At 62.9% G+C, this 46,854-nt stretch carries 43 protein-coding genes, 1 tRNA gene and 1 pseudogene; 17 read left to right on the plus strand and 28 right to left on the minus strand.

Annotation, left to right across the window (positions count from 1 at the left end):
- From EOB80_RS30055 to EOB80_RS30065, 3 genes and pseudogenes are all read left to right on the plus strand, one after another.
- The coding region (locus EOB80_RS30055) for a cadherin-like beta sandwich domain-containing protein (RefSeq protein WP_164762773.1) at positions 1 to 463 on the plus strand (463 nt) is incomplete at its 5' end.
- A gap of 23 nt (positions 464 to 486) precedes the next feature.
- Positions 487 to 1,029 (plus strand): hypoxanthine phosphoribosyltransferase, encoded by a 543-nt coding sequence (gene hpt / locus EOB80_RS30060; protein WP_127331552.1) that lies wholly within the window; start codon positions 487 to 489, stop codon positions 1,027 to 1,029.
- Between the two features lie 198 nt (positions 1,030 to 1,227).
- A pseudogene (locus EOB80_RS30065) lies at positions 1,228 to 1,598 on the plus strand (response regulator).
- Here the strand turns inward: EOB80_RS30065 and EOB80_RS30070 are convergent.
- Positions 1,599 to 2,546: a DMT family transporter gene (locus EOB80_RS30070; protein ID WP_164762775.1), complete on the minus strand. Its 948-nt coding sequence runs from the start codon at positions 2,544 to 2,546 to the stop codon at positions 1,599 to 1,601. It lies immediately after the preceding pseudogene.
- Between the two features lie 222 nt (positions 2,547 to 2,768).
- Here EOB80_RS30070 and EOB80_RS30075 point away from each other — a divergent pair, with 222 nt between their 5' ends.
- A complete protein-coding gene (locus tag EOB80_RS30075) occupies positions 2,769 to 3,650 on the plus strand; it encodes a LysR family transcriptional regulator (RefSeq protein ID WP_127269182.1) in 882 nt (293 codons plus the stop codon).
- Here the strand turns inward: EOB80_RS30075 and EOB80_RS30080 are convergent.
- The 6 genes from EOB80_RS30080 to argH all read right to left on the minus strand — a co-directional run bounded on the left by EOB80_RS30080 (position 3,629) and on the right by argH (position 10,975).
- Positions 3,629 to 4,000, minus strand: coding sequence for a glyoxalase superfamily protein (locus tag EOB80_RS30080; RefSeq protein ID WP_127331556.1), 372 nt, complete (start codon positions 3,998 to 4,000; stop codon positions 3,629 to 3,631). The two genes, EOB80_RS30075 and EOB80_RS30080, sit on opposite strands and share 22 nt — an antisense overlap.
- A 112-nt stretch (positions 4,001 to 4,112) precedes the next feature.
- The gene (locus EOB80_RS30085; protein ID WP_127331558.1) at positions 4,113 to 6,701 is read right to left on the minus strand and encodes a TIGR02302 family protein; all 2,589 of its coding nucleotides are present in this window, start codon (positions 6,699 to 6,701) and stop codon (positions 4,113 to 4,115) included.
- A gap of 235 nt (positions 6,702 to 6,936) precedes the next feature.
- Positions 6,937 to 7,878 carry a threonine/serine dehydratase gene (locus EOB80_RS30090; RefSeq protein WP_127331560.1) on the minus strand — a complete coding sequence of 314 codons (942 nt, stop codon included), beginning with the start codon at positions 7,876 to 7,878 and terminating at the stop codon, positions 6,937 to 6,939.
- A gap of 39 nt (positions 7,879 to 7,917) precedes the next feature.
- Positions 7,918 to 9,186, minus strand: a complete 1,269-nt coding sequence (lysA, locus tag EOB80_RS30095; RefSeq protein ID WP_127331562.1) for a diaminopimelate decarboxylase — start codon at positions 9,184 to 9,186, stop codon at positions 7,918 to 7,920.
- Positions 9,187 to 9,249: 63 nt separating this feature from the next.
- Positions 9,250 to 9,456 (minus strand): lipoprotein, encoded by a 207-nt coding sequence (locus EOB80_RS30100; protein WP_127331564.1) that lies wholly within the window; start codon positions 9,454 to 9,456, stop codon positions 9,250 to 9,252.
- A gap of 118 nt (positions 9,457 to 9,574) precedes the next feature.
- Positions 9,575 to 10,975 (minus strand): argininosuccinate lyase, encoded by a 1,401-nt coding sequence (gene argH, locus EOB80_RS30105; protein ID WP_127331566.1) that lies wholly within the window; start codon positions 10,973 to 10,975, stop codon positions 9,575 to 9,577.
- Positions 10,976 to 11,010: 35 nt separating this feature from the next.
- Between argH and EOB80_RS30110 the strand changes: the two genes are divergently transcribed.
- On the plus strand, positions 11,011 to 11,700 hold the full coding sequence (locus EOB80_RS30110) for a TlpA disulfide reductase family protein (RefSeq protein ID WP_127331568.1): 690 nt from the start codon (positions 11,011 to 11,013) through the stop codon (positions 11,698 to 11,700).
- Between the two features lies 1 nt (position 11,701).
- Here EOB80_RS30110 and EOB80_RS30115 read toward each other — a convergent pair whose 3' ends face one another.
- A complete protein-coding gene (locus EOB80_RS30115; protein WP_127269633.1) occupies positions 11,702 to 14,134 on the minus strand; it encodes an EAL domain-containing protein in 2,433 nt (810 codons plus the stop codon).
- A gap of 359 nt (positions 14,135 to 14,493) precedes the next feature.
- Between EOB80_RS30115 and ugpB the strand changes: the two genes are divergently transcribed.
- From ugpB to EOB80_RS30135, 4 genes are all read left to right on the plus strand, one after another.
- Positions 14,494 to 15,804, plus strand: a complete 1,311-nt coding sequence (gene ugpB / locus EOB80_RS30120) for a sn-glycerol-3-phosphate ABC transporter substrate-binding protein UgpB (protein ID WP_023811116.1) — start codon at positions 14,494 to 14,496, stop codon at positions 15,802 to 15,804.
- A 194-nt stretch (positions 15,805 to 15,998) separates the two neighbouring features.
- Positions 15,999 to 16,883 (plus strand): sn-glycerol-3-phosphate ABC transporter permease UgpA, encoded by an 885-nt coding sequence (gene ugpA / locus EOB80_RS30125; protein WP_164762774.1) that lies wholly within the window; start codon positions 15,999 to 16,001, stop codon positions 16,881 to 16,883.
- A 9-nt stretch (positions 16,884 to 16,892) separates the two neighbouring features.
- Complete coding sequence (gene ugpE, locus EOB80_RS30130) at positions 16,893 to 17,741, plus strand: sn-glycerol-3-phosphate ABC transporter permease UgpE (RefSeq protein WP_127331572.1); 849 nt, start codon at positions 16,893 to 16,895, stop codon at positions 17,739 to 17,741.
- A gap of 7 nt (positions 17,742 to 17,748) precedes the next feature.
- Positions 17,749 to 18,816: a sn-glycerol-3-phosphate import ATP-binding protein UgpC gene (locus EOB80_RS30135; RefSeq protein WP_127268505.1), complete on the plus strand. Its 1,068-nt coding sequence runs from the start codon at positions 17,749 to 17,751 to the stop codon at positions 18,814 to 18,816.
- A gap of 127 nt (positions 18,817 to 18,943) precedes the next feature.
- Here the strand turns inward: EOB80_RS30135 and EOB80_RS30140 are convergent, their stop codons facing one another.
- From EOB80_RS30140 to EOB80_RS30160, 5 genes are all read right to left on the minus strand, one after another.
- Positions 18,944 to 20,026 (minus strand): ABC transporter ATP-binding protein, encoded by a 1,083-nt coding sequence (locus tag EOB80_RS30140; RefSeq protein WP_127318804.1) that lies wholly within the window; start codon positions 20,024 to 20,026, stop codon positions 18,944 to 18,946.
- Complete coding sequence (locus EOB80_RS30145; protein WP_164762776.1) at positions 20,023 to 21,603, minus strand: iron ABC transporter permease; 1,581 nt, start codon at positions 21,601 to 21,603, stop codon at positions 20,023 to 20,025. The genes EOB80_RS30140 and EOB80_RS30145 overlap by 4 nt, the downstream gene beginning before the upstream one ends.
- Positions 21,604 to 21,777: 174 nt before the next feature.
- A complete protein-coding gene (locus EOB80_RS30150) occupies positions 21,778 to 22,785 on the minus strand; it encodes an iron ABC transporter substrate-binding protein (RefSeq protein WP_127268508.1) in 1,008 nt (335 codons plus the stop codon).
- Positions 22,786 to 22,943: 158 nt separating this feature from the next.
- Complete coding sequence (locus tag EOB80_RS30155) at positions 22,944 to 24,170, minus strand: cytochrome P450 (protein WP_127331576.1); 1,227 nt, start codon at positions 24,168 to 24,170, stop codon at positions 22,944 to 22,946.
- Positions 24,167 to 24,820, minus strand: coding sequence for an N-acetyltransferase (locus EOB80_RS30160; protein ID WP_127318816.1), 654 nt, complete (start codon positions 24,818 to 24,820; stop codon positions 24,167 to 24,169). The genes EOB80_RS30155 and EOB80_RS30160 overlap by 4 nt, the downstream gene beginning before the upstream one ends.
- 90 nt (positions 24,821 to 24,910) lie before the next feature.
- On the opposite strand from EOB80_RS30160, the gene EOB80_RS30165 reads away from it, so the two are divergent.
- The 4 genes from EOB80_RS30165 to EOB80_RS30180 all read left to right on the plus strand — a co-directional run bounded on the left by EOB80_RS30165 (position 24,911) and on the right by EOB80_RS30180 (position 29,429).
- Positions 24,911 to 25,930, plus strand: a complete 1,020-nt coding sequence (locus EOB80_RS30165; RefSeq protein WP_127331578.1) for a hypothetical protein — start codon at positions 24,911 to 24,913, stop codon at positions 25,928 to 25,930.
- A 156-nt stretch (positions 25,931 to 26,086) separates the two neighbouring features.
- The gene (locus EOB80_RS30170) at positions 26,087 to 26,638 is read left to right on the plus strand and encodes a sigma-70 family RNA polymerase sigma factor (RefSeq protein ID WP_127271203.1); all 552 of its coding nucleotides are present in this window, start codon (positions 26,087 to 26,089) and stop codon (positions 26,636 to 26,638) included.
- Between the two features lies 1 nt (position 26,639).
- Entirely contained in the window at positions 26,640 to 27,278 is a 639-nt protein-coding gene (locus EOB80_RS30175) for an NrsF family protein (protein WP_127331580.1), read from the plus strand.
- A gap of 216 nt (positions 27,279 to 27,494) precedes the next feature.
- Positions 27,495 to 29,429, plus strand: a complete 1,935-nt coding sequence (locus EOB80_RS30180) for a PAS domain S-box protein (RefSeq protein ID WP_245466475.1) — start codon at positions 27,495 to 27,497, stop codon at positions 29,427 to 29,429.
- Between the two features lie 57 nt (positions 29,430 to 29,486).
- On the opposite strand, the gene EOB80_RS30185 is transcribed toward EOB80_RS30180, so the two are convergent.
- From EOB80_RS30185 to EOB80_RS30215, 7 genes are all read right to left on the minus strand, one after another.
- Positions 29,487 to 30,365 carry a 3-hydroxybutyryl-CoA dehydrogenase gene (locus EOB80_RS30185; RefSeq protein WP_013529423.1) on the minus strand — a complete coding sequence of 293 codons (879 nt, stop codon included), beginning with the start codon at positions 30,363 to 30,365 and terminating at the stop codon, positions 29,487 to 29,489.
- A gap of 116 nt (positions 30,366 to 30,481) precedes the next feature.
- Complete coding sequence (locus EOB80_RS30190) at positions 30,482 to 31,411, minus strand: electron transfer flavoprotein subunit alpha/FixB family protein (protein ID WP_127273233.1); 930 nt, start codon at positions 31,409 to 31,411, stop codon at positions 30,482 to 30,484.
- 23 nt (positions 31,412 to 31,434) lie between these two features.
- A complete protein-coding gene (locus tag EOB80_RS30195; RefSeq protein WP_127331584.1) occupies positions 31,435 to 32,184 on the minus strand; it encodes an electron transfer flavoprotein subunit beta/FixA family protein in 750 nt (249 codons plus the stop codon).
- 213 nt (positions 32,185 to 32,397) lie between these two features.
- On the minus strand, positions 32,398 to 33,198 hold the full coding sequence (locus EOB80_RS30200; protein WP_127331586.1) for a rhomboid family intramembrane serine protease: 801 nt from the start codon (positions 33,196 to 33,198) through the stop codon (positions 32,398 to 32,400).
- A 29-nt stretch (positions 33,199 to 33,227) separates the two neighbouring features.
- The gene (locus EOB80_RS30205; protein ID WP_127270629.1) at positions 33,228 to 33,809 is read right to left on the minus strand and encodes a cob(I)yrinic acid a,c-diamide adenosyltransferase; all 582 of its coding nucleotides are present in this window, start codon (positions 33,807 to 33,809) and stop codon (positions 33,228 to 33,230) included.
- Positions 33,810 to 33,831: 22 nt separating this feature from the next.
- The gene (locus tag EOB80_RS30210) at positions 33,832 to 34,023 is read right to left on the minus strand and encodes a twin transmembrane helix small protein (RefSeq protein ID WP_013529428.1); all 192 of its coding nucleotides are present in this window, start codon (positions 34,021 to 34,023) and stop codon (positions 33,832 to 33,834) included.
- Between the two features lie 25 nt (positions 34,024 to 34,048).
- The gene (locus tag EOB80_RS30215) at positions 34,049 to 34,915 is read right to left on the minus strand and encodes an SDR family oxidoreductase (RefSeq protein ID WP_127331588.1); all 867 of its coding nucleotides are present in this window, start codon (positions 34,913 to 34,915) and stop codon (positions 34,049 to 34,051) included.
- A 55-nt stretch (positions 34,916 to 34,970) separates the two neighbouring features.
- Here EOB80_RS30215 and EOB80_RS30220 point away from each other — a divergent pair, with 55 nt between their 5' ends.
- On the plus strand, positions 34,971 to 35,822 hold the full coding sequence (locus EOB80_RS30220) for a YihY/virulence factor BrkB family protein (protein WP_127270626.1): 852 nt from the start codon (positions 34,971 to 34,973) through the stop codon (positions 35,820 to 35,822).
- A gap of 67 nt (positions 35,823 to 35,889) precedes the next feature.
- Here EOB80_RS30220 and EOB80_RS30225 read toward each other — a convergent pair whose 3' ends face one another.
- Positions 35,890 to 36,783, minus strand: coding sequence for a DMT family transporter (locus tag EOB80_RS30225; protein ID WP_127331590.1), 894 nt, complete (start codon positions 36,781 to 36,783; stop codon positions 35,890 to 35,892).
- 140 nt (positions 36,784 to 36,923) lie between these two features.
- Positions 36,924 to 37,799 carry a tRNA glutamyl-Q(34) synthetase GluQRS gene (gene gluQRS, locus EOB80_RS30230; RefSeq protein ID WP_127331592.1) on the minus strand — a complete coding sequence of 292 codons (876 nt, stop codon included), beginning with the start codon at positions 37,797 to 37,799 and terminating at the stop codon, positions 36,924 to 36,926.
- Positions 37,800 to 37,872: 73 nt separating this feature from the next.
- On the opposite strand from gluQRS, the gene EOB80_RS30235 reads away from it, so the two are divergent.
- Positions 37,873 to 38,532, plus strand: a complete 660-nt coding sequence (locus tag EOB80_RS30235) for a DNA-3-methyladenine glycosylase (RefSeq protein ID WP_127331594.1) — start codon at positions 37,873 to 37,875, stop codon at positions 38,530 to 38,532.
- Positions 38,533 to 38,642: 110 nt separating this feature from the next.
- Positions 38,643 to 39,200 (plus strand): HNH endonuclease, encoded by a 558-nt coding sequence (locus EOB80_RS30240; protein ID WP_006328497.1) that lies wholly within the window; start codon positions 38,643 to 38,645, stop codon positions 39,198 to 39,200.
- 162 nt (positions 39,201 to 39,362) lie between these two features.
- On the opposite strand, the gene EOB80_RS30245 is transcribed toward EOB80_RS30240, so the two are convergent.
- On the minus strand, positions 39,363 to 39,881 hold the full coding sequence (locus tag EOB80_RS30245) for a disulfide bond formation protein B (RefSeq protein WP_013529434.1): 519 nt from the start codon (positions 39,879 to 39,881) through the stop codon (positions 39,363 to 39,365).
- 34 nt (positions 39,882 to 39,915) lie between these two features.
- Complete coding sequence (locus EOB80_RS30250) at positions 39,916 to 40,503, minus strand: YqaA family protein (protein WP_023811139.1); 588 nt, start codon at positions 40,501 to 40,503, stop codon at positions 39,916 to 39,918.
- A gap of 276 nt (positions 40,504 to 40,779) precedes the next feature.
- Between EOB80_RS30250 and EOB80_RS30255 the strand changes: the two genes are divergently transcribed.
- A tRNA-Leu gene (locus EOB80_RS30255) sits at positions 40,780 to 40,864 on the plus strand.
- Positions 40,865 to 41,033: 169 nt separating this feature from the next.
- Here EOB80_RS30255 and EOB80_RS30260 read toward each other — a convergent pair.
- From EOB80_RS30260 to EOB80_RS30275, 4 genes are all read right to left on the minus strand, one after another.
- The gene (locus EOB80_RS30260; protein WP_127331596.1) at positions 41,034 to 42,233 is read right to left on the minus strand and encodes a hypothetical protein; all 1,200 of its coding nucleotides are present in this window, start codon (positions 42,231 to 42,233) and stop codon (positions 41,034 to 41,036) included.
- 275 nt (positions 42,234 to 42,508) lie between these two features.
- Positions 42,509 to 43,816, minus strand: a complete 1,308-nt coding sequence (locus tag EOB80_RS30265) for a hypothetical protein (protein ID WP_127331598.1) — start codon at positions 43,814 to 43,816, stop codon at positions 42,509 to 42,511.
- Positions 43,817 to 44,043: 227 nt separating this feature from the next.
- Positions 44,044 to 45,324: a GNAT family N-acetyltransferase gene (locus EOB80_RS30270; protein ID WP_127272362.1), complete on the minus strand. Its 1,281-nt coding sequence runs from the start codon at positions 45,322 to 45,324 to the stop codon at positions 44,044 to 44,046.
- On the minus strand, positions 45,324 to 46,724 hold the full coding sequence (locus tag EOB80_RS30275; protein WP_127331600.1) for a lipopolysaccharide biosynthesis protein: 1,401 nt from the start codon (positions 46,722 to 46,724) through the stop codon (positions 45,324 to 45,326). The genes EOB80_RS30270 and EOB80_RS30275 overlap by 1 nt, the downstream gene beginning before the upstream one ends.
- Between the last annotated feature and the right edge of the window lie 130 nt (positions 46,725 to 46,854).

The raw sequence follows: 46,854 nt of genomic DNA on the forward strand, positions 1-46,854 counted from the left end.
CGTCATGCCACCCGTCGCGGGCATGGACATGCTGCGCAAGCCCGAGGCCCCGCCGGAGCGGCTACCAGCCTCGCGCGGCGGGCCGATCTTCTGGGTCGCTGGTATCGGCGCTGCCTTGGCCGCGTTCTGGGTCTCCGGCGGGCACGCGCTGGTGCGCCAGGCGCCGTTCCTGTCCAGCGCGCAGGCGTCGGCGCTCAGCATTTCGGGCGTCACGTCACGCGTCGACGCTACCGGGCCGAACGCCGCACTGTTCGTCGATGGCGAGGCCGCCAATGACGGTGCGAAACCGGTGCAGTTGCCGCCGCTCGAAATCCGAGTGACGGGAAATGATGGGCGCACAACCCGCTATACGTTGGGGACATCCGGCCGCTCGCTGGCGTCTGGCGAAAGATTCGGCTTTGCCAGCCGGCTCGACGTGCCTAGAAACGGTGTGAAGACCGTGTTGGTCACTTTCGCCGAATAGGCGATCACCGGGGAAGACCATCAATGCCCATCGTACGCGGCAAGGACATCGAAGTCCTGTTTTCGGCATCGGCGATCGCGCGGCGCAATCTCGAACTCGCCAAGGAGATTGCCGGACACGATTATCACGATCTGCTGGTGATCTCGGTGCTGAAGGGCTCGTTTATCTTCGCCGCCGATCTTATCCGGGCCATGCACGATGTCGGCCTGTCGCCGGAGGTCGAATTCATCTTCATCTCCAGCTATGGCGCCGGCACCAGCAGCGGCGAGGTGAGGGTGCTGCGCGACATCGACAATGAGGTCGCCGGCCGCGACGTGCTGCTGATCGACGACATTCTCGAATCGGGCAAGACGCTGAGCTTTACCCGCGAGCTGATGCTGTCGCGGGGCGCCAAGAGCTGTTCGATCGCCGTGCTGCTCGACAAGCGCATGCGCCGCCAGACCGAGCTCGATGCCGATTATGTCGGCTTCGACTGCCCCGACTATTTCGTCGTCGGCTACGGCATGGATGTAGCCCATGCTTTTCGCGAGTTGCCGTTTGTCGGTGTCGTCAAAGGGGATGTCTGAGCGGCATCAAAAAGGTTTGCTGATGCTTAGAGCGGTTCGCCGCTTCACGAAAACGCCGAACCGCTCGAGTTTATTGTTTTGACGCAATTCCCAAGGGAAAGCGCTATGCGCTTTTCCCGGAAAACCGTCTCACACTTTTCCTGAATTGCTCGGGGGCTTTCAGGAAAAGTCAACTTTTGGCGGCCAAATATGCCGGCCATGGCAAAGCTTCTAATCGTCGAGGACGATGAGTCCGTCCGCACCCTGGCCGCCCGCGCGCTTGAACGCGCCGGGCACACAATCGATATCGCGGCGGACGGCGCGCAGGGGCTTTCGCTGATCCAGGCGGCGCGTGGCGGCTATGATCTCGTCGTCTCCGATATCGCATGCCGGAGATGGACGGCATCGAGATGGCGATCGCGGCTGCTGCATTGTTTCCGTCGATCAGGATCGTGCTGATGACCGGCTATGCCGACCAGCGCGAGCGCGCCGAGGAATTGAACGGCATCATCCTCGATGTCGTGCAGAAGCCCTTCACGCTGGCCGAAATCCGTTCGCGAGTCGAGCGGGCGCTGATCTGCTTCGCCTGATCAGGCTGGGTCGGCGGCAGCGAGCACAGGTGGAACATTCTTGCGCCGTTCGGTGTTGAGCGCCAGCAGACCGGCGCCGATAATCAACGCAGCGCCGATCACCGTCGTCGACCGCGGCACCTCGGCGAAGAACAGGAAACCCCACAGCGGCGACCACAGGATGCCGGTGTATTCGAAGGTGGCAACGCGGTTGGCCGGCGCCATCCGGTAGGCCTGCGACAGCAGGATCATGCCGGCGGAGGCGACGAAACCGCAGGCCGCCATCTTGAGAAAATCCGGCAGCGTCGGCCAAATCCATGGCCGCACCAGGAATTCCAGGCTCGGGTGAACGGCGTGTGTGATGCCGGCCAGGTGAAACGCCCCGGCAACCACGGCGGCGCCGACCAGATAGGCGCCGTTCTGATAGAAGGCCATGACGGTGGACGATTCAGTATCGCCGATCTTGCGGGCCATCAGCTGCGAAAAACCATAGAGCGCCGCCGAGCCCAGCGACAGCAGCGCTGCCCAGTCGAACAGCCCTGCGCCGGGGCGCAGCATCACGAGGACGCCGAACAAGCCGATCAGCACGGTTGCCAGTGTCTGCCAGGAGACGCGCTCGCCAAGGTACGGTCCGGCCAGGACCATGATGAACAGCGGCGCCATGAAATAAAGCGCCACCGCATCGGCGAGCGGCAAAGCGGCGATGGCCAGGTAGTACATCGTATAGGAGGTGAACTGGATGAAGGCGCGCACCGTCAGCATGCCGAATCGCTTCGACAGGATCGCCCGCAAGCCGACATCGGCATGGACCAGAACGATCAGGATCGGCAGGGCGACGATCGAGCGGATCGCCATCACCTCGGTCACCGGATAGCCGCTCGACACGGCTTTGACGAGCGGATCCTGCAGCGAAAAGACCAGCACGCCGAGGCACAGGCTCAGGATGCCGCCCACCATCCGATTCTGCATCTGCATCCAGGCTCCTGCGCGTACGACCCGAAGCTGCCGCCTGTGGGGTAAAAAGAACCCGCCACCGTTTCGGGCAGCGGGCACGAGTGAGGACTCTTGATTGGTCCGCGGCTGATTTCGCAGCCGCATATCCAATGGGTATGGCGACTATCGTCCGCCGTTTGACATGTTGCAAACGAATTGGAATGATGCCAGCAATCAAATTCTCTTATGGTGGATTCCATGCGGCCGACCCTCGACAGCGACCTCCTGCGAACCTTCGTGGCGATTGCCGAGACCGGCAATTTCACCAAGGCGGCGGAGCAGGCCGGCCGCACCCAATCCGCGGTGTCGATGCAGATGAAGAAGCTCGAAGAGTTGATCGGCGCTAGCCTGTTCGAGCGCGGTTCGCGCGGCGTCGCGTTGACGCGGCGCGGCGGCGAACTCATCGTCAACGCCCGCCGCATTGTCTCGCTGCTCGACGAGACGTCGGCATCGATGGCGGCAGCGCCGCTTGGCGGGCCGGTGCGCATCGGCATTCCGGAGGAATATGGCCACGCCATCCTGTCGCGCGCGCTCGGCGCCTTCTCGAAGCGTCATACACAGGTCGAGGTCACCGTGCGCTATGCCCATTCCGGGGCACAGATGGCGGCGCTCGCTGCCGGCGAACTCGATCTGTGCGTGGTGTTCGAATGGCAGGATCCCGCCGGCGGCGAAGTGCTGATGCACGACCCGACCGTGTGGGTGACGTCGACCCTGCATCACATGCATGAGGAACAGCCGGTGCCGATCGCGCTCTACAACCGGGCCGGCTGGTGCAAGGACTTCGCCATCAAATCACTGGAGCAGCGCGATCTTGCCTATCGTGTCGCCTATACCAGCGACACCACCGGCGGCCTCAAGCTCGCCGTCACCTCCGGACTGGCGATCGCGCCGATTTCGCGCAGCAACATTCCGGACGGCTGTCGTGAACTGACCACCGCGGACGGATTCGGCGCCATCGATTCCTCCAACGTGGTGATGCACCGCAACCCCAATGCGTCAGGTGAGGCGATCGACGGCATGCAGGATGCGATCCGCGAAGCCTTCGTCAACAGGCTCAGTCAGCCGGCGGCATCCTCGTAGAAATGCAGCCTGTTGCCGAACGGATCGGCGACCGACACCTCGCGGGTCTTCCAAGGCGTATCTTCCACGCCCGGCCTGGCGAAGCGGTAGTTTTTGCCGATCAGTTCGCCATGAAGAGCGGTGATGTCCTCGACCTCGATGCGCAGGGCGATGCCGGGTGCACCGTCGCCATGATGTTCGCTGAGATGCAGAACGCAGCCGTCGCGGCCGACCGCCATGTAAAGCGGCACGTCGTCGGCGAAGCGATGTTCCCACTGCACCTCGAAGCCGAGGAAGCCGACATAGAATTCACGCGCCTTGGCAATGTCGAAGATGCGCAGGATGGGTGTGACGGCGCCAAGTCTGGGCATGGTGGTGCAACCGTGCGAGAGGGTCTTTAGGTGGGATGGACGCGGGCGGCAATCCCTTTGTTTTTTCGCGATTCCGGACGGAAAACCGCTTCACACTTTTCCTGGAATTGCTCTATTTCAGCTCGAGCAGCCGTTCCAGATAGCTGCGTTCGATGTCAGGGCTGAGCGCATTGCCGAGCCGCTTGCGGATCGCTTCCAGTATCTGGCGGGCACGCTGCACGTCGATCTCGTCGGGCACCTTCACCGAATCGCCGAAGTCGGGACCTTGGCTGGCGCGTGGCCGGCCGAGGGGATCACGATCGGCGTTCTGCTGCCGGCCGCCTTCCTCGCCGCCGCCCTGGTCGCCCTGCATGGCCTGCATCTTCTTCATCATGTCCTTGGCGCCCTTGCGCAGCGCTTCCAGCGCCCGGCCCTGATGACCGACGGCCGCATCGCCTTCGCCCTCGCCGAGTGCCTGTTCGGCATTGCCCATGGACTTGCCGGCCTCGCCAAATCCTTCATTGGGCTCCATACCCATGCCTTCGAGGCCCTTCTTCAGCTGATCGAGGTCGCTTTGCAGCTGGCCCTGGCCCTGCTGCAGCTGTTTCAGCGCATCGGCGAATTCCTGGGGTGTCATCGGCTTTTGCCGGGCGAGCGGATCGCGGTCTTCGCCGACGCCGGGTCTGTCCTCATCCTGACCGCCTTCGCCGAGCTGCTCGTCACGGTTCTGCCCGCGCTGGCGCTCGCCGCGCTGCATCTGATCCATGCGGAAAGTGTCGTTCATCATCTCCTGCTGACGCCGCAGGATCTCACCCAGTTTGTCCATCTGCTGGCGCATCTCGCTGTCCTGCTGGCCGCCTTGCTGCTGACGGCCGGCTTGCAGATTGTTCATCATGTCCTGCAGTTGCGACAGCAGTTGCTGGGCCTTGTCGCGATCTCCGGACTTCGCCAGGTTTTCGATCTGGTCCATCATGCGATCGATGTCGCTCTGGCGCAGTTCCTGGCCGTTCTGCTGCATCTGCGGGGCGTTGGGATTCTGCTTAGCGCGCTCCGCGAATTCCTGCAGGAACTGGTTCATCGCCTCGCGCAGTTCCTTCATCGCCTTTTCGATTTCAGCGTCGCTGGCGCCATTCTTGATGGCGTCCTGCAGCGCCTGTTGCGCCTGGCGCAGCCGCTTTTCGGCGGCCGAAAGATTGCCTTCCTCGATTCCGAGCGCGATTTCCCAGAGATAGGAGACCTCGCTGCGCAATTGATCGTCGCTCTCGGCCATCTTCAGCCGGGTGCGGGCGCTCATGATGGCGAGATAGTGAGACATGTTGTCGAACGTGTCTTCCGGCCGCAGCGTGATGGCGTCCATCAGGTCGAGCACGCGCGGCTTGGCGTTGGCGTCGAGCGCCAGCAGGCGGCGCTGTTCGATCACGGCGCGTGCCAGCGGATTGGCGAAAGGCCGCTCCGGCATCAGCAGCGTCTTGGTTTCGCTCGATGCGGTGTGCCCGGCATCGTCGGTGGCGACCAGCGTCAGCTTGATGCTGCTGCCGGCCCAGACATGCTCGGTCAGGTCCTTGGAGGTCTTGGCGGCGTTCGACTTGCCGCCGCGGCGCGGCAGCGTCAGCGGCATTTCAGGTGCACCGTACAGCGGACGCGCATTCGGCGCCTGCGGATCGGCGAGCGCGAACACTGCCTTGGCGGTGGCGGCGCCATAGTCGTCGTCGATCTGGTAGTTTAGCTCGAAGGCGCCGTTTGCGGCGCGCTTGGGCTCGCCGACGAAGCGGATCTGCGGCGGCTTGTCCGATATGACCGCGAAGGCCCAGCGGCCGAGTTGGTCCTCGCCCGACGTCAGCGTCAGCGTGCCGTCGCCGGTCAGCTTGCTGGTGAACTGGCGCACCTTGGACGGCGGCGCCGGGCTTGCAGCCGGCTTGGCGGCGGCCTGCGGCGCAGCGGGGTCGATGACGCGGGCGTTGCCATTCTTGTCGGCATAGCCGAGCGTTTCCTCGCCTGAGCCGCCCGTCACGCGCAGCGAAACGTCACTGCCTTCGGGAACGGTAAAGGTCGGGATCGCCTGGTTGGCGTCGGCGGTCAGGAAGATCGGCGGCTTGCCGGTATAGGCCGGTGGCGTCACCCATGCATCGATGCGCGGCGGCACGATATCGCGCGCACCATGGGCATTGAAGCCGTCGCTGATCCTGCCGCCCGTCGGTCCGAAGGAGAAGGCGAAGGCGGTAACGAGCAAAAGGGCCGCCACCGCGCGGAGCCCCCAGGGGTCGCGCTCCGGCACGCGCGTGCGCGGCAGGTCGGCGCCAAGGTTGTCGAGCTTTCCAGCCATACGCTTCTGGTGTTCGCGCCACAGCGCCTGCGAGAAGCTGCTTTCCCTGCCGCTGGGCCGGTCGGTCTGCACCAGGACCGGGCTGTGCAACAGTTGATTGGCGGCCTCTATGCGGCGGTCGATTTCGCCGGCGCCCGGCAGGCGGAAGAAGCGCAGCGGATAGAGCGCGGCCAGTGCCGCTATGGCAAAAGCAGCGACCAGGCCGATGCGCGCCATATCCGGCAGCCGGGAGAACAGCCCCAGCCAGGAGATGCTGAGGAACAGGCTGGCGACGATGACGAGCGGGAGCAGCAACGGCCAGCCGCGCTCGACCATCATCGAGACCCGCGTCGCCAACCGGCTCAAGGCCAGGCGTCCGGCCAGGCCGCGATCACTGCTGAAGGTGGGTCGTTGCGTCATCGGCCCTTCCTTGAGCCTATCCCGAAAACCGGGATGCGGCCTTATCCCTTTGAGCATGATCTGTTCCGAAAGGGATTTCACTTTTCGGGATCATGCTGTGGAGCGGGCAGGATAGCCCGACGCCTCACGACTCAAAGAATACCAGCAAACACGGCAAAGGCGAGGCAGTTCGGAAAAACGTGAAGTGGACCGTTATAGTTCCATCCTGCATACCCTTTAGAAGGCAGCAGGCCCTTTAGAAGGTAGCGGGGTCCGCATTCGCTCCGCAGACCAGCACGGCGACCCGTTCGCCCGCCGCCGGCGCATAGCGGCCCGACAGGACCGCGGCAAAGGCGGCGGCGCCACCCGGCTCGGAGATGATGCGGGCCCGGTTCCACAGCGCCTTCTGCGCGGCGATGATGTCGTCGTCACTGACCAGGATCGAGCGTTCGACAAAGGCTTCGGCAATCGGGAACATCATTTCGCCGACGCGCTTTGGCGCCAGCGAATCGGCGGCGATACCCTCGGCCGGCGCGTCGACGGGGTGTCCGGCCTCGAAGGCGCGATGAAGCGTCGGCGCTCCTTCCGGCTCGACGGCGATGATACGGATGCGGCCGGTAAACCAGGCAGCGATGCCGCCGATCAGGCCGCCGCCGCCGACAGCGACCAGCAGCGTGTCGATCTTAGGCAAATCGCTCTCGATTTCGAGCCCGAGCGTGCCCTGGCCGACGAGCGTTTCCTCCTGGTTGAAGGCATGGATCTGCAAGGCGCCGGTCTCCTCGGCGAACCGTTCGCTGGCCGCCAGCGCCTCGGCGTAGCGGGCGCCGCCGACGATCAGTTCGGCGCCGTAGGAGCGGATTCGCTCCAGTTTGGCTGGCGGGCTCACTTCGGGAACGAAGATGGTCGCCTTGTGGCCGAGCCGCATGGCGGCATAGGCGACGGCCGCGCCATGGTTGCCGCCCGATGCCGCTACGACACCGGCGTCGGGAACCGGCCGCTCCAGGAGATTGGTGAAGGCGCCGCGCGCCTTGAACGAGCCGGAATGCTGCAGGCATTCGAGCTTCAGGTCGACGGCCAGCGGCGGCCGATCGAAGTCGGCCATGTCGACGCGCAGCACCGGCGTGTGCCTGATATAGGGGCGGATGCGCGGTTCCATCGCGGCAATGCGCTCGCGTGTGACGGTGATGCCGTTCGTCATGATTGCTCCCTGGGACGGGTAGGTGTGTTTCCGGCGCTCCTATGCAAGCCAGTCGGGCATCGAATCCAGCCCAATCAGGTCGTCATAGGTCGGGCGTGGGCGCACGATGTGGAACCGGTCGCCGTCGACCAGCACCTCCGGCACCAGCAGGCGGGTGTTGTAGGTGCCGGCCTGCACCGCGCCATAGGCGCCGGCGGTGGAGACGGCAATCAGGTCGCCGGCCTTCAGCCTGGGCAGATCGCGGTCCAGGCCGATATAGTCGCCGGTCTCGCAGACCGGGCCGACCACGTCGACCATCATGCGCGGCGTGTCGGCCGGCGGCTGCACGACCGGACGGATGTCGTGGAAGGCGTCGTAGAGCGTCGGCCGGATGAGATCGTTCATTGCGGCGTCGACGACGAGGAAGTTCTTGGCGTCGCCTTCCTTCACGAAGATCACTTCCGAGACGAGGATGCCGGCATTGCCCGATATCAGCCGGCCAGGCTCGAACATCACCTTCAGCCCGAGCTTGGTGACATGCTTCCTTACGATCTGGGCATAGGCGTCGGGCAGCGGCGGCGGGTTGTTGTCGATGCGGTAGGGAATGCCGAGCCCGCCGCCGACATCGATATGCTCGATGGCATGGCCGTCCGCCCGCAGCGCGCCGACCAGATCGACAAGCAGGGCGAAGGCATCGTCGAAGGGCTGCAGCTCGGTGATCTGGCTGCCGATATGGGTATCAATGCCGGTGATCCTGATGCCGGGAAGCTTTGCCGCGCGGGCATAAACCTGCCGCGCCCGCTGCCACGGGATGCCGAACTTGTTCTCGGCCTTGCCGGTGGAGATCTTCTTGTGGGTCTTGGCGTCGACGTCGGGATTGATGCGCAGCGAGATCGACGCCACCTTGCCAAGGGCGGTGGCTCGCGCCGACAACAGCTCGAGTTCAGGCTCGGATTCGACGTTGAAGCAAAGGATGCCGGCAGCAAGGGCAAAGTCCATTTCGCGCGCGGTCTTGCCGACGCCCGAAAACAGGATTTTGCCGGCCGGAATGCCGGCGGCCAGCGCCCGGCGCAATTCACCTTCCGAAACCACATCGGCGCCGGCGCCGAGCTTGGCCAGCGTCCGCAGCACGGCCTGGTTGGAATTGGCCTTCATGGCGTAGCAGACCAGCGCGTCGAGCCCGGCAAAGGACTGGGCAAACACCCGGTAGTGCCTGGTCAGGGTCGCCGTCGAATAGCAGTAGAATGGCGTGCCGATCTGTGCGGCGATGTCGGGTATCGCCACGTCCTCGGCATGGAGCACGCCGTCGCGGTAGTCGAAATGGTTCACGAGAGTGGTTCCGGAAGTTGGGGCGCGATGAGATCGGGTTGAAAGGCCCGGCTCTCGTCGGCTCTAGATCAGCGGGTCGAGGATGAATTTCTTGTCCTTGACCGGTTTTTCCGGCTCCGGCGGCACGGGCTGGTGGGCCTTCGAGGCATCCTTGCGCGCCTGCACGGCCGCCTCATAGGGCGTGTCGAGAGCGCCCCTCCTGCCGCAGGCCGAAACGGCCGCGATCGCAACCAGCAGCGTCAGCATCACCAAAATCCTGCTTCCGGTCATCGATCCACCCGTCCGAAACGTTTGTCAGCCGCCGCTTTTAGCCGAGTTCTCGGCGCATTGCACCCCGAGATATTGCCCGTCGCAATATCCGGGATATTACTGCTCGCAATATCCGGCATTACGCTTTCGCCAGTCGCTTTTTCCAGGCACGGATCTGCTTCCTCACTTCCGACGGCGCCGTGCCGCCGAAACTGGTGCGGCTCTTGACCGAGTTCTGCACCGCCAGCACCGAAAATATGTCGGCCGTGATGCCGGAGTTGATCGACTGCAAATCCTCCAGTGAAAGCTTCTCCAGCCCCACCTTCCTGTCTTCGGCCAGCGCCACCGCCCGGCCGGTGACATGATGCGCCTCGCGGAACGGCAGGCCGAGCGTGCGCACCAGCCAGTCGGCAAGGTCGGTTGCTGTCGCGTGGCCGGAGCCGGCGGCCTTCTTCATCGCGGCAGCGTTGACCGTCATGTCCGAGACCATGCCGGTCATCGCCGCCAGCATCAGGTCGAGCGTCTCGGCGGCGTCGAACACCGATTCCTTGTCTTCCTGCATATCCTTGCCATAGGTCAAAGGCATGCCCTTCATCACCGTCAGCAGGCCGACCAGATGACCGGTGACGCGGCCGGTCTTGCCGCGCACCAGTTCGGCGGCATCGGGGTTCTTCTTCTGCGGCATGATGGAGGAGCCGGTGGAAAACGAGTCCGACAGCCTGACGAAGCCGAACTGCGGCGTCGACCAGATGATGATCTCTTCGGCCAGCCGTGACAGATGCGTGGCGCAGATCGCGGCAAGAGCGAGGAACTCGAGCGCGAAATCGCGATCCGAGACGCTGTCCAGCGAATTGCGCATCGGCTCGCGGAAGCCGAGCGCCTTGGCGGTCCGGTGACGGTCGATCGGGAAGCTGGTGCCGGCGAGGGCCGCGGCACCGAGCGGGCTTTCATCCATCCGCTCGATCGCATCGCGCACGCGCGACAGGTCGCGCGAAAACATCTCGACATAGGCCATGCAGTGATGGCCGAAGGTCACCGGCTGGGCCGCCTGCATATGGGTAAAGCCCGGCATCACGGTCGCGGCATGCTCCTCGGCCCGCTCCAGCAGCGCCTCGATCAGCCCTTTCAACGCCTCGGCGACGCGAAAGCATTCATCCTTGACCCACAGCCGCAAATCGACCGCGACTTGATCATTGCGCGAGCGGGCGGTGTGCAGCCGGCCGGCCGCCGGGCCGATCAGATCGGCGAGGCGCGCCTCGATGTTCATGTGGATGTCTTCGAGCCGTGTCGAAAACTCGAAGCTGCCGGCCTCGATCTCTTTCAGGATCGTGTTCAGCCCGTCAGCGATTTTTTCTTGGTCGGCCGCCGAAATAATGCCCGTTTGCGCCAGCATCTCGCTATGGGCGATCGAGCCTTTGATGTCCTGCGCATAGAGTTTGCGGTCGAAGGAGATAGACGCGTTGATCGCTTCCATGATCGCGGCCGGACCCGAGGCAAAACGTCCGCCCCACATCTGGTTGCTGGTTTTCTTGTCGCTCATGGCTATAACCCGTGCTTCGGAGCAGTTTTGAGAAAATGGCAGACGGTAGTAGATTCTTCCCGGCCCCGCGCCTGATCCTCGCCGCCTTGGTGGCGGGCGCGCTGGCGGGCGCGGTCGCGGTATATGTCAGCGAGAGCCGGTCTGGCAACAATGCACCGGCACAAGCTGCCGTGGGTGACAGCAGGGACGACGTGACCTGCGCGGCCAAGAGCGACCGCGCCAAGAAAGTCGCGGCGTCGGCCACCGGTGAGGTTGCGGCACTTTTGCCGGCCGATCCGCCTCAATCCCTGAAGAGCCTTGCCTTCAATGGTCCGGACGGCAAGCCGATGACGCTTGCCGATCATGCCGGCAAGACGGTGCTGCTCAATCTGTGGGCGACATGGTGCGCGCCGTGCCGTGCCGAAATGCCGGCGCTCGATGCGCTGCAGAAGGAAAAGGGCAGCGACTCCTTTGAAGTGGTCGCCGTCAACGTCGATGCCGGCGACGATATGAAGCCGAAGAAGTTCCTCAGCGATACCGGCGTCGCGACGCTCGGCTATTACCGGGATTCGACGATGACGCTGTTCAACGACCTCAAGAAGCGCGGCTTGGCGCTAGGCCTTCCCGTCACCACGCTGATCGACGGCGAGGGCTGCCTGATCGCCCACATGAACGGCCCGGCCGAATGGTCGGGGCCGGACGCCAGGCGGCTGGTCGAGACGGCACTCAAGCCCGAGAGCCTGTAGTCTAGCGTGTGGCTAGCGCGGGTGCGGGCGCGAAGGCCAGAACGCTTCTGTCGCGCAGGCTGGCGGGTTTGCTGCCGACAGCGGGTGCGACGACGCCGGTCAGATCGCCGAATTCCTCGATGAGAGCCGGCTTGCCGATATAGTAGCCCTGGCCGATCTCGCAGGCTTCGGCGTCCAGGAACTTCAGTTCGCCGAGCGTCTCGACACCCTCCGCCAGAACCGGCAGGCCGAGCCCGCGTCCAAGTCCCAGGACGGCGCGCACGATCGCCGCGACCTGGCCGTTCTTGTCGACGGACTTGATGAATGAGCCATCGATCTTGATCTTGTCGAAGGGAAAGGCGCGAAGGTTGGAGAGCGAGGAATAGCCGGTTCCAAAATCGTCCATGGCGACGCGCACGCCCAGCGCCTTGACCTGCCGCAAGGTGGCCAATGCCCGCGGCATGTCCTTGACAAGCGCCGTCTCGGTGATCTCAAGCTCGAGCCTGCCGGGCGCCAGGCCGGAATTCAGCAAGGTTTCGTGGACCTTGCGGCTGAAATTCGTGTTGTGGAGCTGCACCGCCGAAACGTTGACGGCCACCGTCAGCGGATTTTCCCAGCGGGCGGCTTCCTCGCAGGCGGCCGTCAGCACCCATTCGCCAATCTGGCCAATGGCGCCGCTGTCTTCGGCGACCGGGATGAATATGCTCGGCGAGACGTCGCCGCGCGTCGGATGCCGCCACCGGACCAGCGCTTCGAAACCGACCATCTTCCCGCTGCTGATCTCCTTCTGCGGCTGATAGACGAGGTAGAACTCCTGGCGTGCGACCGCCTGGCGCAGTTCGTGCTCCATCACGCGCTTGTCGCGGGCCTCGGCCCCCATCGAAGCTTCGAAATAGCGGTAGGTGTCCTTGCCTTCGGTCTTGGCCCGGTAGAGCGCGGTATCGGCGTGGCTTATCAGGCTGGCCTGGTTTTCGGCATCCGATGGATAAAGCGCAATGCCGATGCTGGCCGACACCAGGCCGCCGCCGACCGAGAGCCGGTTTTCCTCGCGCATGGCGGTCAGCACGGCGTTGGCGATACGGCCCGCCTCCAACGGGTCGGTCAGGTTCGGCGCGATGATGGCGAACTCATCGCCGCCCAGCCGCGCCACCATCTGTCCTTGGCGAAGAATGCCGGTAACGCAGTGCGCAACCTTCTGCAGCATGGCGTCGCCCGCGCCGTGCCCATACAGGTCGTTGACCTCCTTGAACCGGTCGAGATCGAGCAGCAGAAGCGCAAGCTGGCCGCCTTTCCTGGTCCGGCCCATCGCAGCGATTTCCGTCTCCAGCCGGCCGGAAAAGCTGCGGCGATTGGCCAGTCCGGTCAATGGATCGAAATGGGCAAGCCGCAGGATCTCCTGTTCCGCCTTCTTGCGCTCGCGAATGTCGCGGACCGCGACCACGTTGTGAGGCTTGCCACAATAGTCGATGCTCCTGGCGATCAGCTCGACAGGAATGCTCGTGCCATCGCGGCCGCTCAATTCGGCCTCCTGCGGCTGTTCGCCGAAGCCCGACATGTCGGATCCGAAGAGATCGCCAAGCTGCATTCCGTTCAGCGTCGCTGTTGCGATGCCCGTCAATGTCGCCATGCTGTCATTGGCACTGATGATGCGGTGGCCGTCGCAGACGATCAGCCCCTCCACAGCGGCATTGGCCAGGCCGTGCATGCGGTCTACCTCGAGCTTCTGGCGACGGAAGCGCAAATCGATCCACAGCGCCGATGCCGACAGAACCAGGATCACCAGTGTGGCGGCGGCGGCCGCAAAAGCCTGCGAGGTCGGCTCGATCGTGTATTCGGATATGACGATCGAGGGATCGGGGAAGATCGAGACAGCACCCATGCCGATGAAATGCAGGGTGCAGATTGCCAGCGTCAGCAGCACCGCGCCGCCGGATGTCGCCTTCAAGGAGGGACGGCGCTGCACGACACGCAGCGCCAGCGCCGCGAGCGTCACGCCGGCCAGAAGGGAAACGGCGACAAGCAACAGGTTCCACTCGATGCGGCCCTGAACCTCGAACGCCGCCATACCGATGTAGTGCATGGCCGCGATACCGCCGCCCAGCACGGCGCCGCCGACGAGATGATAGTCGAACTCATTCCGCAAGGTGGCGATCCACATGCCGGCTGCCGTCAGAGTGACCGAAGCAGCGAGCGAAAGCACGGAAAGTGCGGGATCGTAAGCACTGGGTATGCCCGGTGTGAATGCGAGCATGGCGATGAAGTGCGTTGCCCAGATGCCGAAGCCGGTCGAAGTGGCCGCGATCATCAGCCAGGCAAGCCGGTTCCGATCGGTGGAGCGGCTTATGTGATGAAGCAGGTTGACGGCAGAGAAACAGGAAATTCCGCAGATCAGCGCGGCGAGTGCGACCAGTCTCAGATCGTGTTCGTTGACGATACAATTGTAGACCGTCAGCATTTTATTTCACCTGATCTTTGGAAATAAACAGGGCAGCAGGATTGAGTAGCGCGTTGCCGTTGAGGGATCGATAAAGTCGCCTGCAACCTTGGCGTGTCTCTTCGGGTTGCAGCGGCTGTAATCAGGGCTGACACGCCGAAAGCCGGCTTGACAGTTCCGACGGTCGTTCCTGGCGCTTGTCGTCGCGCTAAGCCGGCTAACCGTGTGGCTTTCCATGCGTCCAAGCGGAGGCGAGGTGGCGTGAGGTAAAGGGGTGAAGTTCGTCGATCTGCAACAAAACCGTTGTCTGATTGTCATGAGCGACACATATTGCCTCTGCGGGAGTGCCCCTTTCGCCAATGACAAACGGGAGATGAAACATGAAGTCCTTCGGCTTCGCGGCCGGTGTTGCCGCCACCTTTATGCTGCTTTCCTCAACCTCCGCTTTTGCTGTCACGCAGATCAGTTGGTGGCACGCCATGACTGGCGCCAATGCCGAAGTTGTCGATAAGATCTCCAAAGATTTCAACGCCAGCCAGAGCGACTATGAACTCGTTCCGGTGTTCAAAGGCACGTATCCCGAGACGCTGAATGCCGGCATCGCCGCCTACCGCGCCGGCCAGGCGCCCGACATCATGCAGGTGTTCGACGTCGGCACCGGCGTGATGATGGCAGCCGAAGGCGCAATCAAGCCGGCAGCCGATGTGTTGACCAGCGCTGGAATGACCTTCGACAAGAGCCAGTATCTGCCAGGCATAGTCGGCTATTATTCGAAGCCGGACGGCACCATGCTCTCTTTCCCCTATAACTCCTCCTCGCCGATCCTTTATTACAACAAGGATATCTTCAAGAAGGCTGGTCTCGACGTCGACAGCCCACCCAAGACCTGGAATGAGGTGTGGGAAGACGCCAAGAAGATCAAGGCGAGCGGCGCGGCCGCCTGCGGCTACACCTCGACCTGGCTGACCTGGATCCATCTGGAGAATTTCGCGGCCTGGAATGACGTGTCATGGGCCACCCAGCAGAACGGTCTGGCCGGCGGCGATGTCGAGCTCAAGATCAATGCGCCGATTTTCGTCAACCACTTCCAGGCGCTGGCGGACCTCGCCAAGGACGGCACCTTCAAATATGGCGGCCGCACCTCCGAAGCCAAGCAGATCTTCCTCGCCGGCGAATGCGGGATCATGACCGAATCCTCCGGCGGCCTTGGCGATATCGTCAAGTCCGGCATGAATTACGGCATCGGCCAATTGCCCTATGACAGCGACGCCAAGGGCGCACCGCAGAACACGACGCCGGGTGGCGCCAGCCTGTGGGTTTTCGCTGATAAATCCGACGAGGAATACAAGGGCGTCGCGGCCTTCTTCGCCTACCTGTCGAAGACCGAGGTGCAAGAATACCTGCACCAGAAGTCGGGTTATCTGCCGGTAACGCTTGCCGCCTATGAAGCGACCAAGAAGTCCGGTTTCTATGACAAGAACGTCGGTCGCGAGACCCCGATCCTGCAGATGACGGGTAAGGCGCCGACCGACAATTCCAAGGGCGTACGTCTGCCGAACCTGCCGCAGGTGCGCGATATCCAGAACGAGGAGTTCGAAAAGATGCTCGCCGGCCAGCAAACCGCGCAGCAGGCGCTCGACAATGCGGTTACGCGTGGCAATGCGGCGATCAAGGAAGCGCTGGGGAATTAGAGCGAGCGCAGGTCCTTGCTCTACGGCGCATCCACCTGTCCTGCCAGGCATCTCCCCTCGGCGAGGGGAGTTTTGCCGTCCCTTGCGATTTCGCCAACGGTCGATGATGCCCAATCCGAAACGCTCGTCAAAGCCATCTTGGCGAAGAGGGATGCTACATCGTGCCGCCCGCCTCATCACCTCGGAGTGGCTCCATGACCCCTCGCGTCGTGTTTCCCAACAAGATCCTTCCCTACCTGCTGGTGGCGCCGCAACTGGCCATCACGCTCGTGTTTTTCTACTGGCCGGCCGGTCAGGCGTTCTACCAATCCATGCTCAGGCAGGATCCGTTCGGACTGAGGACCAAGTTCGTCTGGTTCGCCAATTTCAGGAAAGTGCTTGCCGATCCGGCCTACCTGAACTCGATCAAGGTCACGGTGATGTTTTCCCTTGCGACCGCTATCGTCGCCATGTGCGTGGCGCTCCTGCTTGCGGTCATGGCAGAGAAGGTGGTGCGCGGCAAAGGTCTCTACCGCACGCTCTTGATCTGGCCCTACGCAGTGGCGCCGGCGATCGCCGGTATGTTGTGGCTGTTCCTCTTCAACCCGTCGATCGGGTCGCTGGCCTACATGCTGAGGAGTTTCGGCATCGCCTGGGATCCACTGCTCAACGGCACCCACGCCATGATCCTGCTGGTGTCCGCCGCTGCCTGGAAGCAAATCAGCTACAATTTCCTGTTCTTCGTCGCCGGCCTGCAGGCGGTGCCGAAAGCCTTGATCGAGGCGGCGGCCATGGACGGCGCCGGCGAGACCAAGCGCTTCTGGACCATCGTCTTCCCGCTGCTTGCGCCGACGACCTTCTTCCTGCTGGTCGTCAACACCGTCTATGCCCTGTTCGACACGTTCGGCATCGTCCATGCCGTCACCGGGGGCGGTCCGGGCAAGACGACTGAGACGCTGGTCTACAAGGTCTACAATGACGGCTTCGTCAATCTGATCCTCGGTGACTCGGCGGCGCAGTCGGTCATCCTGATGGTCATCGTTATCTCGCTCACGGCCATCCAGTTCCGCTATGTGGAACGCAAAGTCCATTACGGCTGAGGGCGAGCGATGATCGGCCAGTCACCGCTCCGCACCGTCATCGCCCACGCCGCGCTGATCCTCGGCATATTGATCGTTGCCTTCCCGATCTACTACACGTTCGTTGCCTCGACGCAGACGCTGCAAACGATCCTCAGGCCGCCATTGCCGCTCCTGCCCGGCGATCAGTTCTGGAACAATTACACCGAAGCGCTGTTCGGCGGTGTCGGCCGTATCGGCGGCGTCAGCGTCGGCAGGCTGCTGCTCAACACGACGATCATGGCGCTCGGCATCGCGGTGGGAAAGATCTTCATCTCGATCCTGTCGGCCTACGCGATCGTATTTTTCCGCTTTCCGCTGCGCATGACCTTCTTCTGGCTGATCTTCATCACCTTGATGCTTCCCGTCGAGGTGCGCATCCTGCCGACCTACAAGGTGATGGTCGATCTCGGCATGATCGACACCTATGCCGGCCTGATCATCCCGCTGATCGCCTCCGCCACCGCCACATTGCTGTTTCGACAGTTTTTCATGACCATTCCAGGTGAGCTGGTGGAGGCGGCGCGTGTTGACGGTGCGGGGCCGTGGCGCTTCTTCTTCGATATCCTGTTGCCGCTGTCGCGGACGAATATCGCGGCGCTGTTCGTCATCCTCTTCATTTATGGCTGGACGCAGTATCTGTGGCCGTTGCTCGTCACCAACAGCAGCAACATGAACACGATCGTCATCGCGTTGAGAAAGATGGTCTCCTTCGCCGATGCCGATACGCAATGGCACCTGGTCATGGTCACAGCGATGCTGGCCATCGTGCCACCGATCCTGGTCGTGGTGCTGATGCAGCGCTGGTTCGTTCGCGGCCTGGTCGATTCCGAAAAGTGAGAAGCTGATGGCGACCGTCGATCTGAAGGATGTGAAGAAGGTCTACCCCAGCGGTTTCGAGGCCGTGAAGGGCGTTTCAATCGCAGTTCCCGACAGGCAGCTTTGCGTGCTGGTAGGCCCATCGGGTTGCGGCAAGTCCACGCTGCTCAGGATGATCGCCGGGCTCGAAACCATCTCCTCGGGAACAGTTGCGATCGACGGCAAGATCGTAAACTCAATCGGCCCGACCGAGCGGGACATCGCCATGGTGTTCCAGAACTATGCGCTCTATCCGCATATGAAAGTCTACGACAATATGGCCTATGGGCTGCGCAACCGCGGCACGCCGAAAGATGAGATCGACAGCCGGGTCCGCGCGACGGCGAAAATACTGGAACTTTCGGCGCTGCTCGACCGCCGTCCGCGGGAGCTTTCCGGCGGCCAGCGCCAGCGTGTTGCCATGGGTCGTGCCATTGTGCGCAACCCGAGGGTTTTCCTGTTCGACGAGCCGCTCTCCAATCTCGATGCCAAATTGCGCGGCCAGATGCGCGTCGAGATAAAGAACCTGCAACGCTCGCTTGGCGTCACGTCGGTCTATGTCACGCATGACCAGCTCGAGGCGATGACGTTGGCCGACATCCTCGTCGTCATGAACGGCGGACTGGTCGAGCAAATGGGGGCGCCGCTCGACATCTATGAAAGGCCGGCCTCGACCTTCGTCGCTTCCTTCATTGGCGCGCCGCCGATGAATCTCCTGGCACTGACCGAAAGCGCCTCGGGCGCGGTGCTCGCAGACGGCACGGCGATCGCTTTCGCACCTCGGGAGGCAAGAGCTGCGACCCTCGGTTTTCGGCCCGAGGATGCCGACGTCACCTTCAATGCGGAGGCGCCGCCCGGCGCCCTCGTCCTGCCGGCGCTGGTCGAGGCGGTCGAACCGGTAGGCGCCGAAAGTTTCCTTCACTGTGCGGCAGGCGGCAACCGTATCGTCGTGCGTGTCGCGGGTCGCGCCACCGCCACGGTTGGCAACCAATTGCGCGTGGTTGCCAAGGCAGAAAAGCTGCACTGGTTCGATCAGGCAGGAAAGCGCGTCGGCTAATCCAAAAGATGCCCAGAGCGTTTCACCGTTTCACGGAAACGGCGAGCTGCTCTAACTCTTTGTTTTGACGCAATTCCAGACGGAAAACCGCTTCACAGTTTCCTAGAATTGCTCCAGCATACGGTGTTCAGGCGAAGACATGCGCCTTTCCCGATACGGTCAGCCGGACGATCTCGCCGACCGCTGGCGCGTCCATGCCCGGTTTGCGCAGGACCAGCGGCGTGTTGCCGATCGCTGCCGCATCGGGCGGATCGGCATTGTTCAAGAGCCGCACCGCGACCGTGCACATCGAGCCGGCGAATTCGGATTCCGTCACTTCGCCGAACAGCATGTCCGAGGTGCCGGACATGCCCTCGCGCGACGTTCTCTTCAGCGCGATCTGCTCCGGGCGAAGCATGATACGGGCGACATCGCGGCTGTCATTGGTGTCGACCGCGATGCGGCCGAGCGGAGAGTTGGCGAAGCCATCCGATATCTTGGCCGGCAGGATGATGGCGTCGCCAAGGAATTCGGCGATCATCCTGTCCTTCGGCTTGAGATAGAGCTCGCGCGGCGTGCCGATCTGCGAGAACTTGCCGTCGCGCATCACCGCGACCTGGCTGGCGAAGGACAGCGCCTCGGCCTGGTCGTGCGTCACCAGGATGGTGGTGATGCCGGCAGCTTCCAGAAGCTCGGCCACCGCCTTGCGCATCGAGGCGCGCAGGCCGGTATCGAGTGCCGAGAACGGCTCGTCGAGCAGCATCAGCCGGGGCTTCATCGCCATGGCGCGAGCCAGCGCCACGCGCTGCTGCTGGCCGCCGGAGAGCTCGTGCGGGCGGCGCTTGAGGATCGCCTTGTCCAGCCCGACGATATAGGCGAGCTCGACGATGCGCTCGGTGCGCTTGTCCTCGCCGCGACCCATGCCGAAACCGATATTGTCGCCAATGGTCAGATGCGGAAACAGGGCACCATCCTGCGCCACCACGCCGATGCCTCGCCGATATGCCGGCACCGCAGCGCCGCCATTGGCCAATATCGTACCGTCGAGCGTGATGTGCCCCTGGTCCGGCGCCTCGAAGCCGGCAATCAGCCGCAGCAGGGTCGTCTTGCCGCAGCCGGAAGGACCGACAATCGCCGTGCGGCTGCCGCTGGCGACGTTCAGGTCGACGCCGGCAAGGGCGGCCACCGGGCCGTACTGCTTGTGCAAGCCACCGATTTCGAGAAAGCTCATCGTCCGGCCATCCGTTTCGACTGGACATAGAGCAGCCAGGTCAAGGGCAGCGACATCGCCACCATGATGAAGGCGTAAGGTGCCGCGGAGGCATAATCAATCTCGCCGCTGTAGGACCAGAACGCCATCGCCAGCGTGCGGGTGCCGTTGGGTGCCAGCATCTGGGTAGCGGTCAGTTCGTTCATGATGCCGAGCGCCACCAGCGCCATGCCAGCCGCGGCACCCGGCGCCGACAGGCGGATCGTCGTCGACCACAGCGCCTGCAGCGGCCGGCGGCCGAGGCTGGAAGCGGCGCGTTCGAGCTCGACCGGTGCCTGCGCGATCGACGCCCGCAGGCTGACCAGCGCGCGTGGCAGGAACATCAGCGCATAGGCCACCAGGATGGTGAACAGGGTCTGGTAGAGCGGCAGCGCGATGCGCACCGTGATGGTGACCAGCGCCAGCGCTATGACAACCCCCGGCAACGAGCCGACAATGTAGTTGCAGCCCTCCAGCAGGCGCTGCAATGGCCCCGGGGCGCGGATCGAGATCCAGGCCATCGGCATGGCGGCGACGGTGGTGAGCAAGGCGCCGGCGAGCGCCAGGAACAGCGTCTGGCCAAGCGCCAGGCCGATCTCGTCCAGGCGCCAGACAGCGGCGCCGCCGGCGACAAGCCAGCCGCCGATGGTGACGAACGGCACGCCGAGCGCCAAAAGCGTGGTGACGACAAGCAAAAGCAGGCTCGGAATGGTGGCGCGCCCGAGGCTTGCGCGTTGCTGATGGCGCGCCGCACCCGAGCCGACGCGGGCATAGCGCTCCTCGCCGCGCACCAGCACTTCGAGGCCGAGCAGCACGAAGCAGCAGCTGACCAGCACGCCGGCCAGCATGTTGGCGGCCGGTCCATTGAAGGTCGACTGGAACTGGTCGACGATCGCCGTGGTGAAGGTGTCGAAGCGGATGAAGACATAGAGGCCGTACTCGGCCAGCAGATGCAGGCCGACCAGCAGCGAGCCGCCGCAGATGGCGAGCCGCAATTGCGGCAGCACGACCCGCCAGAACACGCGTCGGGGTCCAAGGCCGAGTGCGGCGGCGGCGTCCTCGAGGGCGGGATCGAGACGGCGCAATGCCGCCGACACCGGCAGATACAGGAACGGCAAATAGGCGATAACGGAAACCAGCACGCCGGCCCACAGGCCGTGCAGTCCCGGCACCATGGTGATCCAGGCGTAGCTGTGGACGAAGGCGGGGATGGCGAGCGGCGCCACGCACAGCCAGGACCAGATCCGGTCGCCCGGCAGGTCGCTGCGCTCGGTCAGCCAGGCCAGCGCAACCGACAGCACGATGGTGATCGGCACCGAGAGCGCGACCAGCAGGACAGTGTTGACCAGAAGCTCGCCGACACGCGGCCGGAAGACCAGCGCCGCGACGGTTTCCCAGCCGGTCTGCACCGCGATCCAGATGATGAAGGCGAGCGGCACCAGCGCCAGCAGCGCAACGAAGATGGCGGCGAGGACCAGCCACAGCGGTGCGCGTCGCCGGGCCCTTCGGCCTGTGCCCGAAGGCAGGCCCGAACGCGCGAGATCGACCGCGGACTGCATCAGGTCAGACGCCGTGCCGTTGCCGTCCAGCGGCAGCAATTGAAGGACCGCGATCGCGGTCGGGAACACAGCGTGTCGTCATCGACGAATGCCATCTCGAAAAACAAAATCACTCCCGCGGAAGGCGAATTCCCGCGGGAGCGTGGTCGGGTGTCCTTTTAGGACGAATGGCAACTAAAGCAAGCCGGCTGCCGTCATCAGGTCGGTGACCTTCTTGGAGTTCAGCGTCGTGGCATCGACCTTCGGCGCCTGCAGATCGGCGAGTGGCACCAGCTTCGGGTTGGAGTCCGCACCCTTGCCGACCGCGTATTCGAAGGAATCGCCTGTTTTCAGCACGTCCTGACCGCCCTTGCCGGTCAGCCATTTCAGGAACGCCTGGGCTTCCTTGGGATGCTTGCTGGAGGCCAGCACGCCGCCGCCGGAGATCGAGACGAAGGCGCCCGGATCCTGGTTCTTGAAATAGTGCAGCTCGACATTCTTGCTGTTTTCGCCGGTCTTGGCCTGATCGCCGAAGTAGTAATAGTGATAGATGACGCCGCCTTCGATCTCGCCGGCATTGACCGCCTTCATCACCGTGCTGTTGCCCTTGTAGGCGGTGAAGTTGGTTTTCATCGCCTTCAGCCAGTCGGCGGTAGCGGCTTCGCCCTTGAGCTGGAGCAGGGCGCTGACGATGGCCTGGAAATCGGCGCCCGACGGGGAGGCGGCCCAACGGCCCTTCCAGCTCGGATCGGCGAGGTCAAGCATCGACTTGGGCAGCTGGTCGGCGGTCAGCTTGGTTTTGTTGTAGGCAAAGACCGTGCTGCGCGCGGCGACGCCGACCCATTTGCCGCTGGCCGGTTGATAATCCTGCGGAACCTGTGCCAACGTGTCGGCATCGACCGGCGCGAACAGGCCGGCGCTCTCGACCAGCGCCATGGCCGGTGAGTTTTCCGTCAGGAACACGTCTGCGGGTGAAGCAGTGCCCTCGGCGACGATCTGATTGGAGAAGTCGCTGTCGCCGCCATTGCGCACCGTGACCTTGATGCCCGTTTCCTTGGTGAAGCCTTCGGCCCACGCCTTGGTCAGGCTTTCGTGCTGGGCGTTATAGACAATGATGCCGGCATCCTCGGCCATCGATGGGCTGGCGATCAGCATGATTGCCAGCGCCGTGGCGCCGGCGAGGGTGGAAAGAGCATATTTCATGACATTGTCCTAAAGTTCGGGTTGGCACCGGCTCACCTACCGATACCTGACAGGCTTAGTCAACATTGGTGATCTGCTTCAATCGGTCGCTGAAGCACAAACGCTTGATATCGGGCTCACAATTCCAAGCATGAAGGGACCCGAATGGAGTGCCGAATTCAAACCGATGGTTGATCCGCGGGCCGGATGAATGGGGCGGCTTGCAGACCGTGGAAAAGCACCGAATGCCGCCTGACGACCCTGGGAAGGTCCAAGCACCAGCCTTTGGCCTGCGTGAACAAGGCCTCCAGCAGTACAGCTATTTCCAACCGGGCGACGTGTTGACCCAGACAGGCATGCAGTCCGGTGCCAAAGGCAAGGGCCGACGAAATGCCGGAACCCAAATCCAACCGGTCGCCCGCCGGAAAAACAGAAATGTCTCGATTGGCGCTCGCTAGCACGGGTACGACGGCCTGCCCGGCTTTTATGGTTGCGCCATCAAATTGCAAATCTTCCGCGGCGATGCGCGCTCCGGCATAGTGAACCGGAGCGCAAAAACGGAGCAGCTCTTCGGCTGCTGAAAACCAACTGACTTTCCCATCTTCAAGCAGCGAAAGCTGTTCTGGGAAGCGTGCAAGCGCGACCAGCGCATTGCCGAAGGTATCGACGACTGTCGCCTGCCCGGCAAAGAGCAGGAATACGATGTTTGCAATGGCATCGTCTCTCAGCCAGCGGCCAGCCTCGACTTCGGCAAGCATCTGAGCTGAAATACCGTTTGGGCGCACAGTACCGTGTTCTATCACGCTGGATACCCATGCCTCCAACCGGCGGCAGGCATCGGTTGCGTCTTCGTCTACGCCGCCGGCCCTTATTTCCAGGGCGTTGGCCATAAGCTGTGCGTCGGCGCCAATCCGCCAGGGATCGTCCATGTCGATACCAAGGATCTGTTCCAGGCCTGAAAACGCTAGCGGCAGGCCTATATCACGAACCGCGTCGAACTCCGGTTTTTGTACAGCTGCCTGCGTAAGTTCCGACGCTTTGGCCGCAAGCCGGTCGAATAGCCCGTTGCTGGAGGAAAAGCTTAGCGAACCAGCCAATGGGCGGCGCAGGCGCATGTGCCGCGGCGGGTCGGACAGCAGCATGGAACGGGTCAACAGGTCCAGGGCCGGATTGGCGCTGATCTTTTGCCTGACCTCCTGATAGGCGCCCGGCGGTGCCTGCAGCAACAGCGGGTGTTTCAAGGCCTGGGAAACAAGCGCATGGCTGAACACGTAGAAGGCTTCACCGACCTCGGGATAAGGAGGTTTGCCCCAACTGGCGCCTCCTGAACTCCGACGACGGGCGAATTCGGGAAACGCATCGCTGCCATGGGCGATGGGGTCAAATAGATCAGCCTGATCTGTCATCGGGCAAGATCGACAGCAAAGATAACGCGAAATCCGCCGGAACTCATGTCTTCAGGTAGAAAATCGGACGCGAGATGTAGAAATTCGCACCGGAGAACACGGTTATAGAACCGCAGTAGCGGATCCCTCGTTATGGATTCCACCGAAGGCATGACACCGGTCCGATGCCAATCGTCGATGGTCCGACGAAATTCCGGATCCGGCCGAACCTTGTCGGGCAACTCGTCCTGTGCTCCCGCGTAGGACGGGCAACGTCCGTCGCCGACCAACCAACGCGCACCGACCTGCCGTCCATAGTCAGACATTTGCGACAACAGGCGGCGTGCCATGTCGGTGCCGCGGAATTCGGGTCGCACACCAAGATTGTACACGTAGAGTGACCGTGCAGGTTGGCTCCTGGCAAGCGAAGAGTAGGCGGAGAAGGTCTTGGGGAACCTTCCCGTATCGTGCGGATCTTGGCTGGTTTCCACGAAGCAGATCGCGCCGGCAACAAGGTTCTCAACCATGGCCAGGATCATTGTATGCCCGAGCGAAAGCCGGTGGTGAATTGTTTTTTCGCTGGCACCGAGTCTTCCCCAGGCCGCGGCCTCCATCGCGGCCATGCCCGGAACGTCGTCTGCCATAAGTTGTTGAAATACGATCATCTTCATCGTCGAAAGGCGGCTCGTAATTGCGATATCGAATCGATAATTTTCTGATACCAGCTGTTGATGAGTGCATGAGTAGGGGCGGGTTGTCTCATGATCTTCTATGTTTGCCATCGCTTGCATGCCTATACCCTGGCAAGCCTGCTACTCTATTTTCGAACAGATTTGCAGGGTTCTGTGCGCTTTGTCCCCTATGACGAACGGGAGCATCTGCTTGAGATCTCCAGAGGCACCGTTCTTTGGACGGATTTGGACCGACTGAGCGAAGCAGAGATTGAAGCATGCTCCAATCTCAGCCAGCGGATGAAGTCGCAGCAGCCTGATCTGTTTCAACTCAACCATCCCCGAAAAAGCCTTCAGCGTTTCGATCTATTGCGTATGCTGTTCGCGGACGGCATCAATGATTTCAATGTATACAGACCCGAAAGTCTGCCGGCGGGAATGCGTTTCCCTGTCTTTCTGCGTGACGAGACGGGCGCCGCTTATAAAGTGCCGCCGCTGTTGCAATCGCCGGTGGAACTCGGCCAGGCGCTCTCTGACCTGGGTACGATGAATTTTGTTCGCCCCATGGTGGTGGAGTTTGGAGCAAAGGCAGGTGCCGATGGCAGCTACCGGAAATACTCGGCATATCGGATCGGCGCGCGCAGTTATGCGCAACACTGCTTCGCCAGCAAGGAGTGGTTCATAAAGGTACAGGGAGGCGGCATGTCGCGGCGACATCGGGTCGAGCATACCGCCTTTGTGCGCGACAATCCGCATGCGGTAGAGCTGATGCCGATTTTCGAGAAGGCGGGGATCTCATATGGCAGGATCGACTACACCATTGTCGATGGTCGTATCCAGGTTTTCGAGATCAACACCAATCCCACTGTATTGAACGACCCGCCCACACCCTTCGACAGATACGATTCGTTGCCTTACGCCAACATGCATGCAGATGCCTTGGCACAGCTGCCATATGCTAACGATCCCCTATCCACTCCGGTTATCGATGAGACACATCTCCAGATCTTGGGCCGCCTGAAAAACAAGTACCGTCGCAGACGGATGAAGCTGACCGTTCGAAAGGGCTTCAGGTCTTTCCGGGACGCCATGTTCGGCGCCAAGCCTTGAGTTCTCGAACAAGAGCGCTGGGCAATATCGCACTGGCGATCGGCGCGCGGTGTGCCGCAATCTTTCGTGATTTGCCGATAGTTTGGCTTGGACATTATTTCGCCGGCCACGTAACAAATCAGCGCCGAGACGCGAAATTCGGGGGAGTGAACTCTTGTGAGCGGCAAGGACGAGGCCGAACTTTCCCGGCTGATGCGGGCCGCGATCGCGGGAGATGAAAGGGCTTACGCCGACTTTCTGCACCGGATTGCCGCGCTGGTTCGCGGTTTTGCCAGGCGCAAGATCGTGCAGGGCGGGGTCGATCCCGAGGATGTCGTGCAGGAAACCTTGCTGGCCATTCATGTAAAACGACATACTTGGCGTCAGGATGCGCCGGTGTTGCCGTGGATCTACGCGATCGCCCGCTTCAAGGTGATCGATGCGTTCCGGCGGCGAGGACGGCGCATCGAGATCGATGTCGACGATATCGCCGAGACGTTCGCCGAGCCGGAAACCGAGACCGTCAGCGAGCGAGACATCAACCGGGCATTGGACAGCCTGTCGCCGGCACAGCGCTCCGTGGTCTCGGCCGTGTCGGTGGAAGGGCGGTCCATCGGTGAGACGGCGGCGAAGTTCGGCATCAGCGAGACGGCGGTGCGTGTGTCGCTGCATCGCGGACTTGCCGCGATAGCCAAGCGATTCGGGCAGGGGCGGTTCGGGCGGGAATGACATGAGGACGGATGATCTCATCAAGGCGCTGGACGCCGACGCAAGCAGCAAGGCAATCCCGCTGCTATCGGCCTGGTGGCTGGCCGCCGGTGCGGGGGCGGTGATCGCGGCCGTCGTATTCCTGCTGACCATCGGCCCGCGCCCGGACTTCATGGCGGCCGCTCACACGATGCGCTTCCTCTCCAAATTCGTCTTCACCATCGTGCTGGCCGTCAGCGCCTTCGCCCTGATCCGCGCCTTGTCGACGCCGGGCGCCTCGACGGGCCGGGCAATGGCCTGGATGGCCGCGGCGCCCGTGCTGGTCGCCGTGGCGGTGCTTCTTGAGCTTTTCATGGTGCCGGAGGCGCTGTGGGGTACACGGATGGTCGGCTCCAACATGATGCTCTGCATGGGCTTTATCCCGCTGATCGGTATTGGCCCGCTTGCCATCTTCCTGTGGATGCTGCGCTATGGCGCGCCGACACGGCCGGTGCTTGCCGGTGCGGTGGCGGGTCTGCTCGCCGGCGGGCTGGCGGCAACCTTCTATGCCGCGCACTGCTTCGACGACTCGCCGCTTTTCGTCGCCACCTGGTACACGGCAGCGATCGCAGGGCTCGCATTGCTCGGTGCGCTCGGCGGACGGTTTTTCATACGCTGGTAGCGTTTCGCAACGATCGCGGACCCGTGCACCGATCCTTAATCATGCCGGCAATTGTTTGCCGGTTAGCGACCACGCCGGCATGCCGGACGCAACCTTTCCTTAAAATCGATCCGCCAAGGTTGATGCGAGAACATGCGTTTGCGCACGGGGGTGGCACGTATCGTGATGTGGCGAGGATTAACCAGCCGAAAATCTCTTGGGCATGCAGGGCTGGCGTTGCTCGTCGCCGGCCTGGGCGTGCTGGCGACCTCGATCCTGCTGTCGAGCCTGGATTTCGGCACCGAAGCGTTGAGGCTCTGCCTGCAGATCGCGGTGGCGGTGGCGGCGGGCGCGCTGTTCCTCGCCGCCCTGTCTATCCGCAGGATCAGCAGGGATCGCCAGCAGATCGCCGAGAGCGAGCTGCGCTTCCGCCGCGCCATGGAGGATTCGGCGATCGGCATCGTGGTTGTCGGTCTCGACGGTCGCATCCGCCAAACCAATCCGGCCTTCGCCGCCATGCTTGGCTACACAAGCGAAGAGATCGAGGCGCTGACTTTCTTCCAGATCACGCATCCCGACGATCTGCTGATCGGGCGGGAGACGATGGACGATCTGAAGGCGGGCACGGTCAATTCCTTCCACTTCGAGAAGCGTTATCTCAGGAAGGACGGAACGCCCGTCTGGGCTCATCTTGCCGGTTCGGTCATTCGCGATGAGACCAGCGGCCGCCCGCTCTATCTCGTTTCGCAAATCGAGAACATCGACGCGCGCAAGCAGGCCGAGGCGCGCATTGCCGAGGCGGAGACGCGTTGGAATTTCGCGCTCGCCGGTGCCGGCCAAGGCGTCTGGGACCTCGACATGCGCAAGGGGGGCACGACCTATTCCTCGACCTGGGTCAAGATGCTGGGCTATGCGGATGGCGAGCTCGATGGCGACACCGATCGCTGGCTGGAGATGATTCATCCCGACGATCGCGAGACTGTCGCCGAAGCGGATCGCGCTCATCTCGAGGGCAAGACACCGTTCTTTGAGGCCGAGTTCAGGATGCGCCACAAGGATGGCCACTGGATGTGGATACTCGACCGCGGCAAGGCTATCGAACGCGACGAGAATGGACGGCTGATCAGGGCCATCGGCAGCCTGACCGACATCACCCGTCGCAAGGAGGCCGAAGAGCGCCTTACTGTGTCGGCGGCAATGCTTGCCGACGAAAAGGAGCGGCTGAGGGTGACGCTGCAATCGATCGGCGATGCCGTCATCTGCACCGATGCCGCAAACCGTATCACCTTCATGAACCCGGTCGCCGAAAAGCTGACCGGGATTGCCGGCGGCGAGGCTCTCGGCAAGATGCTTGGCCATGTCTACTGGGCGGTCGACGAGGAGACGGGGCACAGGATCGGCGTCACCCGGCCCGCGGTTGGCGTTCATGCGCCCGCCGACCAGAACAGCCGCGCCGTCCTGATCCGGCGCGACGACACGCGCTGCAGCATCCGCCAGGTGGTGTCGCCGATCATCAACGAACGGAACGAATTCTGCGGGCTGGTCATCGTCTTCCAGGACTTTACCGATGCGCGCGCGCTGCAGCGCCAGCTGGCGCATGCCGCGGCACACGATGCGCTGACCGGCCTTGCCAACCGCTCGAGCTTCATCCGCGCCATGGAAGACCTGGTCGGCCAGGCGCGCAAGGACGGCACCGCCGACACGACGAAGTCGGTCGGAGGCGCCGGACATCAGTTCATGTTCATCGATCTCGACCACTTCAAACTGGTCAACGACACCGGCGGACACGCGGCGGGAGACGCGCTGCTGAAGCGGGTTGCCGAGGCGATTCGCGGCTTGCTTGGTCCAGACGATATCATCGCTCGCCTCGGCGGCGACGAATTCGCGGTCATTCTGAAATCGGGTTCGGCAGCCGGCGCCAAGATCGCGGCACGCTCCATCATCGATGCGATCGGCGGGCTGGACTTCACCTGGGACGGCCGTCCTCACGTGATCGGCGCCAGCATCGGACTGGCTGCGATCAATGCCAATTGCGGCGAGGTCGACGAGATCATCGCGAAAGCCGATGCGGCCTGCTATGCGGCCAAGGCGGCCGGCCGCGGCTGTGTCTCCGTGGCGTCCGACGCACGGATCGTGGAGGGCCGGACAGAGCCGCTGGCGGCGGCCTCCTGATCGAGCCTGTCAACCGCCGATCCGAAGGCTTGTCCCTGATTTGCGTCGACGATGCGCTCAGCGCGTCGGAACGGGATGCTCGCCACGATAGTCGTAGAAGCCGCGCCCGGTCTTGCGGCCGAGCCAGCCGGCCTCGACATATTTCACCAGCAGCGGGCAAGGGCGGTACTTGGAGTCCGACAGGCCGTCATGCAGCACCTGCATGATCGACAGGCAGGTATCGAGCCCGATGAAATCGGCCAACTGCAGCGGCCCCATCGGATGGTTGGCGCCGAGCCGCATGGCGGTGTCGATGGCGTCGACCGAGCCGACACCCTCATAGAGCGTGTAGATCGCCTCGTTGATCATCGGCAACAGGATGCGGTTGACGATGAAGGCCGGAAAATCCTCCGAGACCGTGATCGTCTTGTCGAGCTGCTTCACATAGGTCTTGGCCGCCTCGAAGGTCTGGTCCTCGGTGGCGATGCCGCGCACCAGCTCGACCAGCTTCATCAGCGGCACCGGGTTCATGAAATGTATGCCGATGAACCGCTCAGGCCGGTCGGTCTGCGCGGCAAGCCGCGTGATCGAGATCGACGAGGTGTTGGTCGCCAGGATGGCTTCGGGATTGAGCTGCGGACAAAGCTGGGCGTAGATCTTGCGCTTGACCGTCTCGTCCTCTGTCGCCGCCTCGATCACCAGATCCGCGCCGGCAAGATCGGCCATCGCGGGCGCGGCCGAAATGCGGCCCATCGCGTCGTTGCGCACCTTCTCGTCGAGCTTGCCGGACCCCACCTGGCGGGCCATGTTGCCGCTGATTGTGGCGATGCCTTTCTCGATGCGGTCGGGCGAAATATCGTAGATCAGCACCTTGTAGCCCGAAAGCGCGGAGACATGGGCGATGCCGCCGCCCATCTGGCCCGCGCCGATGATGCCGATCGTCTCGATCTTGCTCATTACACCGATCCCGTCAAAAGGCCTTTGCGGCCTGCTTTTTGTGCGGTGCAAACTAAAAGGGCGGGGCGACTTCGTCTACCCCACCCTCACCATTTAATACGCTTTGGCAGAAAGCGTCAAAGCGCCTTTTGCAGCTCCGGCAGAATGACGAAGAGATCGCCGACGAGGCCGTAGTCGGCAACCTGGAAAATCGGCGCCTCCTCGTCCTTGTTGATGGCGACGATGACCTTCGAATCCTTCATGCCGGCGAGATGCTGGATGGCGCCGGAGATGCCGACCGCGATGTAGAGATCAGGGGCGACGACCTTGCCGGTCTGGCCGACCTGCCAGTCGTTCGGCGCATAGCCGGCATCGACCGCGGCGCGGGAGGCGCCGACGGCGGCACCGAGCTTGTCGGCGACCGGCAGGATGACCTCCTGGAACTTCTCCGCCGAACCCAGCGCACGACCACCCGAGATGATGATCTTGGCCGAGGTCAGCTCCGGACGGTCGGTCTCGGAAAGCTTGTTCTCGACGAAGGTGGACAGGCCGGGATTGGCCGCGGCCTTGACGGTCTCGACCGCCGCCGAGCCGCCCTCGGGGGCTGCCTGGAACGAGGCTGTGCGCACCGTGATCACCTTCTTGGCGTCGCTCGACTGCACCGTCTGGATGGCGTTGCCGGCATAGATCGGCCGCTTGAAGGTGTCGGGCGATACGACTTCGATGATCTCGGACACCTGCGCGACATCGAGCAGCGCTGCGACTCGCGGCGCGACATTCTTGCCCGACGAGGTCGCCGGCGCGATGATGGTGTCGTAAGCGCCTGCCAACGATACGACCAGTGCTGCCGTCGGCTCGGCCAGGCGCTCGGCAAGTTCGTCTGCCTCGGCCAGCAGCACCTTGCTCACGCCCTTGAGCTTGGCGGCAGCGTCGGCTGCCGGCTTGGCGCCTTTGCCGGCAACCAGCACATGCACGTCCGAGCCGATCTGCAGCGCCGCCGACAGCGCCTTGGCGGTCTGGTCGGAAAGCGTTGCGTTGTCGTGTTCTGCGATGAGGAGAATAGCCATTTTTCTGTTCCTTTCCCGATCGCTTACAACACGCCGGCTTCGTTCTTGAGCTTGTCGACCAGCTCAGTGACGCTCTTGACCTTGACGCCTGCCTTGCGGCCGCTCGGCTCCTCGGTCTTGATGATCTTCAGCCGCGGCTTGACGTCGGCGCCGTAGTCGGCCGGGGTCTTCTCGTCGAGCTGCTTCTTCTTGGCCTTCATGATGTTGGGCAACGAGGCATAGCGCGGCTGGTTGAGGCGAAGGTCGGCGGTGACGATCACCGGCATCTTCAGTTCCACGGTCTGCAGGCCGCCGTCGACTTCGCGCGTCACCTTGGCCTTGTCGCCGTCGAGCACGATCTTGGAAGCGAAGGTGCCCTGCGCCCAACCAAGCAGTGCCGCCAGCATCTGGCCGGTCTGGTTGGAGTCGTCGTCGATGGCCTGCTTGCCGAGAATGACGAGGCCGGGCTGCTCGGCGTCGACGACGCCTTTCAGCACCTTGGCGACGCCGAGCGGCTCGGTCTGTTCCTCGGTCTTGACCAGGATGGCGCGGTCGGCGCCCATGGCGAGCGCGGTGCGCAGTGTTTCCTGCGCCTGCTGCGGGCCGATCGAGACGACGATGATTTCTTCAGCCTTGCCGGCTTCCTTCAGCCGGATTGCTTCTTCCACCGCGATTTCGTCAAACGGGTTCATCGCCATCTTGACGTTGGCGAGCTCCACCGCCGAACCATCAGCCTTCACGCGAACCTTGACGTTCGCATCCACAACCCGCTTCACGGGCACAAGGATCTTCATTTGCCTGTCACCTCTTCACGCTAGTTGGGCGCGCTATAACAGCCTGCGCCCGTTCTGAGTTGTCGAAAGCCGACATTCCTGACTGAATTTTGGCCGGATGGAATTCCGGCCGGATGGAAATTCTGGTGTTTGCCCGCCTTAGGTTGCGGCGGTGACGTTTCCGTAGTTGTGGCAACCCTGCACGTCAATACGCTGCAAGCCGCTCAAATCGGTTCAGTCCGAACTGGAAGCGTTTCCTCGCCCCCAGCGCGGCGTCGCGGCGGGCGGGTCGGGGATCAGCGGTTCCGTGGCAACCGGCGGTTGGTCGGGAGCGGTGGGCGCGACGTCCTCGTCGGCGCCGGCAAACAGCGGCACGCCGCGGCTGCGCAGGACGAGCACAAGAACGGCTCCGGCAATAATGCCGCCGATATGGCAGGCCCACGAAATCTGGTCCTCGCCGCCGGCGGCAAACATCACCACCTGGAACAGTAGCCACAAGATGAGCGGGATGAAGGCCGGGATGCGGAGCGGAATGCGGGCAAAGGCCAGCACCCAGACCTTCACCCTGGGATAAAGGATCAGATAGGCGACGACCACGCCGGCGATGGCGCCGGAGGCACCGATCAGCGGCGCCTGCGAATCCCAGGCGACGAGGCCCTGGAAAGCGGCGCCGGCGATCGCGCACAACAGGTAGAAGATGAGGTAGCGGATGTGGCCGAGCGCATCCTCGACATTGTCGCCGAACACCCACAGGAACAGCATGTTGCCGCCGAGATGGAAGATGTCTGCATGCAGGAAGGAATAGGTGAGATAGCTCAGGCTTTCGGGGATGACGATGAAACGGGGATCAAGCTCGGCGGTGTCATGGACGACCGACGGGATGAAGCCGAGGCCAAGCACGGCGGCATTGGAGAAACTCTCGCCGCCGAGCGCGGTGGCAAGGTAGACCAGGGCATTGACCACGATCAGCCCGATGGTCACATATTGCAGCCTGATGTGCCGCAGCCTGTTGGTGTCGTAAAGCGGGATGAACATTGCCCCAGGCCCTCTTCCGCTTTCGACAATCAGCGGTTCTTGCCGGGAACCCATAGCACGTCGGCGTTTCCGTTGTCATTGACCGCCCGGGCGGCGACAAACAGGAAATCCGAGACCCGGTTGATGTATTTCAAACCGTCGCGGTTGACGTGCTCGTCCGGATCCTGGGCAAGGGCCACGATCAGCCTTTCGGCCCGCCGCGCCACGGTGCGGGCAAGGTGAAGTGCCGCCGCTGCCGGCGTGCCGCCATTGAGCACGAAGGATTTGAGCGGCTGAAGCTCCTTGTTGAGAAGGTCGATGTCCTTTTCGACCCGGTCGGTCTGCACGGCGACGATCCGAAGCGGCTCATAGCCGAGCGGCTTGCCGTCGTCGGGCACGGCGAGATCGGCGCCGAGGTCGAACAGATCGTTCTGGATGCGGGAAAGCATGGCGTCGATCGCGGGATGGATCGCGGCCGTGTGGACCCGGGCGATGCCGATGCAGGCATTGGCTTCGTCGACCGTGCCGTAGGCGTCTACCCGCAGGTCGGATTTCAGCCGCCTCTCGCCGGTGCCGAGACCCGTGGTGCCATCATCGCCGGTGCGGGTGTAGATCTTGTTGAGCTTGACCATTTCGCCTCCCCGCCGACATCCCTCACTTGCGGGTGAAATACACCGCAAGCAGGATCAGCACCAGCGCCACGGCCTGCAGCATGACGCGCGCCTGCATCAGCTTGTTCGATGTGACGCCGGAGCCGCCGCGCATCATATTGATGAGGCCACGAACAAGCACGACCGCAACGGCGACCATGACCAGAATGGCGAGAATGTTGAAGACGGTTGCCATTGTTTCGTTCCAGTTGTTTTGGCGTTCAGGCGCGTTTGGCCATCAGGCGGTAAAGCATCGATGCCGGCAGGATGCGTTTGAGCACCGCACCGATCCTGGCCGGCAATGTTACCACATAGTGCGGTCGCGGGCGCCGCGACAGAAGTGCATGGCGCAGCGCCACATGAACCACTTCCGGCCCTGGCTTCAAGGCCGATTGGCTGCCGCCGGCCCGCAGCCGTTCGAGTTGCGCCGCATAGTCCACGCGGTGCACGGAATTTTCGTGGTCGATGTTGCTGAGAAACCAAATGAGGCCATTGCTGGCGATCTTCGACTTCACCGGCCCCGGCTCGATCAGCGAAACGTGGACGCCGCTGCCGGCCAGTTCCTGGCGCTGGCAGAGCATCAAGGCCTCCAGTGCATGCTTCGACGCGGAATAGGCGCCGCGAAAGCGCACCGGGACGAGGCCAAGGATCGACGAGCAATGGACGATGCGGCCCTGACCCTGGCGACGCATCACCGGCACCAGTCGGCGGGTCAAATCATGCCAGCCGAAGAAATTCGCCTCGAACTGCTGCTTGAGCGCCGCAACGGGCAGATCCTCGACGGCGCCCGGCTGGGCATAGGCGCCGTTGTTGAACAGGGCGTCGAGCCGGCCGCCGGTGCGGTCGAGCACCGCCGTCACCAGCGCGGCGATGGACTCCGGCTCGCAATAATCGAGATAGAAGGCCTCGATGCCGTCGGCTTCGAGCGCGGCGATGTCCTGCGGCTTGCGCGCCGTTGCGAACACCCGCCAGCCTTCTGCCTTCAACGCGCGGGCGCAGTACGCGCCTATTCCCGAAGACGCACCGGTGATGATAATCGAGCGCAACTTCTGCGCCGGACTGTTCGTGGTTTCGCCAAGGGTTGCCATTTGCCGCAATCCCTTCCCATATTCCTGGCGTGGAGACAATTGGAGGGTGCGGTTCTTGTTGCGGAAGATCGTAGCCCTCAAGCGGGTCCTCTACGACGCGCTTGGTCATTTCAATACCGATGACGGCTGGGCGATGGCCAGCCATCTGGCGATCACATCGCTGATGGCGCTGTTCCCGTTCCTGATCTTCGCGACGACGCTGGCGAGCTTCCTCGGCGCGCAGGCGTTCTCCGACACCGCCGTCCATCTGGTCTTCGACACCTGGCCCGAACAGATCGCCAAGCCGATCGCGCGCGAAGTGCTCAATGTGCTGACCGTCCGGCGCACCGACCTTTTGACCTATGGCGTGGTGCTTGCTGCCTATTTTGCATCGAACGGCATCGAGGCGCTGCGCACGTCGCTCAACCGCGCCTATCGCGTTTCGGAAACGCGCGGCATCATCTACCGCCGGGTGCAGAGCATCATCTTCGTTCTCATCGCCACGGCCGGTTTCCTGGCGATCAGCGTGCTCCTGGTGTTCGCGCCGCTGCTGGCGCGGATCGCCGAAGCCCATATCGACTGGATAAAGCCCTATATGGGCACCATCACGCTGTGGCGTTACGTAATCGCTTCGGCGGTCATTGTCGGCGGATTGTTTGCCGTGCATTTCTGGCTGCCGGCGGGCAAGCGCCGCTTCGTCTCGCTGGTGCCGGGCATCGTCTTCACGCTGGCGGCATGGCTTATCGGCTCGACCATCTTCGCCACCTATCTCGACCACTTTTCGTCCTACGTGACGACCTATGCCGGCCTGGCCTCGATCATGATCGCCGTGGTCTTCCTCTACATGGTATCGGCGATCTTTATCCTTGGCGGCGAGCTCAATGCCGCGATCAGCCGCTATCTGGAGGCACGTGCGCGGGTGGGATGAGCGGATGCCGGACGGAGAAGAGGAATTGAGGAACTGGAGAATTGAGGAATTGAGGAACCCGAATTCTTCAATTCTTCAATTCTCCAATTCCCTTCGTCTGCCGCGCCGTTGCCAGGCCAACGCCGAATGTGGTGATCGCCATGCCGGCAATCTGCAGCGCGTTGAGCTGTTCGTCGAAGAGTGCCCATGCGATGACCGCCGTCACCGCCGGCACCAGGTAGAACAGCGAGGCCACTTTCGACATCTCGCCGTCGCGGATCATGACCATCAGCAGGAAGATGGCGCCGAGCGACAGCACCAGCACCAGCCAGGCCATGGCGAAGATCAGTTCGCCATTGATGATGACCGTGTGGGTTTCGAAGGCGAGCGAGGCGAGGAGCATCAGCGAACCACCGCCGACATATTGCCACATGGTCGCCGCGACGAGGTCGCCGCCGGAGGCGAAGCGCTTCTGCCAGATGGTGCCGGCGCTCATGCCGAGTACCGAGACCAGCGAGGCGGTCAATGTCGCCGCGGTCACGCCGCCGCCCAGCGCGCCGAGCTTCGGCCACAGCACGATGACGATACCGATGAGGCCGATGCCAAGGCCAAGCCAGTGGCGCGGCAGGATCGCCTCGCCGAGGAACTTGCCGGCAAGCACCGCCGTGATCGGTGGCTGCAGGCCGACGATGAGGGCTGAAAAGCCGGCCGGCATGCCCCTGTGGATGGCCCAGAAGACGGCGCCGAGATAGACGCCATGCATCAGGATGCCGGCGCCGGTGGCATGCAGCGCCTCCTGGCGGGTGGCTCTTTTCGAGCCAAGCACAAGCATCAGGACGGCCAGCAGGATAGCAGCGAGGACGAAACGCGCGGCGAGGAAGGTGAACGGTTCCGCCCACGGCATGGCGTAGCGCGCACCGATGAAGCCGGTGGCCCACAAGACGACGAAGGTGGCGGGGATGAACCGCTTGATGCTGTGCATGTTCCGGAGGCCGCCGTACTGGGGAGAGTTGACCGTGGCGCTGCTCTAATGCGCTTCAACCCGATGCGCAAAGCGAAACCATTGATCCATACATCACTGAAATTCAACGGCCGGCGCATTTGGCAGGTGATCTCGCCTGGTCAAAGCCCGACCGTCCGTCTGATGTCATCAGGTGATGCGCCGGCATGACGCAGCGCGGCAAGACCGGTGTCACGGAGGCTCTTCGACAGCTTTCGGCCGTCGGGTCCGAGGATGAGGCGATGATGGAAATAGGCCGGTTGCGGCAGCCCCAGGAGTCGCTGCAGCAGGCGCTGCACGCCGGTGGCGGAAAACAGGTCCTGGCCGCGCACGACGTGGCTGACGCCTTGCAGCGCATCGTCCATGACGACGACGAGGTGGTAGCTGGTCGGGATGTCACGGCGCGCCAAGATCACGTCGCCCCAGTCCTGCGGGCGGGCTTCGACGGAGCGCGTCGTGGAAAGCGTCTCGTCGGAATACTCCGTCCAGGACAGGTCCTTGCCGACACGCGCCATGGCGGCCTCGACATCCAGCCGCCAGGCGAAGGGCGCATTCTCGACTATCCGCCGCTGACGTTCCTTCAGCGGCAGCGCCTTGTCCGCGGCGGGGTAGAGCGGCACGCCATCGGGATCGCGCGGCCAGTCGCGCCCACGCTTTTCGCTGTCGGTGATGAAGGCGCGGATCTCGCCACGGCTCATGAAGGCGGGGTAGACGAGTTCTTCCGCGATCAACCGCTCGAGCACCGCCTGGTATTCGGCGAAATGCTCGGACTGGCGGCGCACCGGCTCTTCCCAGCCAAGTCCCAGCCATTTCAGGTCGGCCAGTACGCCGGCCTCGAATTGCGGCGTGCAGCGCGTCGTGTCGATATCCTCGATGCGCAGCAGCAGGCGGCCGTGTGCCCGTGCCGCCAGCTTCTGGTTGAGCAGCGCCGAATAGGCGTGGCCGAGATGCAGGTCGCCGTTGGGGCTGGGCGCGAAGCGGAATGTCAGGAGTGTCATCTCTCAGGCGGCAATCATGTTTTGCGGCGCTTCGCCAATTGCTACCCTGTCGACGGTCGAGGAACAAGAAAGCATGCGCCGTATCGTGACATCAGACGACATTGCCCGGGGGCTCGATGCGCTTTGCGTGATCGACCCGCGCCTGGAAAAGGTGCGCGGCATGGCCGGCGAGGTGCCGCTGCGGCTGTCCGAGCCGGGGTTTCGAAGCCTGGCGTCGATCGTCGTCTCGCAACAAGTGTCCCGCGCCAGTGCCGACGCGATCTTCGGCCGGCTGACCAAGCTTGTCGATCCGCTGACGCCGCAGGCGATCCTGGCCGCCGGCGAGGACATGTTTCGCGAAGCCGGCCTGTCGCGGCCCAAACAGCGCGGCCTGATCGCTGTTGCCCAGGCCGTGGTCGACGGCCTCGACCTTCATCACCTCTGTTCGCTCGATGCCGAGGACGCGATCACGACGATGACGGCGGTGTCCGGCATCGGTCCGTGGACGGCGGAAGTGTATCTCTTATTCGCCGCCGGGCATCCCGACATCTTCCCCGCGCGCGACGTCGCGCTGCAGAGCGCGGTCGGCCACGCGCTCGGCATCGAGCCGCGTCCGCCGGAGAAAACCCTGATCGCATTGGCCGAATCATGGAGCCCGTGGCGAGGTGTCGCATCACGGCTTTTCTGGTCCTATTATCGCGAAACCAGAGGGCGGGACGCCGCGCCGCCGGCCTCAATCCGCAAAAAATCATAAAAATCATGCATTTTTGGCGCTTAGGCGACGCGACAATCCGCTTCACATCCCTGTCATGTCGGGCTTACAGTATCCGCGCCGTTCGGGTCTAGAACCAAGGAGGTGAACACGTGACGGTTGCCGTATCTCCGGATGGGCTTCCAGCACTGGTGCTGAATGCGGATTACCGTCCGCTCAGCTATTACCCCTTGTCGCTCTGGTCGTGGCAGGATGCCATCAAGGCGGTGTTCCTCGACCGGGTGAACATCGTCGCCGAATACGAGCACGCCGTCTCCTCGCCGACCTTCTCGATGAAGCTGCCGAGCGTGGTCAGCCTGAAGGCCTATGTGAAGCCGTCCAGGCACCCGGCCTTCACCCGCTTCAATGTCTTCCTGCGCGATCGCTTCCAGTGCCAGTATTGCGGCACGCCGGAGGATCTGACCTTCGATCACGTCATCCCCCGCCATCGCGGCGGCGCGACGACATGGGAGAATGTCGTTGCCGCCTGCTCGCCCTGCAATTTGAGGAAGGGCGGCATGATGCCCGCGCATGCCAAGATGTGGCCGCTGCAGAAGCCTTTCCAGCCGACGGTGCACGATCTGCACAACAATGGCCGCCTGTTCCCGCCCAACCATCTGCATGAGAGCTGGATGGATTATCTGTACTGGGATGTCGAACTCGAACCCTGAGATCGTTCGAAAATTCGGGAGGCTGGCCGTCTGGAGCAATTGTCTGCGCTTCCGATGCTCACGGACCAAATGTCCGCTCCGCTTCGGTTCTCGACAATCACTCCATACGACTCAGCCTGCCGAATTCTTGAACGATCTCGCGTCGGCGCCATCGCGCCCAAATCAGTCGCGGGTGAGGGCGCCGCGGAAGGCGACGGCGGCAAGGATCAGGCTGGCGATGGCGTTCCAGCCGGCCAGGGACAGGCCAAGGATGCGCAAGGCGGCTTTGTCGCAGGACGGCGGCACGAATTTGTCGAGCGCGTCGAGCACGCCCTTGCCGCCGGTGTCGACCGGCCCGGCGCCTGCGGTACAATCGGTCGGGCCGGCCCACCACTGCCATTCGACGCCGGAGTGGTAGACGCCGAGATAGAGGCCGTAGAGCATCAGGATGCCGCCGACGGCCAGCAGGCCGCGCGTCAGCCAGCTGGGTGCGTGCAGCATCGACGCAATCACCGCCAGCACCATCAGCGGCACGCCGATATAATAGGGCGTGCGCTGTTCTAGGCAGAGGTGGCAGGGGATGTAGCCGCCAAGATACTGGAAGCCGAGCGCCGAGCCGACGGTGGCGGCCATGGCGACGGCGAGGAACAAGGCGGTCAGCGTGCGCTGGCGTCCGGTGTCGGCATTCATGGTCGCTGTCATTTCAATCGGTCCGTCCGGCTCGCAATGGTTCTGTTCAGAACGCGTATTTGACCAGGATATAGAGCAAAATCAGGGCAGCCGCGCCGGCGCCGGCGATGAGGCCGAGGCGCTTTTCGATGAATTCGCGGATCGGTTCGCCATAATGGCGCAGCAGCCAGGCGAGCAGCAGGAAACGGCCACCGCGGGCCACGATCGCCAGCACCACGAACAACAGCAAATTGACGCCGATGACGCCGGACAGGATCGTCACCACCTTGATCGGCGGCAGGTGGGCAGCGCCCGACGTGATCAGCATCAGGACGATGAAGCCGACGCCTGCCCCCGCGCGCAGCGCTTCGAACTCGTCGTACTTGCCGTAGAATTCGAGGATCGGCCTCGCCACGGCGTCATAGGCGTAATGGCCGATGAACCAGCCGGCGATGCCGCCCAGCACCGAGGCGACGGTGGCGATCAGCGCGTAGCGGTAGGCGCGATCCGGCCGCGACAGCGCCATCGGCAGATAGAGCACGTCGGCCGGCACCAGGAACACCGAACTCTCGACGAAAGCGATGAAGGCCAGCCACCATTCGGCGGATTTGCGGGCCGCCAGCGACAAGGTCCAGTCGTAAAGTCCGCGAAGCATCGGCACTCCTAATGCGTGTCGTTCCATTGCGCAGGCAGGTTGGGGTTTAACGGCATGCACAGAACAAAGACCCAGAGCACGCCATCCGTCCCCGCAGACGTGCCGCGCTTTGATGCGCCGCCTGTCTAGAAAGATTTTCCGCGCTGCACAATGGCAGCCCCCTCACGAAATCGAAAGGCGCAGTTTGGTCGCATCTTGAGGGCGCCGGAGAATTGGCCAGTTGACGAACAGCCCTCCAACCGTATAGTCCCGCGCCATCCAGGCCGCCCGGCCTGAGCCCCTATGGCGGAATTGGTAGACGCGCTCGACTCAAAATCGAGTTCCGCAAGGAGTGCTGGTTCGATTCCGGCTAGGGGCACCATCCTACACTCTTCGAGCTTCGGGTGGGACAATTTAGCCTGTGTTTGTTTTGGGATCCGCTTGTGCGCGGCAGCGCCGGCGTTGCGTTCCCGGTTGGCCTTTTCGTGTATCGTGGTCTGCTGTTTCCCATGCTAACGCTTGCCGGCCCTTGTTCGCCTGCAAGTGCCCCTTCAGGCTGATCGGCGCTTTTCGCTCAACAAAACTCGCAGATGCGGTAACGCCGCATGCGCCACCGCCTTGGGTGGTTGTGTGAACATGCAAGGCGGTTCCGCGGCGCCTAGAAGGCAGGTCTTTTGCCAATCCAATGTAATGGACCAACAATCGCCGCAGACACGCGGGGCAATATTGATATTGTTCGGGTAGGCGTAATAGCCGATCGGCGTTGGACCGAAAACGACACAACACGGCGTCCCTACACAGCTTGCGATATGAACAAGCCCTCCCTCCATGTCGAAATGCATGGACGAGTTCGCAAGAACGGAGGTGATTTGCGGCTGTGTTGTCTTGGAAGAAAGGTTGTAGTCGGCCGAACTGAGGGTGCCTCCTACCACGCCGACTTGGACAACCGGAAGATCCGGCAACTGCGCCTTCACCTCCTTCACAACATCATCCAAGAACGGATAATCTCGCGTAGCTCGAGGGCGACCCGACTCCTCGTTGAAGGAATTATGGATGGTAATGTAGGGTTTATGGTCCAGTCCCAAGCTTTGAACCAAGGACGCATCCTCAGGTAGCGGATATTGATGGCCGCCAAAGGGCACACCGCTGACATGGTTCAGAAAGGTGTCTCGCCTCACATTCTGAAATTGGGCTACAAGTGCTGGATGAAAGTCCAAATGAGGATGCGCATCGATCGCATGCGAAAACATCTTCCGATACGGTGCGATGCTTTGCAGCATTGCTAAAAGCTCCGGCCACCGTTCGGCAGCGGCAGAACTCATGTGCACAAGATCTACGGTATGTGTGATCTGCAGGACAAGAATATATCGACGCGTGACCCACGTAAATACGCGTTTCGGAGCTTCAATGAAAGTTACATCCGGTAGAGGCTCGTAGAGCCAGCCCATTCCGCCCGTTACGGAATAGACGTCGATTTTTGCGTGGCCAAAGTGGCTCAGCAGATCGCGAATGAACCGGACGGCCACGATATGGTCGCCCATGCCGCCTGTTACACGAATAGCAATGCTGTCTCGTCGTTCTACATTGATCGCTAGATGAAGTGCTAACGCCGCATTCTTGAAGCCGTTGCGCGTCCTGCGTGACAAGCGCGTAAGGCCTCGATCTTGCCTACTCATGGCGATTCCTAAGCTTTGACGTTGAACATTCTTCCAAAAGGTATCTACGCCGCCGCCGCTCCAGATGCTATCCAAGGCATGGAGCGCTCGGCGACGCAATGGGTCGAGACGGGTCTGATGGCGAGGAGACCTGCGGCAGCCATATCATTTTTCATGGCTCGGAATCCTCGCTCTGGCAGGGATCAAGACGCTTGCTGAGGGCATCCACAGACACGACAACCATTGGAATGCACTCGACGTTTCGACGGCCTCGAGTTCGGTGTGCCAGAAGGGCGGCGGCGTCATGCCGATCACCAACACGTCCGTCGGCTCGAGTGGCCGCCTGCGTACCGATACATCTCAGCAGGCGGTCAAGACGCTTTGCGCGTCCCGCCCGTGGGGCCGCCGTCATTGGCCGCGCCGATCTCCCCAGCCGCCAGCAATTCGTCGAATGTCCGTTCGAGATCGGCATTGTCATCGGCTGCCGGTCCGTTGGGGGGATCCTGGCGTGTCAGCGTTTCCAGCCTTTGGTGAAGCTGGCGGTTTTCATCGCGGCAACGGGCATGCGCGAGTTCGTCGGTCATGCCGCGCAAGCGGAGATCGGCGAGTTGGACCTTCACCGCGCCATAGTCTCGGCGCGCCGCGTCGCGCTCCTGGCGCAACGTCGCGATCTCGGCTTCCGAGGTTTGGCCCCGATACTCGGCCACGTCCTCGGCGCGCTGCCCGACCCTCGGCGTTGCGCGGACCACGCTTTGATCGGCGGCGCTGCGCTGGAGCGAGCGCAACCTCTTTTCAAGTTCGACGGCCCGCTCCTGCGCGGCGGCGGCGCAATCACCGAGAACGCCGCGCTGATGCTCGAGCGTGGACAGCCGCACCTGCAGGTCCTGCTGCACCAGCATCTGCGCAGACAGTTTGCCGGTCAGTCTTTCGTTGTGGAGCCGGTCATCCGCGACCTTGGAACGAAGCAGCATGGTGGCCTGTTGCAAGCTTGCGAGCCGCCATGCAACGTCCTCACGCGCCTGCTCGGCGGCTTGCCTGGCGATGATCTCGTCGCGAAGTTGCCCCGACACGCGCGCCAGGTTCCGGCCCAGACGCTCGACCTCGACATTCGCTTCGAGGAACCGCGTTGCGCGCTGGCCGGCATGCCTGTCCGCTTGCGCAATGGTCTGCCGTGCCCTGTTGAGTTGGACCTCCAGGTCGGCGATTGTCTTGCTCGCGATCGATAGCTCGCGCGATTTTCGCCCAAGCTCTTTCGAGGTGCGATCCTGCAAGCGCTGCAGCTTCGCCACCTCTTCCTGCAATTCCCATTTGTCGGTATCGGGAGCGTCGGCATCGTGCGTTTGCGCATCAAGCCTGCCCACATCGTGGTCAACCAACGACCACGCCAAGTCGTCAACGGCACGTGGATCCAGCCTGTCGTCGGACAAGGGCGAGGAGCCGCGCATGGCGCGGGCCTGGCTCGAGCCCGTCCGGGCCGAAGTCGAGCCGAGGGAGGCGGCCAGCGTGTCTGACTGGGCCAATCCGGTCACGGGCTCCTCTTCGAAGAGAGGCAAAGCTTGATAGGTTGCGGCTCGAATGCTTCGAATCAGTTCGTCGAAGTCTTCGTCGGCCCTTCGGACAACGGCGCTATCCTCCGCACTGATGTGCCGGGCGCCGTTGGCCTCATGATTCAGCGACATTTCTCTCTCATCGCTACCGAATCACTAGATTATCGTGAATTAAGAACAAGAATGCGAGTAGGTTTTATCGGCTTTCACTGGGAATTTCTGCGGGAAATCTCGTTTTTTTAAAAGCAGAGATCAATATTCGCGTTTGCCTGCTGGCAGCCGAAGTAAACTCCCGGTCACCCACCCGTCAAATATTGCAGCGAAGATGTGCCATTCTCCAGAACGCACCCTGCCTTTTCTCAGCGCCGCCCCAACAGGCTCTTCATGCGGTTGCGCAGCAGGCGGGCCATGTTGCGGGTTTCGCGGTAGAGGTGCAGTTGCGAGGCGGCCTGGCGGGTGAGGCGGTCGGCGTCCGGCGCCAGGCCGATCACCAGCGTGCCCATCGGCTTGCGCTCCGCCCACAGCCGGCTCATCACCGGATGGTCGGGCACCGCGCAGGAATCGGTCATCATGATGTTGGGATCGTCGAGATGCTGCCTGGTCACCTCGATCATCAGCAGCGTGCCGGGCGAATAGCTGGCCAGCGTCTCGTCATAGGCCGTCTTCCAGGTATAGGCGATGCCGGCTTCGACGAAGACGATCAGGCAGGCGATGGTGCGGCCGTCGAGCGTCAGCGAATGGATGCGGCACATGTCCTGTTCGGCCAGCCGGTGCACGGCTTCGCGGGCGAAGGCGGCGCGGAAGCGGTCGATCGCCATGGCGGTGCGTTCGCGGCCTTTCCAGCCGGCCGCTTCCAGCGACAGGAAGCCTTCGATGGCATGGCGGATGTCTTCGGGGCCGCGCGCCACGACATGCTCAAGCTTGCCAAGGTCGCCAAGGCGCCGCTTCAGGCGGCGGAACTCGCGATAATGGTGCGCGCGCAGCGAGGCCTTCAGATAATCGTCTCCATCGAGCTCGCTCTCCAGCGCCGGGCGCTGGATCTGGCCGGTGGTGACCAGCGTCAGGCCGCGCGCCTCGGCCACGGTGGCAAGCAGGCTCGCCACCGGGCCATCGAGCCGGACATCGGCCAGGACGAAGACTTTCGGCAGCTTGAGGTGCGGGCGCGACAGCATCGAGAAGAAGTCTTCGACGACGCCGACAGGATCGTCGCGGTCGACCAGCGGCGTGCCGAGCGGACCGAACGGGCTCGACCATGTGCGCATGACCGGCACGCCGAGCGGCACCACCGGCCGTTCCACCGAGAACGGCACCAGAAGGCGCAGCCGGTTGCGGTATTCGTCGCCGTCGCGGATGACCGCCAGCCGCACCTCGCGGTCCTCCAGCCGCGGCATGGCGGGCGCCAGGAAACGCGGGTTGAAGAACACGTTGGGCTCGACCGTGCGGGCGCAGAGATAATCCAGCTCCTCGACCAGGTCGAAGCCGGCCGATGCCGGATAGATGGCGAGCTTGCGCTCGGGCCGGTTGTTGGCGAGGATTTCAATGTGAGCGGGGTCGGCGTCGCGGGTCAGTCCGGCAAGGCCAGACACCATCGCGCCGGCAGTGCCGCCGCTGGTTTCCTCAAGCAACGGGATGGCAGCCATCACGCGGCTCCTTTCGGGGCTAAGAAGATGAGCATGGCGATGCCGAGCTTGCGCCACACCGTGAAGGAGAGCGCGCCGGCTTCGAAGATCATGGCAAAGGCGGTGGCCATTGCCGCGCCCCACAGGCCGAACATCGGGATGAGCACCACATTGAGGGCGATGTTGAAGGCCAGCGTCATGGCATAGACGGCAGCACAGATGTTCTGGTTGCCGCTCATCGTCAGCAGGCTTTCGCAGGGGCCGACGGCGGCCCGCGCCACGACGCCGAAGACAAGCAGGAACAGCAACGGATAGCCTGATGTGAATTCAGGGCCGAACAGCACCAGCATCGGCTCGCCGAGCGCCAGCACCAGCAGGGCCATCAAGAGCGATGGCCAGAACGTCCACGACACCGTCTCGCGGGCGAAGGCGGCAAGCCTTTGCGGGTCGCCATGGGTGAACTGCGCATAGCGCTGGGCAACGCCGGCCTTGACGGCGAAGTAGACGAAATGCACCAGCGCCAGCGTCTTCACGGTGGCGAAATAAACGGCGACGTCGTTGGGATCCATATAGGCGCCGACCATCAGCACATCGGCATTGGTCAGCAGGAAGAAGAAGCTCTCGACCAGGAAGATCGGCAGCGAGACGACGAACCATTGCGCGAAATGGACCTTTATCGGCCCCGCCGGGATCTGCCGTTCCATGCGCTGGGTGACACCGACCAGTTGTCCCAGCGTAGTGACGTAAGTGGCGGCGATCGAGGCGAAGATGGCGGTCCTGGCATCGGGTGCGTAGCCCACGAACAGCATCAGCGCCATGAACAGCAGGATCAGCACGGGCCGCACCAGATAGGTCGGCGACAGGGCAAACAGCGCCCAGCTGTTGGCGCGTGCCAGGCCCGACAAAAGGTCGGACATGGCGATCATCGGCAGGCAGATGACGCCGAGGATGAACGGGATCACATAGTAGCTTTCGATCCAGGGTGCCGCCAGCCAGACGCCGAGCGCGCCGAGCCCGGCGATCAGCGTCGAGGCGATCAGCACGAACAGACGGCTGGCCAGCACGATACCGCGCAGCTCATCCATCAAGCCGCGCTCGCGGTATTCGGGAATGTAGCGGATGACGGAGGTGTGGAAGCCCAGGCAGGCGAGGTTTCCGACGATGACCATCGTCACCCAGACGAGGACGAAGATGCCGTATTCGAACGAGCCCATCCAGCGTGCCATCAGCACCTGGCTGATGAAGGCGATGACAGCGCTGACGATGCGGATGGAGAAGGCGATGACCGACATGCGGCTCGCCTCGCCGCGCTCGTCGGCGGTGAACAGCACGGCATCGATGCGGCCAAGCAACGGCCCCATGCGCAGCGCCCAACGCTGCGGCAAGAACCGCCCGGCAGTCGTGGCCGCGGAAAAGCGCACCCCGATTTCTCTCCGTTTTCCGCTTCTTTTTCAGGCGTTGGTGTAGCGGAGACACATTAAGAAAACGTGGGTGGGGAGCCCCCTTCGCCCCGTCACTATACGGGGAGAAGGTGCCGGCAGGCGGATGAGG

The organism is Mesorhizobium sp. M7A.F.Ca.MR.245.00.0.0, from assembly GCF_003997415.1.
Classification (GTDB): Bacteria; Pseudomonadota; Alphaproteobacteria; order Rhizobiales; family Rhizobiaceae; genus Mesorhizobium.

What these genes read in the sequence shown, in the direction of transcription:
- EOB80_RS30080 (WP_127331556.1), bottom strand. Translation starts at nt 4,000, where the DNA reads ATGCCCAGACTTGGCGCCGTCACACCCATCCTGCGCATCTTCGACATT.
- hpt (WP_127331552.1), top strand. Translation starts at nt 487, where the DNA reads ATGCCCATCGTACGCGGCAAGGACATCGAAGTCCTGTTTTCGGCATCG.
- EOB80_RS30250 (WP_023811139.1), bottom strand. Translation starts at nt 40,503, where the DNA reads ATGCTTCGCGGACTTTACGACTGGACCTTGTCGCTGGCGGCCCGCAAA.
- EOB80_RS30205 (WP_127270629.1), bottom strand. Translation starts at nt 33,809, where the DNA reads ATGGTCAAGCTCAACAAGATCTACACCCGCACCGGCGATGATGGCACC.
- EOB80_RS30085 (WP_127331558.1), bottom strand. Translation starts at nt 6,701, where the DNA reads ATGACGCAACGACCCACCTTCAGCAGTGATCGCGGCCTGGCCGGACGC.
- EOB80_RS30210 (WP_013529428.1), bottom strand. Translation starts at nt 34,023, where the DNA reads ATGGCAACCGTCTTCAACATTCTCGCCATTCTGGTCATGGTCGCCGTT.
- EOB80_RS30145 (WP_164762776.1), bottom strand. Translation starts at nt 21,603, where the DNA reads ATGCAGTCCGCGGTCGATCTCGCGCGTTCGGGCCTGCCTTCGGGCACA.
- ugpE (WP_127331572.1), top strand. Translation starts at nt 16,893, where the DNA reads ATGATCGGCCAGTCACCGCTCCGCACCGTCATCGCCCACGCCGCGCTG.
- EOB80_RS30140 (WP_127318804.1), bottom strand. Translation starts at nt 20,026, where the DNA reads ATGAGCTTTCTCGAAATCGGTGGCTTGCACAAGCAGTACGGCCCGGTG.
- EOB80_RS30200 (WP_127331586.1), bottom strand. Translation starts at nt 33,198, where the DNA reads ATGTTCATCCCGCTTTACGACACCAACAGGCTGCGGCACATCAGGCTG.
- EOB80_RS30090 (WP_127331560.1), bottom strand. Translation starts at nt 7,878, where the DNA reads ATGACGAACGGCATCACCGTCACACGCGAGCGCATTGCCGCGATGGAA.
- EOB80_RS30225 (WP_127331590.1), bottom strand. Translation starts at nt 36,783, where the DNA reads ATGCACAGCATCAAGCGGTTCATCCCCGCCACCTTCGTCGTCTTGTGG.
- EOB80_RS30235 (WP_127331594.1), top strand. Translation starts at nt 37,873, where the DNA reads ATGCGCCGTATCGTGACATCAGACGACATTGCCCGGGGGCTCGATGCG.
- EOB80_RS30270 (WP_127272362.1), bottom strand. Translation starts at nt 45,324, where the DNA reads ATGGCTGCCATCCCGTTGCTTGAGGAAACCAGCGGCGGCACTGCCGGC.
- EOB80_RS30185 (WP_013529423.1), bottom strand. Translation starts at nt 30,365, where the DNA reads ATGAGCAAGATCGAGACGATCGGCATCATCGGCGCGGGCCAGATGGGC.
- EOB80_RS30195 (WP_127331584.1), bottom strand. Translation starts at nt 32,184, where the DNA reads ATGAAGATCCTTGTGCCCGTGAAGCGGGTTGTGGATGCGAACGTCAAG.
- EOB80_RS30100 (WP_127331564.1), bottom strand. Translation starts at nt 9,456, where the DNA reads ATGACCGGAAGCAGGATTTTGGTGATGCTGACGCTGCTGGTTGCGATC.
- argH (WP_127331566.1), bottom strand. Translation starts at nt 10,975, where the DNA reads ATGAGCGACAAGAAAACCAGCAACCAGATGTGGGGCGGACGTTTTGCC.
- EOB80_RS30190 (WP_127273233.1), bottom strand. Translation starts at nt 31,411, where the DNA reads ATGGCTATTCTCCTCATCGCAGAACACGACAACGCAACGCTTTCCGAC.
- EOB80_RS30115 (WP_127269633.1), bottom strand. Translation starts at nt 14,134, where the DNA reads ATGCTGACGGTCTACAATTGTATCGTCAACGAACACGATCTGAGACTG.
- EOB80_RS30215 (WP_127331588.1), bottom strand. Translation starts at nt 34,915, where the DNA reads ATGGCAACCCTTGGCGAAACCACGAACAGTCCGGCGCAGAAGTTGCGC.
- EOB80_RS30175 (WP_127331580.1), top strand. Translation starts at nt 26,640, where the DNA reads ATGAGGACGGATGATCTCATCAAGGCGCTGGACGCCGACGCAAGCAGC.
- EOB80_RS30165 (WP_127331578.1), top strand. Translation starts at nt 24,911, where the DNA reads ATGATCTTCTATGTTTGCCATCGCTTGCATGCCTATACCCTGGCAAGC.
- EOB80_RS30265 (WP_127331598.1), bottom strand. Translation starts at nt 43,816, where the DNA reads ATGTCGCTGAATCATGAGGCCAACGGCGCCCGGCACATCAGTGCGGAG.
- EOB80_RS30150 (WP_127268508.1), bottom strand. Translation starts at nt 22,785, where the DNA reads ATGAAATATGCTCTTTCCACCCTCGCCGGCGCCACGGCGCTGGCAATC.
- EOB80_RS30245 (WP_013529434.1), bottom strand. Translation starts at nt 39,881, where the DNA reads ATGACAGCGACCATGAATGCCGACACCGGACGCCAGCGCACGCTGACC.
- EOB80_RS30155 (WP_127331576.1), bottom strand. Translation starts at nt 24,170, where the DNA reads ATGACAGATCAGGCTGATCTATTTGACCCCATCGCCCATGGCAGCGAT.
- EOB80_RS30070 (WP_164762775.1), bottom strand. Translation starts at nt 2,546, where the DNA reads ATGCAGAATCGGATGGTGGGCGGCATCCTGAGCCTGTGCCTCGGCGTG.
- gluQRS (WP_127331592.1), bottom strand. Translation starts at nt 37,799, where the DNA reads ATGACACTCCTGACATTCCGCTTCGCGCCCAGCCCCAACGGCGACCTG.
- EOB80_RS30110 (WP_127331568.1), top strand. Translation starts at nt 11,011, where the DNA reads ATGGCAGACGGTAGTAGATTCTTCCCGGCCCCGCGCCTGATCCTCGCC.
- EOB80_RS30135 (WP_127268505.1), top strand. Translation starts at nt 17,749, where the DNA reads ATGGCGACCGTCGATCTGAAGGATGTGAAGAAGGTCTACCCCAGCGGT.
- ugpB (WP_023811116.1), top strand. Translation starts at nt 14,494, where the DNA reads ATGAAGTCCTTCGGCTTCGCGGCCGGTGTTGCCGCCACCTTTATGCTG.
- EOB80_RS30075 (WP_127269182.1), top strand. Translation starts at nt 2,769, where the DNA reads ATGCGGCCGACCCTCGACAGCGACCTCCTGCGAACCTTCGTGGCGATT.
- EOB80_RS30160 (WP_127318816.1), bottom strand. Translation starts at nt 24,820, where the DNA reads ATGAAGATGATCGTATTTCAACAACTTATGGCAGACGACGTTCCGGGC.
- ugpA (WP_164762774.1), top strand. Translation starts at nt 15,999, where the DNA reads ATGACCCCTCGCGTCGTGTTTCCCAACAAGATCCTTCCCTACCTGCTG.